The following is a 57,671-nucleotide window of genomic DNA, read 5'->3' as shown; positions in this document are numbered from 1 at the left end:
ATGCGCGAGCGGCGGGGGGCGCTCCTGGAGCCGTTCGCGGGCACGGTGGCGGTCGCCAACTTCGAGGCGGCGGTGTTCCATCAGGTCAGACACCCGCAACAGGGCGGCGGACTGCGCGTCACCAGGCTGGAGTTCGACCCACGGGACACGGATCTGGTCATCGACACCTTCCGGGCCGCGGTGGTGCCGCGGGCCGAGTCGCTTCCCGGGCTCGCCCGGGCGTCCCTGCTGATCGACCGTGAGCGCGGCCGGGCCATGGCCGGCGTCATGTTCGTCGACGGCGCCTCCCTGGCCGCCTCGCGCGCGGCCATGGCGACCGTGCGCCACGAGGCGTCGGCGAAGGCGCACGTGGACGTGGTCGGTCTGGAGGAGTTCGAGGTGGTGTACGCGGACGTGCGCTTCGACTGAGCCGTCCCGGCCGCTCGGCCCGACCGCGCGGTGCACCGCCTTCGCGTGGCCGCGTGCGCGCCACCGGGTGCGGTCGACCACCATCGGCCTGTCCGCACCGTCGAACGCCATACGGCCGTGCGCCCCGCAGTCACGCGGGGAGCACGGCCGGGTCCGGTGGGGGTGAGCCCTGGCCGGGGTGTCAGCCCATGTCGAAGGTGGCCGGGTCGGGGCCCAGACGCCGGTCCTCGTTGAGCGCGCTGATCGCCGCGCGGTCCTCGTCGTCCAGGCTGAAGTCGAACACCTCGATGTTCTCCTTGATCCTGGCCGGCGTCACGGACTTCGGGATCACGATGTTGCCGAGCTGGAGGTGCCAGCGCAGCACGATCTGGGCCGGGGTGCGGTTGTGCTTCTGCGCGATCGCGACGACCGCCGGCACCTCCAGCAGACCCTTGCCCTGGCCGAGCGGCGACCACGCCTCCGTGGCGATGCCCTGCTCCGCGTGGAACGCGCGGGCGGCGTGCTGCTGGAGATGCGGGTGCAGCTCGATCTGGTTGACCGCCGGGATGACGGAGGTCTCCGAGAGCAGCCGCTCCAGGTGCTCGGGAAGGAAGTTGGACACGCCGATGGCGCGGGCACGGCCGTCGGCGAGCAGCTTCTCGAACGCCTTGTAGGTGTCGGTGTACTTGCCCCGGGACGGCAGGGGCCAGTGGATCAGGTACAGGTCGACGTAGTCGAGCCCCAGCTTCTCCAGCGACGCGTCGAAGGCGCGCAGCGTGGAGTCGTATCCCTGGTCGCTGTTCCAGAGCTTGGTGGTGACGAACACGTCCTCACGGGGCAGGCCGGAGGCGGCGATGGCCTTGCCGGTGCCCTCTTCGTTGCCGTAGATCGCAGCGGTGTCGATGCTGCGGTACCCGGCCTCCAGCGCCGTGGCGACGGCCCGCTCGGCCTCGTCGTCCGGCACCTGCCAGACGCCGAAGCCCAGCTGGGGCATCTTGACGCCGTTGTTGAGGATGATCGGGGGGACCTTGCTGCTCACGAGCCTCTTGATCCTTCTGTTGTCGACAGGTGTTTCTTCCATCGTCAACGATCACGGGCCACTTCGCATTCCTGAACCGGGAATCCCCGCCGGCTGACCGGCGAGTCAGTCTCCCTGAACCGAGAATGGCCGAAAACGCATCCTATGTTCTCGCTCCGGGCCCTTGACCGGCGCCCCGGCGGCTCTGTCAGGTCCGGTACAACGCCTCGACCTCGTTCGCGTACGCCTTCTCGATCGCCTTCCGCTTCAGCTTCAACGACGGTGTCAGCAGGCCGTGTTCCTCGGTGAACGGCTGGGCCAGGATGCGGAAGGTGCGGATCGACTCGGCCTGGGAGACGAGGGTGTTGGCGGCGACCACCGCCCGCCGCACCTCCGTCTCCAGGTCGGGGTCGCGGACCAGCTCGGCCGGGGTCATCCTCGGTTTGCCGCGCATCTGGAGCCAGTGTTCGACGGCCTCCTGGTCGAGGGTGACCAGGGCGGCGATGTAAGGGCGGTCGTTGCCGACCACGATGCACTGGTTGACCAGCGGATGCTCCCGGACCCGCTCCTCCAGCGCGCCCGGGGAGACGCTCTTGCCGCCGGAGGTCACCAGGATCTCCTTCTTGCGGCCGGTGATGGTCAGATAGCCGTCCTCGTCCAGGGCGCCCAGGTCACCGGTGGCCAGCCAGCCGTCGTGCAGGGTCTCGTCGGTGGCCTTCGGGTTGTTGAGGTAGCCCTGGAAGACGGTGCCGCCGCGCAGCCAGATCTCCCCGTCGTCCGCGATGTGCACGGTCACGCCCGGGATGGCCTGGCCCACGGTGCCGTAGCGGGTGCGCTCGGGCGGGTTGGCGGTCGCCGCCGCCGTCGACTCGGTCAGGCCGTAGCCCTCGTAGATCTGCACGCCCGCGCCCGCGAAGAACAGCCCCAGCCGGCGGTCCATCGCCGATCCGCCGGACATCGCGTTCCGGATGCGGCCGCCCATCGCGGCGCGGATCTTCGCGTACACGACCTTGTCGAAGAACTGGTGCTGCATGCGCAGCCCCGCCGACGGGCCCGGTCCGATGCCCCACGCCTTCGCCTCCACCGCCTCCGCGTACTTCACGGCGATGTCGATGGCCTTCTCGAACGGCCCCGACCTGCCCTCCCGCTCGGCCTTGCGGCGGGCCGCGTGGAACACCTTCTCGAAGATGTAGGGCACCGCGAGGATGAACGTCGGCCGGAAGGCGGCCAGATCGGGCAGCAGGGCGGCGGCGTTCAGCTGCGGCTGATGCCCGAAACGGACCCGGCCGCGGATCGCGGCGACCTCCACCATGCGCCCGAAGACGTGCGCCAGTGGCAGGAACAGCAGCGTGGACGCCTCGTCGCCCTTCTTCGAGTGGAACACCGGCTCCCACCGCCGGATCACGGTGTCCGCCTCGCACATGAAGTTGCCGTGGGAGATCACACAGCCCTTGGGGCGGCCGGTGGTGCCGGAGGTGTAGATGATCGTGGCGACCGAGTCCGGGGTGACCGCCTGCCGGTGCCGGTGCACCGTCTCGTCGTCCAGGTGCGCCCCCGCGTCGTACAGCTCCTGCACACAGCCGGCGTCCAGCTGCCACAGCCGGCGCAGCTGCGGCAGCCGGTCGATGACGGTGGCGATGGTCATCGCGTGGTCCTCGTGCTCCACGATCGCGGCGGACACCTCGGCGTCGTAGAGCATCCAGAAGCACTGTTCGGCCGACGAGGTGGGGTAGACGGGCACCACCTGAGCGCCGATGGTCCACAGGGCGAAGTCGAACAGGGTCCACTCGTAGCGGGTGCGGGACATGATCGCGACCCGGTCGCCGAACCGGATGCCGTGCGCGAGCAGGCCCTTGGCGAGGGCGAGGACCTCGTCGCGGAACTCGGCGGCGGTGACGTCCCGCCACTGTCCGGAGGCGTCCTTGCGGCCGAGCGCGATGTGCAGCGGGTCGGTCAGGGCATGGTCGAAGACGACGTCTGCCAGACCGCCCACCGGCGGCGGCGACGCCGGCGGAGGGTTGGTGAACTCGCGCAACCTCGCTCCCCGTCTCTTGCGCCTCGGTGTCGTTGGTCCACGCACCGCGCAGCGCGGTGAAAGCTACCCCACCCGGTCGGTGTGCGGGAGGGGGGCGGAAACCGAGCAAAATTCACGTTTGCCCTGGCCGGTGACCCTGAAATGCCCGCACAAGGGGAAGGGACGGACACAATACTTACGGGTCAGTAAGTTTCGGTACCGTAATCTCCACCGAATCTGTACGCGCCGATTACGGCAACCCCCCGCCCCTGGGGCGGCCCCGGAGCGCCCGCTCCGTGACCGCCCACAGCCGCCGTGACCCCGGCCCGCCGCTCAGCCGCGGGCCGCCACCGCCTCCTCCGGCACCGCACCGGGGGCCTCCGGGGGCGCCGGCCGGCCCGCCCGCCCGAGCAGCAGCACCAGGGCGCCCGCGACGATCCCGGCCAGGCCGGCCACCACCAGCGCGCCGTTCAGGCCCGAGGCGAACGCGGCCCGCAGGGTGTGCTCCGGGAAGCCGCCGCGCAGTGCCCCCGCACCGCCGCCGGCCAGCGCGTGCGCCGCTTCGCCCGGCAGGCGGCCGGTCATCCGCGAGGTGAGGACGGTGCCGAAGACGGCCACCCCGAGCGCGTACCCGAGCTGCCGCACCGTGTTCACGGCGCCGCCCGCCATCCCGGACCGCTCCGCCGGCACCGCCGCCAGCGCCGCCCCCGCAACCGTCGGCGCCACGAACCCGGTGCCGACCCCGACCAGCACGAACCCGGGCACCAGCGCCGTCCAGTCCGAGCCCGCGTCCAGCACCGCCTGGCACAGCGTGCCCGCGGCGATCAGCAGCAGCCCGCCGCCCACGGTCAGCCAGGCCGGCACCCCGTGCAGCAGCCGACCGACCAGCACCGCGACCACCATGGAGACCGCCGTCAACGGCAGCAGCGTGAGCCCGCCGCGCACCGGCGTCAGACCGAGCACCGTCTGCATCCATATCGACAGGTACGCCATTCCTCCGAACGCCACCGCGTTGAAGGCGAAGGAGCCCACCATCGCACCGACGAACGCCGGCCTGCGCAGCAGCGACAGGTCCAGCAGCGGATGCGCCGCCCGCCGCTCCGCCTGTACGAACACCACCAGGGCCAGCGCGGCCACCGCGAACGCGGTCAGCGTGGCCGGTGCCGTCCAGCCGTCCTCGCCGGCGCGCACGACGGCGTACGTCGCACCGCCCGCGAACACCGCGAAGGCCGCCGTGCCCGCCCAGTCGACGCTCATCCCGCGCGGCCCGCGCGACTCGGGAACCGCCCGCAGCGTCAGCCACACCGCCACGACGCTCACCGGCAGGTTCACGAAGAAGATCCACCGCCAGCCCGGGCCCGCGACGATCAGTCCGCCCAGTACCGGCCCGACCGCCGCCGCACCGCCGCTGACCGCGCCCCACACGCCGAGGGCGGCGGAGCGCTGCCGTCCCTGGTAGACGGAGCCCAGCAGCGGCAGAGTCGTCGCGAACATCGCCGCCCCGCCGATGCCCTGGAGCGCCCGCGCCGCCACCAGTGTCCCCGGCCCGGACGCCAGTCCGCACACCAGGCTGGCCACCGCGAAGAGCACCACACCCGCCACATGCACCCGGCGCCGCCCCAGGATGTCGGCCGCGGCCCCCACCCCCAGCAGCAGCGCGGCCAGCGCCAGCGCGTACCCGTCGACCACCCACTGAAGATCGCCCAGTGACGCGTGCAGCGCGTTCGCCATGTCCGGCAGCGCCACCACCACGATGGTCACGTCCAGCAGCAGCATGAACGTGCCCAGGCACACGGCCGTGAGCGTCCCCCATCTACGCATGTCCTCAACTCCCCTGTGTGAACGGGTGCGTATCGCTGCGTACGATGACCGCACGCCGGCCGATCGGACGTCCCGGAAGGCCGAAGGCGATCGAATCCGACGGGGGAGCGCATGCTGGAGATGGAATCCGACACCTTCGACCTGCTGGACCTCCAGCTGCTGTCCGCCCTGGAGATCGACGGCCGGGCCTCCTTCAGCCGGATCGCCGCCGCCCTCGGCGTCTCCGACCAGACGATCGCCCGCCGCTACCGCCGGCTGTGCGCCGAGGGCGGACTCCGGGTCGTCGTCCTCAGGGACGCCGTACGCCTCGGCCAGGACCAGTGGATGCTGCGGCTGCGCTGCGCACCCGACGGCGCGGCCGTCATCGCCGAGGCGCTCGCCCGGCGCCCCGACACCTACTGGATCGGGCTGGCCTCCGGCGGCACCGAGATCGCCTGCATCACCCGGCCGCGCAGCCCCGGCGAACACGACGACCTGCTCCTCGGCAAGCTGCCCCGCACCCCGAGCGTCGTCGAGATCCGCGCCCTCCAGCTCCTGCACCGCTTCTACGGCGGCCCGGTCGGCTGGCTGCCCAAGTTCCGGGCGCTCAGCGACGAGCAGATCGCCGCCCTGCGCCCCGACCCGCCCGAGCCCGGCCCGGCCCGCCTGGAGCCCGAGGACGCCCCGCTGCTCGCCGTCCTCGAACGCGACGGCCGCGCCACCTACCCCGAACTCCAGCGCGCCACCGGCCGCTCCGAGTCCGCGATCAAACGCCGCCTGGCCGCCCTGCTCGGCTCCGGCGCGGTGTACGTCGACATCGAGTACGACTCCGAGATCCTCGGCTACCCCAAGGCGGCCATCCTGTGGATCACCACGGCCCCGGGTGCACTGGACTCCGTCGGCCGGGCCCTGGCCACCCACGACGAGATCGCCTTCGCCTCCGCGACCGCCGGCCCCTCCCAGATCGTCGTCACCGCCGTCGTACGCGACACCGCGGCCCTGTACGCCTACCTGAGCGGCACCCTCGGACAGCTGGACGGGGTCCAGCACGTGGAGGCGACACCCTTCCTGCGCCGGGTCAAGCAGCTGACATACCGCCCGGTGCGCTGAGCGCCGGCGGGGGCTCAGCCGCCGCTGTGCCGCAGCCGTTCGCCGCCCGCCAGGATCGCCGCCGCCAGCGCGTGCGCGGCGCCCTCGGCCGGACCCCGGCGACGGCCGTGGACGAGGACGAAGTCGACCTTGCCCAGATCCGGCAGGCCCGCGCGGTCGGGCAGCCGGAACAGGCCCGGCGGGATCAGTCGCCGGGAGTGGGCCATCACCCCGAGGCCGGCGCGGGCCGCCGCGATGAGCCCGTTGAGGCTGCCGCTCGTGCACGCGATCCGCCACGGACGGCCCTGCCCCTCCAGGACCTCCAGCGCACGGGCCCGCGTGATGCCCGGCGGCGGGTACACGATCAGCGGCACGGGCCGGTCGGGATCCAGGCGCAGCCGCTCGGCGCCGATCCACACCAGGTCGTCCCGCCACACGAGCTCACCGCGCGGATCCTGGGGGCCCCGCTTGGCCAGCACCAGGTCGAGCTTTCCGGCGGCCAGCTGCTCGTGCAGGGTGCCGGACAGCTCCACCGTCAGCTCCAGGTCGACCTCCGGATGGTCGTGGCGGAAACGCTCAAGGATCTCCGGCAGCCGGGTCAGGACGAAGTCCTCCGAGGCGCCGAACCGCAGCCGGCCACGCACGCGCGTGCCGGTGAAGAACGCCGTGGCCTGCTCGTGCACCTCCAGGATCCGGCGGGCGAACCCCAGCATCGCCTCGCCGTCCTCGGTCAGCTCCACCGAATGGGTGTCCCGGGAGAACAGCTGCCGGCCGGCCGCGTCCTCCAGTCGCCGCACATGCTGGCTGACCGTGGACTGCCGCAGCCCCAGCCGCTGGGCGGCCTGCGTGAAGCTCAGCGTCTGGGCCACGGCCAGGAAGGTACGCAGGTGCGTGGGGTCGTACACGGCACCGAGCCTAGCGGTCATCGCGCAGCGTGATGACAGTCAGAGTGGTGTGCGGGATTCCCGATCAGCGGCCTGGGGAGGACGATGGAGGGGGGCCCTGCGGGCACCCGATCCGCCCCACCGGGCACCGCGAGAACCGCACGACACCCCCAGCAATCGGAGCACTGTGAAACGCCTTCGCCGGCCGAGCCGGATGCCGATCGACCCGTACATCGTGCTGCTGCTCGGCACGGTGGGCCTCGCCGCCCTGTTCCCCGCGCGGGACACCGCCGCGGATGTGGTCTCCGGCGCCTCCACGGCCGCGATCGCCTTCCTGTTCTTCCTGTACGGCGCCCGGCTCTCCACCCGCGAGGCGCTGGACGGACTGCGCCACTGGCGGCTCCACGTCACCGTGCTGGCCTGCACTTTCGTCATCTTCCCGGTCTTCGGGCTCGCCGCGCGCGGGCTGGTCCCGGTCCTGCTGACCCAGCCCCTCTACCAGGGCCTGCTCTTCCTGACGCTGGTGCCGTCCACGATCCAGTCGTCCATCGCCTTCACCTCCATCGCCCGCGGCAACGTGCCCGCCGCGATCTGCGCCGGGTCCTTCTCCTCCCTCGCCGGCATCGTCCTCACCCCGCTGCTCGCGGCGGGGCTGCTCGGCGGTGACGCGGTCGGCTTCTCCACGGACTCGCTGGTGAAGATCGTGCTCCAGCTGCTGGTGCCGTTCCTCGCCGGGCAGGTGGCCCGCCGCTGGATCGGGGCATTCATCACCCGGCACAAGAAGGTCCTCGGGCTGGTCGACCGCGGCTCCATCCTGCTGGTCGTCTACACCGCGTTCAGCGAGGGCATGAACCAGGGCATCTGGCACCAGATAAGCCCCGTACGGCTGGCCGGGCTGCTCGGTATCGAGGCCGTCCTGCTGGCCGTGATGCTGGCCCTGACCTGGTACGGCGCCAGGGCCCTCGGCTTCGGCCGGCAGGACCGGATCGCCATCCAGTTCGCCGGGTCGAAGAAGTCCCTGGCCTCCGGACTGCCCATGGCGAGCGTCCTCTTCGGCAGCCACGCCTCCCTGGCCGTCCTGCCGCTGATGCTCTTCCACCAGATGCAGCTGATGGTGTGCGCGGTCATCGCCAAGCGCCGGGCCCACGATCCCGAGGTGGCCGCGGACGGCCCCGACGAGTCAGCCGCGCACCCGGTTCAGGGGCAGCCACAGGACCGTGTCCTGCGGTGACCGCAGCACGTCCGGGTCCGCCAGCTCCTCGTCGCCGAGCGCCCGGTCCCAGACACGCACCTCGTCCAGCGCGCCGGTGAGGAAGGCACGGCTGTCCATGCGCTGACCGAGGTGGACGCCGAAGGGGGAGTTCCGGCTGACCGAGCCCGGCGGGCCGGCGACGGAGGACTCGGCACCGTCCACGGACAACGACAGCCGGCCGGCGCCCCTGCGCAGTACGGCGTGATGCCACTCGCCGTCGTTGTACGCGGTGGTCGTGCGCACGTACGCGGTCTGCGGCGGAGAGGCTCCGTTCCGCACGGTGATCAGACCCTGTACGCGGTTGTTCGCCGGCTCCCCGCGCAGCCACACCTGCGGCTGGCTGGTGCCGATCCCGCCCATCCACAGCAGCGGCTGCTCCCCGGCCGTCGCGCTGTACCGGAACCAGAGCGACACCGTGAAGTCCTTGCCGCCCAAGGGCAGGCCGGCGCGGTACGGCAGGCGTACGGCGTCGTCGGTGCCGTCGAACTCCAGCGCGCTCCCGGACACGCCGTCCGCCTCCTCCGGGTCGCCGAGCACCGCCGCCGGGCGGGCGCGCGGGGCGAGGTCCGTGGTGACCGGGTCGGGGCCGCGGCGCGGCGCGAGCCAGTCCTCGGTGAAGCGGGCGAAGCGGATCTCGTCGCGGGCGTCCACGGCACCGCCCTCGTACATCAGGCCGACCGTGCCGGAGTCGATGCGCACCAGGTCGGAGTAGCCGGACCAGTCCGTGGTGACGACCGTGCCGCGGTCCACACCGCCCCAGGTGCGGCCGCCGTCGTAGGAGGAGCGGATCATCATGGTCCGGCGCCGGTCGGGGTCGCCGGGGCAGGCGAGCAGGATGCGGTCGCCCAGGCGCAGCATCGAGCCCTGCACCTGCGGGGTGTACAGGTCCGGCAGGTCGCGGAAGGGCGCGGTGAAGGCGGTGCCGCCGTCGCGGCTGATGGCCTGGGCGCGGTGGCCGAGGTCGGTGCCGTCCTGCTCCCGGCCGCTGACCAGGACCGAACCGTCACCGCGCTCGGTGAGGGTCAGCTCGGAGGGCTTCTGCCGGAAGGTGCCGTCGGCGGCGATCGGCCAGGTGTCCGTGGCGCCGATCCGCCAGTGGCCGCCGTGGTCGTCGCTGACGATCAGCGCCGCGTGGTTGGCGGTGACCCGGCCGCCGTCCCAGGTCTCGGTGTTGACCCCGAAGACCAGGCGTCCCGCGTACCGGCCGTGGGTGAGCTGGATGCCGTGCACGGGCCCGGTCGCGTACCAGGAGTTCCAGTCGGCGGGCAGGATCTCGGGGCTCAGGTCGCGCGGCCGCGACCAGCTCCGGCCGTCGTCGTCGCTGTACTGGAGATGCGGGGTGCGATCGCAGGGGACCGAGCAGCTGGCGCTGTCCGTGCGGCCCGTGTTGTACGTCTGCGCGAGCCAGATCCGGCCGGTGGCGTGGTCCACGACCGGTGCCGGGTTGCCGTGGGTGTCGCCGGCGCCCTCGTCGACCACCTGCAAGGGGCCCCAGGTGCGCCCACCGTCGGTGGAGCGCTTCAGCACGATGTCGATGTCGGCCGCGTCCCCGCAGTTGAGGACCCGGCCCTCGGCGAACGCCAGCAGCGTGCCGTCGGCCGTTCGGACGATCGCCGGGATGCGGAAGCACGCATAGCCGGGGTCCTGGGCGGCCTTGAACAGCACCTGCTGCTCGAACTCGGGTGCCGAGTCCGCCGGCTGGGCAGATTCCGCTTGGGCAGAGACCGCTTGGGCGGCGGCCGGTTGGGCGGGGAGCGACGGTATGAGCAGACCGGCCGTGGTGAGGGCGGCGGTGACGAGTGCGGACCCGAGACGGGCGCGAAGACATGACGGCACGGTGCGACCTGCCCTTCGTCGGCCGGACATCGGGACATCCGGACATCCCACGTCCAACGTGGGTCTCATCGAAGGTAGTTGCGGGGTGCGCGCGTCACAAGAACCGTGCGGACACTTACGGGCGGAGGATCACCTTGCCGAGGTTCGCCCGGGTGGTGATCGCCTCGTGGGCCGCCGCCGCGTCCTCCAGCGCGAACTCCCCGTGCACCGCGGGCTTCAGGGTGCCCTCGGTGAACAGCCGCCACAGCTCCTGCCGCCACCGCTCGTACAGCTCGGGCCGGCCGCGGGCGATCAGGGCCATCTGGAAGCCGATCACCGATCTGGCCCCCACCAGCAGGTCGTACGCCTGGACCGTGCCGCCGCCCGAGCTGTACGCGACCAGCCGGCCGTGGGGGGCGAGCGCGGCGACGGCGGGGGTGAGCAGGTCGCCGCCTACGGCGTCCAGGACACAGTCGACCGGATCGCCCCAGCTCTCGTCGTCGTAGCGTATGCAGTCGTCCGCGCCCAGCGACCGGACGAAGTCCGCCTTGTCCGGCCCGGACACCGCCCCGACCACCCGCCCCGCACCCCGCGCCCGCGCCAGCTGCACCGCGAGATGCCCGACACCGCTCGCCGCCGCTGTGACGAGGACCGACTCTCCCCGCGCGAGCCGCGCCGCCTCCAGCGCCCCGAACGCCACCAGCCCGCTGCGCACCAGCGCGACCGCGGTCACCGCGTCCGCGCCGTCCGGTACCGGCGAGGCCATGGCCTCGTGCAGCACGGCGAAGTCGGCGTAGCCGTGCCCGAAGCACAGGCCGGTCACCCGGTCGCCGGCCCGGAAGCGGGTCACGCCCACGCCGGTCGCGACCACCTCGCCCGCGATCTCACCGCCGAGCGGCACCGGCTCCGCGGCCGCGGTGACCTTACGGACCACCGGCAGGGTGACGCCGACGGCCGCGCAGCGCACCAGCAGCTCCCCGGGGCCGGGCTCGGGGACGGGGGCCTCCTCCACGAACAATGGGCCGCCGGCGGACTCGTACCGGACACGACGCATCGCAACCTCCGCGCTCGATCGTTGGGAACACCCATGAAATCGTTGGGAGTCCCAACGGTAAGGGAAGACTCGTTGGGATGTCCAATGATTCTTCGGCTAGGCTGCCGCCCATGGCCGAAGCACCCCTGCCCGCGATCCGCTCCCTGCCCAGCTGGCTGCTCGGCCGGGCCGCGGCGCGGGGCCGTGCCCTGGTCGCCGACGCCCTCGCGGCCGAGGGGCTGAAGATGTGGCACCACGTCGTCCTCTCCGCCGTCCGCGACCTCGCCCCGGTCGCGCAGGCCGACCTCGGCCGCAGCGTGAGCCTCGATCCCAAGGACCTGGTCGGCGTCCTGAACGACCTCCAGTCCGCCGGCCTGGTCGACCGCGCCCCCGACCCCCGCGACCGGCGCAAGAACGCCGTCTCCCTCACCGACGCCGGCGCCCGGCTCCTCGTCCGCTGCGAGAAGGCCGCCCGCGAGGCCAACGACCGGCTGCTCGCCCCCCTGTCGGCGGCCGAACGCGATCAGTTCATGGGCCTGTTGATCCGGATTTCCGGCACGGACGGCTGACGGCGGCTAACGTTCCGTCATGACCGCAGCTCCCGTGTTCGACCCGCGGCGCACCGCGCTGATCCTCGTCGACCTGATGGACCGTGTCGTCGCGCTGCCTCTGCAACCCCGCAAAGGCGCCGAAGTCCTCGCGGCCGCCGAGGAACTGGCGCGCGCCTTCCGCCGCGCCGGTGCCCTGGTCGTGCTCGTGCGGGTGGAGCGCCCCACCGTCGCCGAACAGCCGCCCGGCAGCGCTCTGGTGGCCGGTCTGCTCCAGGACGGCGACCTGGAGGTGGTCAAGCGGACGCTGGGCGCCTTCCAGGGCACCGGGCTGGACGAGCGGCTGCGCGAACGCGGTGTCACCACGCTGGTGCTCGGCGGCATCGCCACCAACCTCGGCGTCGAGTCCACCGCCCGCGCCGCCGCCGACCTCGGCTACGACCTCGTCTTCGCCGAGGACACCATGGCCGCGTTCACCACCGCCGAGCACGAGGCAACCGTACGGCTCGACTTCCCGAGGCTGGGCACGGTGACGAGGTCGACGGACCTGACCTTCGGCTGACCGACTCCCTGCCCCGACGAGGGGCAAGGGCCCACCGACGTCCGCTGTCCCCGTACGTCGGCCGCGAAGAGAGCCGTAGGGGGCGCGCGCCGGTGCCGAGAGACGGAACGCGCGGAGGCGCGAAGCCCTGAGCGCGACCGGTCTCTCGACACCGGCTGAGGAGCCCCCGGAGGCGGACGAAGCGGAAGCAGGGGCCCGGTCAGCCCTGGGCGGCCGCCTCCCGCAGGGTGATCCGGTGCTCGCCCGCGTACACGTTCATCGAGTTGCCGCGCAGGAAGCCCACCAGGGTCAGGCCGGTCTCCGCGGCCAGGTCCACCGCCAGGGACGACGGCGCCGACACGGCCGCGAGCACGGGGACGCCCGCCATCACGGCCTTCTGCGCCAGTTCGAAGGAGGCCCGGCCGGAGACCATGAGGATCGTCCGGGACAGCGGCAGCGCGTCGCCCTGGAGCGCACGTCCGACCAGCTTGTCGACCGCGTTGTGCCGGCCCACGTCCTCCCGGGTGTCCAGCAGCTCGCCGTCCTCGGTGAACAGGGCCGCCGCGTGCAGACCGCCGGTGCGGTCGAACACCCGCTGGGCCGCGCGCAGCCGGTCGGGCAGGCTCGCCAGCAGCTCGGGGGTGATCCGGAGCGGGGGAGTGTCGGCGATCGGCCAGCGCGTGGTCGTACGGACCGCGTCCAGGCTGGCCTTGCCGCACAGCCCGCACGAGGAGGACGTGTAGACGTTCCGCTCCAGGGTGAAGTCGGGAAGGACGACGCCCGGCGCGGTCTTCACGTCGACCACGTTGTAGGTGTTGGAACCGTCCGCGGCCGCTCCCGCGCAGTAGACGATGTTCTGGAGGTCGGACGCCGTGGCCAGCACGCCCTCGCTCACCAGGAACCCCGCCGCCAGCGCGAAGTCGTCCCCGGGCGTGCGCATGGTGATCGCGAGCGGCTTGCCGTTCAGCCGGATCTCCAGGGGCTCCTCGGCGACGAGCGTGTCCGGCCGGGTGGAGACGGCCCCGTCCCGGATGCGGAGGACCTTGCGTCGTTCCGTGACTCGTCCCATGTCCTGATCAGCCCCGGTTCTGTACGTGCTGGTAGCCGAAACGGCCCTTGATGCAGAGGTTGCCGTGGGTCACCGGCTTGTCGTGCGGGGCGGTGACCTTCACGATCTCATTGTCCTGCACATGGAGGGTGAGCGTGCAGCCCGCTCCGCAGTACGCGCGGACCGTGGCCGTCCGCGTCTGCCGCGACTCGTCCCAGGCGCCGGCCGGCAAGGGTTCCGGCACAGCTCCACAGGGCGGCGCGGATACCCGGGCGTCCGACGGTCTGACGGGAGCCGACAATCGCGGCGCCCCATTCCTGTGGCTTCACCTGCCGTCGTACCCGCCGGTCACTGGCCAGACTGGTGGATCCCGCTATCAGGCAACCAAGGGATTCCCGGCATGAACGGCTCGCGCATCGCCGCCATCGGTCACTACCAGCCCGCCAAGGTGCTCACCAACGACGCCCTGGCGAGCATGGTCGACACCAGTGACGAGTGGATCCGCAGCCGCGTCGGCATCCGGACCCGGCACATCGCGGGCCCCGACGAGCCCGTCGACGAGCTGGCCGCGCACGCCGCGGCCAAGGCGCTCGCCGCGGCCGGCCTGACCCCCGGTGACATCGACCTGGTCCTCGTCGCGACCTCCACCGCGATCGACCGCTCCCCGAACACCGCCGCCCGGGTGGCGGCCCGGCTCGGCATCCCGCGGCCCGCCGCGATGGACGTCAACGTGGTGTGCGCCGGATTCACCCACGCCCTGGCCACCGCCGACCACACCGTCCGCGCCGGTGCGGCGACCCGCGCCCTGGTCATCGGCGCGGACAAGATGTCCGAGGTCACCGACTGGACCGACCGCACCACCTGCGTCCTCGTCGGCGACGGGGCCGGGGCAGCCGTCGTGACGGCGTGCCCGCCCGGAGAGGAGGCGGGGATCGGGCCGGTGCTGTGGGGTTCGGTGCCGGAGATGAAGCACGCCGTACGGATCGAGGGCACGCCGCCGCGGTTCGCGCAGGAGGGGCAGAGCGTCTACCGCTGGGCCACCACCCAGCTGCCCGCCATCGCCCGCCAGGCCTGCGCGAAGGCCGGGGTGGCGCCCGAGGAGCTCGCCGGGGTCGTGCTGCACCAGGCCAACCTGCGGATCATCGAGCCGCTGGCCGAGAAGCTCGGCGCCGTGAACGCGGTGATCGCCCGCGATGTCACCGAATCCGGCAACACCTCGGCCGCCAGCATTCCGCTCGCCTTCTCCAAACTGCTCGAACGGGGGGCGCTGCGCACCGGCGACCCGGTGCTGCTGTTCGGTTTCGGCGGCAACCTGTCGTACGCCGGACAGGTCGTGCGCTGCCCCTGATTCCGTGAGGGGCTCGCGCGGGCCTCGGCGGATTCCCGCCGGCTTCTGCGCGCACCCTGAATGGATCCTGTGCACCGTAGGCTGTGGACGAAAGACGATCGATACCGGGCGTCCAGCGTCTTCAGCGTTCAGCGGTGCCCAGGAGGGGGACCGCGATGTTGTCGGCCGGACTGCCGCAGGGAGCTGTGCCCAGGCTGGAACGGCCCGGACCGCTGCGTGAGCGCGTGTACGAGGCGCTGCTGGAACTCATCACCACCCGCGCCCTCCAGCCCGGCCAGCACCTCGTGGAGAGCGAACTCGCCGGGCACCTCGGCGTCTCCCGCCAGCCCGTGCGCGAGGCGCTCCAGCGGCTCAACACCGAAGGGTGGGTCGACCTGCGGCCCGCCCAGGGCGCGTTCGTGCACGAGCCGACCGAGGAGGAGGCCGACCAGCTGCTCACGGTCCGCACCCTGCTGGAGGCGGAGGCGGCCCGGCTGGCCGCCGCGCACGCGGACGGCGCCGGCATCGCCGCCCTCGAGGAGCTGTGCGCCGAGGGTGAGAAGGCGGTGGCGGCCGCAGACGTGGACGGCGCGGTCGCCCTCAACGCGGCCTTCCACGCCAAGGTGATGGAGCTGGCCGGCAACACGGTCCTCGGCGAACTCGCCGCCCAGGTCGACCGGCGGGTCCGCTGGTACCACACGCCCGTGGCCCGGCACGGCCGGCAGTCGTGGATCGAACACCGCGAGCTGATCGGCGCGATCGCCGCCCGGGACGAACAGCGCGCCACCGACCTGATGCGTGAGCACACCGAGCACACCCGGCGGTCGCACCACGAGCGGAACACCGCCTGACCGGCTGCCGTCAGACGCCGGCCGGTCGCCGCAGCGCGGGCGCCGTCGTGCACCACCGCGCCTCCACCGCCAGCATGCCCGTCAACAGGGCCACCAGCAGCAGCAGTTCGGCGTAGGCGGGGAGACGGGTGGCCGGCAGCGCCGTCAGCAGGGCGAGTGCGGAGGCGGCGGCGCGGTAGCGGACCGGGCGCAGCCCCAGGGCCTTCCGGAAGAAGGCGTCGCCCGCCAGGAACAGGGCCACCCCGCCCGCCAGGGCCAGGGCCGGGCCCCAGCGCGGGTGGTCGCCGAGGTGGCCGACCGTCTTCTTCACACCGGCGGCCAGATAGGCGATGCCCAGCAGCATCGGCAGGAAAGCGTAGTAGTAGGCGTTCATCGCCAGCCGCCAACGCCGCGGAGCCGGCGTGCCGCGGAACACGGCCTCCGCGGCCTCCTCGTCCCGCACGAAGTACGTCCACCACAGCGCGACCGTGACGGCGAGCGCGAGGAACGCACCCGCCACCGGGCCCGGGGTGAGCGGCAGATCACCGATGCCGACCCCGATGGAGATCACCGACTCGCCGAACGCGATGATCAGCAGCAGCCCGTGCCGCTCCACGAAGTGCGCCGGGTCGAGGGCGCCCAACTGCACCCGGAGCGTCGCAGCGCTGCGCCCGTCCTTGCGGCCCGGGCCGTGCTCGGCGACGAACGGCGTCACGAACTGGAGGGCGATCGCGAGCAGCCACAGCCCGTCCGCCGCAAGGCCGCTGGTGGTGCCCGCGGCCGTCACGGAGAGGGCGGCCAACGCGTTCGGCACCCCGTACCAGACGGAGTCCCGGCCGTGGCTGCGCGTGTACAGCGCCGTGTGCACGACCACCACGAGCAGGAAACCCAGTCCGAAGACCACGCCGGTGTCCTCGAACACGCGGGGGATCGCCAGCGCGCACACCAGGAACGCGGTCATGCCGAGCATCAGCAGCAGCCGCCGCGAGGGGCGGTCGGGCGGCACCTGGTTGGTGAGGTAGGCGTAGGCGCCGTACATCCAGAACAGGACGACGAGGATCAGCGCCACCCGGCCGGCCGTGGCGAACGACAGGTCGTGCGCCAGCAGCACGGTGAGCTGGGTCAGGGTGAAGACGAAGACCAGGTCGAAGAAGAGTTCCAGGGTGGTGACCCGGCGTCCCGGCTCCTCGGCCGGTCCCCCCGGGGGCGTGATGTCCTTGTCCATGCGGTGTTCCCCCTCCATGATCGGTGAGCCGATCGTAGAGGGGGAACACCTGCCCGGTCGCAAGGAGTTGGCGTCGGCCGCCAGGAGGCCGGCTGCGGCTCGGTGACCGCTGCCGCCGTTGTGCGAACCTCCCGCACCCGCAGTCCCGCCCCGACCGTGCCAAGGAACTCACCGACCAGGTGGTCGAGGCCGTCGACCGGGGTGCCGTACCGCCGTGCCGGGGCCGACCATGCCGTGATCCTCTACGTACCGTAGGCGCGATCTCGCAGACTGTATATCGTCGGCAATCCACGGCGGCCCGGCGCCCCGGGCCGCCGCCCGGCCGACGGATACGCAGGTGAAACGCACTCTGAAACCTTGGTATTGTTGTCCATGTCGCCGCGGGGAACACACCGCGCAAGGCGGCAGACACCTGGTCCGGGTGGCGGAATGGCAGACGCGCTAGCTTGAGGTGCTAGTGCCCTTTATCGGGCGTGGGGGTTCAAGTCCCCCCTCGGACACCAGCGGGAAACCCCAGTTCATCTGGGGTTTTTCTGTTTCCCCGGCTCCCGGGACCGCTCGGTAGAAGCCCGAGGGGCGCCTCGCCTGGCAGTGAGAGGCATCTCCTTGCTGGTGCGCACGTCGGATGTCAGTGACTCCCCCTACCATCCTCGCGAGTCATCAAAGAGGAGCGCGTGTGGTGGACGTAATCCGTCGAGGCGAGCGGGGCAGGCAGAAGACCTGGCAATGGCTCATGGTCCTGACAGCGCAGCGCGGACTGTGTACCTACTGCGGCCGGTCGGCTGCCACGACGATCGATCACGAGGCACCCATCGCCGATGGGGGAGCGGACATCTGGTGGAATTTCGTTCCGGCCTGCGATGACTGCAATCGCTGGAAGAAGGGCCGCAGCGCAAGGCGCTGGGTAGCGGACATGGACTTGCACCACAGATATCCGAAGGCGGGCTTCGCGACACGGGCTATGCGGCCCGAGGTCTACGCCGGTATCACGAGGCGCGTGGAGCGTGTGCAGCGGGAGATAGCGGACACGGACCGACGCGAGTGGTTCCGGCTGCACTACGGTGCTGAGAGGCATCGCAACAAGACTGAGCTGTCGGAGATCCTTGCACGCTGCAAGGCGGAGTTGCGGGGGTACCCGCACCATCCCTGGCGCACGCCGAAGCTCGGGACATCCCGGAACGTCTGTACCCGCTTGATGTGCTGCGGCTACCAGCACCCGAAGACCAAGCACATGGTGGCCTTCCTGGAGCGCGAGGAGCTCGACGCCTTCCGACGAGCCGTCTTCAACGAACGCGCGCACGAGGGGGAGGTGCTGGGCCGACTCGTCCGGGAGTACCTGGCGGTGAGATTGCCCTAGTGCGGGCCGCCGCGGCCGGTCACCCGCTCCACCCTGGCGGGAGCCGGGATGCCGCGGAACATGTCTGCCCCCGGGTCGCCCTCCGGCTCCTCCGCCATCGAGTTCTGCACCGGAGCGGCCGTGACGGCCGCGTCCGCAGGCGAGTGGCGGGCTTCCTCACCATGAACGCATAGGTGACCGTCTTCACGTACCTGACTGTTCACGGATTGACGCTCACTGCCACGGTTCCCAAGCTGGTGGGAGGGGCTGGCGGAAGGGACCGCAGTCGTGAATGGTGGACAGAGTGGACTGCCCCGCTTGCTGACGGCAGCGGAGACGGCGGCGCCGGCGGACGCCGTCGACGTGGTCGCGGAAAACCTGCGGCGGCGTTTCAACGCCGGCAAGGTCTCCTTCCTCGTCGTGGACCTCACGGGGAAGGCGGTGGCGCGGCTGTCCGCCGCCGTGGAGGGCGGCCGTGAGGCGGAACGGATCCCCCTGTCCGGCAGCGTCTACGAGGAGGTGATCCGTACCCAGCGGCTGTACCAGGAGGCGACCGGCCAGGGACAGCGGGTGATCGTGCCGGTCACCAACCGGGGGGATGCGATCGGGCTACTGGAACTGCTCCTGCCGGCCGATCCCTGCGAGGCCGTCCTCGAGGCGGTCGGGGAAGCCGCACACGTCCTGGCCTACATCGTGATCGCCAACGGTCGCTTCACCGACCTCTACACCTGGGGGAAACGCTCCAGGCCGCCCACCTTGGCAGCTGAAATCCAGTACCAACTGCTACCCCCGTCGCTGTCGTGCGAGGCTGCACAGTTCACGCTGTGCGGGAACCTGGAGCCCTCCGAGGACCTCAGCGGTGACACCTTCGACTACACCGTGGACCGCGACACCTTGCACGTGTCGGTGACCGACCCCATGGGCCACGACATCGATTCCGCCCTGGCCGCCACGGTCCTGATGGGCGCCCTGCGCGGCGCCCGCCGGGCGGGCGCCGACCTGGGCGAACAGGCCCACCGGGCCGACCAGGCACTGATCGACCACGGCCACGGTCACGCCACCGGACAGCTACTGCGCATCAATCTCCACACCGGGCGCGCCCGACTCGTCAACGCAGGTCACCCCTGGCCACTGCGCATGCGAGAGGGGACCGTGGAGGCGATCACCTTCGAGGTGGACCATCCCTTCGGGCTGTCCGAGCTGACCCCCCACCCCTACCGTGTGCAGGACCTCGACCTGCGGCCCGGTGACCGTCTGCTCATGTTCACCGACGGCATGCTCGAACGTCACGGCGAGAAGGTCGACCTGTCCGCCCTGCTGGAGCGCACCCGGAACCTGCACCCCCGGGAGACCACGCTGGCGCTGACGTCCGCGGTCCGGGACGCCGCCGACGGCCAGCTCGAAGACGATGCCACCGCCGTGTGCCTGGACTGGCACGGCCCCCAGGAAACCCAGCGGCACGTCAGCTCGGGCGCGGACACTCAGCAGGCCTCAGCCGCACGCGCGAAGGACCAGCGGTGACTCAGCGCTCTCCTGGACGGTGCCGGACGGCTGGTGACCAGCTCTCGCGTCTCGCCTCTTCCCATCCACGCGGCAAGTCGGGATGGCACGGAAGTGGCGAGCATCGGATCCGGCAGTGTCCACGTCACAGCGCCCTGCGTTCCCACGCCCGGGTGAACAGCGTGGGCAGCGGGGCGGAGGGCACCGCAGCCAGGTGTGACGTCGACCGGTGCTCCCTGGCCAGCGGCAGCAGGCCGAGCTTCGACGCCTCGATCGGGAGGCGAGGCGGCTTCCGCTCCTGCCAGGCGCCCGGCAGGAAGAGGGAGCGGCCCGCTCGCGGCCGGACGGCCCGCAGCACTCGGCCCGACGCGCCCAGCTCGGCCTCCGCTTCTTTGAAGCGGCTCGGTTTCCATCCGGTCCACGCCTTGACGTTGCGGTCCGACGGGTCCGGCAGTGCCAGCAGCATCAGGTAGAGCGACGCGGCGTCCTCGCCCAACCCGAAGGTCTTGACGCAGTCCTCGACGAGATGCGGCACGGACCGCGCGGGGTCCTGTTCCCAGCCGGGGGGCCGCTCGCCGTCGGTGACCAGGTGCTCGCCGAGCGCGGCGAAGTCGTCGCTCAGCAGCAGCCGCAGGTCCGCGAGGGCGGGCAATCCGGAGGGGCTGGGCAGCCACTGAGAGGGCAGTACGGAGTCGAGGTAGGTGTCCAGGGTGTCCAGCAGCGGATCATCGGGTCCCCTGAGCGCGGCAGGGTCCACCCGCAGATGACGCATGTCGTACGCCGCGTCGGCCACCTCCGTGACCGCCGGATGAGTGGTGAGCGCCTCGGTGGAAGGGGGCGGCCCCATCAGGTAGTTGCTCTGCAGTGAGAAGAGCGTGAGCGGGCCGGGGGCCGAGGCCCGCTCCTCGCACAGCCGGGATATCGCCGCGCCGACCACGGGGCGCAGTGGGGCGCCGGCCGGGGTGCGGTAGGCGAGCCAGGCGGCGATCCTCGGCAGGGCCGGCAGCTGCGGTTCGCCCACCAGGCCGGCGCGGTGGGGAGCAAGGCAGTCCGCCCCGGTGGCGAGCCGGCCGAGGAGGGCGGGCAGTCGCAGGTGGGGCCACCACCTCCGGTCGCCCCGGCGCTGCTGCCGGGCGACGGCCGCCTCACCCTCGGGCGGGAGTGTCTCCTTGGTGGCGAGGGGCAGGAGCGCGGTGGGGACGGGCAGCGGAGCGCCCAGCTCCTCCAGCCACCACTCGGCGGCCCGGTCCACGTCCGGCCCCGTGACCCACAGCTGCTCGGGATCGTCGGGAAGGAGCTTGTCGTAGAAGGTCGTGAAGAACCGGGGGCCGAGCGCGTCGGACAGTGCGGCAACCGCCTGTTCCGACTCCTTCTGCCGGATCTTCCAGGGCTCCAGGTCGGCGGAGTAGTGGCGGGAGAGGTAGTCGTCCTCCTCGTCCAGCTGGTGAGGCGCGCAGGGGACGCGTGCGGTCAGCAGTGCGGTGGCCTCCGCAGGGGAGAGGCCCAGCCGCGCGGCGAAGGCTCCGGCGAGCTCCGGGCGGGCCGGTGCCGGGCCGTGCTTGCGGTACAGCTCGGCGAAGCGCGCGAGCCAGCCGCCGGGACGCACCGGCTTCAGCACGTGGGCACGCGTGAGCTTCACGCCCGCGGGAGCCAGCGGGCCGTCGTCGGAGAAGGTCCCGTCCGGGGAGTACTCCCACAACGTACGACGGGGGTCTCTGCCTCTGCTCGTCAGTACGTAGGCGACGGACGTGGCCGTCCGGAAGACCTTCCCGGGAAGCGGAGCGTTGATGTCGGTACGGTCCTCGGGAACCTCGCAGTGGACGATCCGCCAGCGGCCCGGCTCACCGGTGACGAAGGGATGGGCGGCGTACGTCATCAGCGACCGGGCCGCCGAGCCGTCCGCCCTCGAGGAGACGGCGCACAGGGCGAGTGCCGCGCCGCACGCGTGCGTGCGGCGGAACCGGCCGTCGTGGGGCATGCGGTCGAGCGTGGTGGTGGCCTGCGCCAGATCGCCTCCCCAGACGGCGGTGCCGTCCTTGGCGAGCTTCATCATCTGACGGCTCACCTGGTCCTCCGGCTCCTCCGGCCGCGCGCCGGCGGTCGGCACCACATCACCCTCGCCGGGAGTGAGGCGGCGGACAAGACGCTCCAGTCCCGCACGGCAGTTGACGGCCATCACCAGGGAGCGGGCGGCCCGGCTGTCCATCGGCTCGCCCAGTTGCGGCAGCGCTTCCAGGATCGGCCCGCGATTGGGTCCCCGGACACCCTCCCGCTCGACGTAGTAGGGCTGGAGCCTGCCCAGCAGCTCCTCCACCTGCGCGCGCGAGACGGTGTCGGGCAGCTCCGCCATCAGCAGCGGTACGACGTCCACCGCCGCGAACTCCGCAGCCGCGTCCTCACCCTGCAGGAGCAGGTCCACCGCGACGCCCACGTGTACGAGACGGCCGAGCAGCAGGACCAGCTCCTCGAAGTCGACCCCCGCGCGCAGCTTCGCCCGCTCGCGGCCGAACCAGGCGCGGATCTCCTCGTGCCCGATCGGATTGTCGAACAGCTCAGGGATCCGCTCCCAGCCCTTGGTCTCGTGCGGCTGGTACCAGGCGTTGGACGCCAGGTCCTTGGTGGTCATCTCCAGGTCGGCGCGCACCCGTGCCCGCAGCTCCCGGGCGAAGCGCTCGTCCGCCTGCAGGTGCTCCAGCTTCGGCCGATGGCTGAGCTGGATGTGGTACAGCTGCGACGGGCCAAGGAGCTCCGGCGGGTCGGCGACCGGCGCTCCGTGCTCCAGAAGCAGGTCGATCAGATCGAGAGGCGTTTTACCGTCGGCGCGTTCGCCGATGCGCCGGTAACGGAACTCCACGGGCACACCGTCGGCCGCCAGCTTCGGCGCGATCCTCTCGGCGATCTCGTACATGACGGGCCAGGTGCCGTTCCTGTCGCTGTTCGCCAATACGCACGCGGACAGCCAGGCGGCGGCCTCGCCCACGGGCAGCCCCGGGACCTCACCGGTGAGCAGCGCCAGCGCACCGGTGCGCTCCAGCAGCTCCCGCCACACCCTGGAACTGTCGCCGAAACGGCGAGGACGCAGGCTCAGCACCTGGCGGACCGCCTCCGGGGCGTGCGTGCCCAGCAGGTCCATGGCCCGGCCCTTGAGGCAGTCGGCCAAGAACTTGTCGTCGGCCGGCGAGGCACCGCCGACCAGGAACATCTCCCCGAGCAGCGTGGCCAGTTCCCTCTCCGGTTCGAGACCGGCGGCCCTGGCGAGCTTGCGCACATCGACGGCCAGCTGCGGGTACACCTCGGACGACGCCTGGATGCGGCGGATCACCACCAGGCGGAAGCGCGAGAGGTCCGCCTCGGTCGCCACTCCCTTGACGGCCAGCTCACGGGCCCAGGCCCGCAGAGCCGTGGCGGAGAGGGCCTTGCCCTCGGCGTACGTGAGGTACCGGCGCAGCAGCCACTCCCTGTCTACCTTGCGCGCCTGCACCCGCTCGGCGGTGCGGGCCCGCCCGAACCAGGCGGCGGCTGCCGGATGCGCTCCCTGGCGCAGGGCAAGGTCGGCCATCTCGTCGAGGAGCGTGATCAGCAGAGCGGGAGCCGACTCCTCCAAGTCCTCTAGGACACCGTCGATGCCCGCCTTGTAGACGTAACTCCACTGGTTCGTACGGTTCTGCAGGAGGAGGAGCTTCTCGGCCGCCAGCTCCTCGAGACCGGGGTGGGCGGCGATGACCCGCTCGGGGAAGGGAAGCACACCGTCGGAGGGGTCCGGTATGCCGGTGGAGAAGCAGCCGTCCGGCTCCCAGTGCTGCCCGCGCATCAAGTGGTCGCGGTACGGGATGAGCTGTTGGGGAAGCAGTTGGGTCAGCGTACGGCCGTCGAACCCGGCATATGTACGGGCCCACAGGCCGCCGTCGCCCAGCTCGTCGGTGAGCTCGACGGACTCGGCCTCCAGAGCCTCCCGCCACAGCGGGTCGGCGTCGGCCAGGGCACGCGGCACGCTCACCCCGGCCGGCGCCCACTCACCCGCTCGAAGGCGGCACGCCTCACGGTGGCCCCGCAGATGCGTCCGTTCCTCGAGCAGGGAGACGAGCCCCGGAGCACCCGCGAGCGGGTCGGGAAACTTCTTGAGCCTTCGCCCCTGGGGGTTGCGGTAGACGACCTCCAGATCATCCGTCAGTTCCGCGGTGTACCCGCTCTTTTCCACACGCCTGCCCATGCGTCGGCCTTCCCCCGTGGTGCTGGTCGATGATCACACGCTACGCGGTGGCACTGACATCGCCGCTTCCCAGGCCTGGCCCTCGCCGCCGGCAGGCCGCCCGAAGAGGGCGCCGGCCGGGATCCTGGTCGGTTGACTCCCGCCGCTGTCTAAGAAAGGGCGGCGATCTCGCTGTTGAGGCGGCGCTCCGGCGAGACGGCCGACCCCGAGGCAGGTGATTGCCGAGCGCAGGATCGCAGGAGCCCGCTCCACCGGTGAGCGGTCGGCTCGGAGAAAATCGGTACTCCTCGGCTGATCATTTTCCTAGACTCGCCACACACCGCGTGCCGCACCGACACACCACGGCGGCGCGCTTCGTGATCCGTGAGTATCGAGGGGAGCCGGGCCGTGCGTGACCGTACCGCCGTCGTCGTTCCCCCTGCGCGGACCGAGGTGATCCTGGTGTCCTCGTCCGTCCGGTGCCCGCTGCGCGGCCGGCACCGGATGCCCGTGACGCCACGCTGACACCCCGGCGACCTGCCCGGCATCCCGCCCGGGCCGGCGCCGTACCGTCCGCTCCTACCGGCACACGGGGAATCGCGCTGCCCTTTCCCAGCACAGACTTCCCGAAAGGCACCGGGCCGTGCGCACCCACATCGACACTCTCGCCGCCGTCCGCAACCTCGGCATCCTCGCCCACGTCGACGCCGGCAAGACCACCGTCACCGAGCGGATCCTGTACGCGACGGGCACCACCCACAAGCGGGGCGAGGTGCACGACGGCACCACCGTCACCGACTTCGACCCGCAGGAACGCGACCGTGGCATCACGATCTTCGCCGCCGCGGTGAGCTGCGCCTGGAACGGCCATCGCATCAACCTCATCGACACCCCCGGCCACGTCGACTTCGCCGACGAGGTCGAGCGGTCGCTGCGCGTTCTCGACGGGGCGGTCGCCGTGTTCGACGCCGTCGCCGGGGTCGAGCCGCAGAGCGAGTCGGTGTGGCGGCAGGCCGACCGGCACGGCGTCCCGAGGATCGCGTTCGTCAACAAGCTGGACCGCGCCGGCGCCGACCTGGACCGGGCCGTCGGCTCCATCCGGGACCGGCTCCACCCCGCGCCCCTGGTCGTGCAGCTGCCGATCGGTGCCGAGGACGGCTTCACCGGCGTGGTGGACCTGGTGCGGATGCGGTCCCTGACGTGGGGCGACGGGGAGAGTACGGCCGTGGAGGGCGCGGTACCCGAAGAACTGCGGGAGGAGGCGGTACGGCGGCGCCGCGCGCTGGAGGAGGCGGTGGCCGAACGGCATCCGGCGGCCCTGGAGGAGTTCTGCGACCGCGAGACGCTCTCCGCCGCCACCCTCAGCGCAGCCCTGCGCGACCTCACCCACAGCGGGGACGGCGTGGTCGTGCTGTGCGGATCCGCCTATCGCAACCGTGGCATCGAACCGCTGCTGGACGCGGTGGTGGCCTACCTGCCCTCACCGTTGGACGTACCCGCCGTGCGGGGTGTCCACGACGGCGCCGAGCAGCGGCGGGCCGCCGATCCCGCAGCGCCGTTCGCGGGGCTCGTGTTCAAGGTGAACGCCGGCGCCACCGGGCGCCTGGCCTACGTGCGCGTGTACTCGGGCACGGTCGAGAAGGGGGACTCCGTGTGGGACCCGGGCACCGGGCGTACCGAGCGGGTGGCGCGCATCCTGCGGGTCATGGCGGACCGGCATGTCCAGCTCGACCGGGCGGTCGCCGGTGACATCGTCGCCGTCGCTGGCGTGAAGTCGGCCCGGACCGGCGCCACGCTGTGCGATCCCGGGGCCCCGCTCCAACTGGAGCCGCCCGTGGCCGCCGAGCCGGTGGTGTCCGTGGCGGTCGAGGCGCGGCGGAGCACGGACACCGGGCGGCTCGCGGCGTCACTCGCCCGGCTCGCCGAGGAGGACCCCTCGCTGGTGGTGCGCACCGACGCCGACACCGGGCAGACCGTTCTGTCCGGGATGGGCGAACTCCATCTGGAGGTCGCGGTGGAGAAGATCCGCCGCGACGGCGGCCCGGAGGTCACCGTGGGCCGGCCCAGGGTCGCCTACCGGGAGACCGTCGTCGGTACCGTGCGCGGGTTCGTGTTCCGGCACGTCAAACAGGACGGCGGCGCCGGGCAGTTCGCGCATGTCGTTCTCGACGTCGAGCCGCTCGGCCCCGGAACCGGCGTCACCGGCTTCGAGTTCCGGTCCGCCGTGGTCGGCGGGCGGGTGCCGCAGGAGTACGTGCGCGCGGTGGAGGCCGGCTGCCGGGACGCCCTCGCAGAGGGACCGCTCGGCGGGCACCCGGTGACCGGGCTGCGCGTCACGCTCACCGACGGCTCCACGCATGTGAAGGACTCCTCCGACATGGCCTTCCGCACCGCCGGCCGGCTCGGCCTCCGCGAGGCCCTGCGGGCCTGCGGGACGGAGCTGCTCGAACCGGTCGCCGAGGTCACGGTGACCGTGCCGGCGGACGCGGTCGGCGGGGTCCTCGGGGATCTGGCCGCCCGGCGCGGCCGGGTCGGCGGCAACGAGGCCCGCGGCGGCGCGGCCGTGCTGACCGCGACCGTGCCGCTGGCCGAACTGTTCGGCTACGCAACCCGGTTGCGCAGCCGCACACAGGGCCGCGGCACCTTCACCACCCGACCCACCGGCTACGCACCGGCACCCCGGCCGACACCGGTCGGGTAGCGACCTCAGCCGAGGGAGCCGAGGGAGCCCGGAGAGCCGAGGGAGCCGAGCGCCGAGAGGACGAGAACCGAGAGGACGAGAGCCGATGAGCGAGAGGTGACAGCCGACGGGCGTGCGGAGGCGGCAGGAGGCCGGCTCCGCCCGCCCGCCGCCCGCCCGCCCGGGTATTCGACCACCGACGACGGCATCGACGTCGTACCCGCGGTCGTACCCGCGCATCCCCCATCGGCTCACCACCCACGTGAGTTCGGTGACCTGAACGCAGACCGGCCGCGGGGCCGAGCGCCTGACGGTTCGCCGCCTCTACGTCAACGGCCCATCGACACACAACCGTTGCAGTACGGCGCTCCGGCTCACCCGCCGCAGGTCACGCACCCCACGGCCGCCCGGCCCCGCCACCTGGTCTCTCCGTGTGCCGTGGTGTACCGGCCCGCCGGGGCGGTTTGTGTGCCGGATCCCTTGACGAGCGATTGGCTGGAGGTTTAACTCACGTCCTAAATTAAGTCATGAGTGCAATGCACTCCCCGAAGGGACACCGGGAGCCATGCGCAGCATCCGAGCCGCGGCCGTAGGCGCCGTCACACTGTCTCTCGCCCTTGCGGCCACGGCCTGCGGAGGCGGATCGTCCACCAGCGGCGGGTCGAACGACTCGCCGAAGACGTTGACGTACTGGGCCTCCAACCAAGGCGCCGGCGTCGCCGTGGACAAGCAGGTTCTCCAGCCGGAGCTCGACAAGTTCGAGAAGCGGACCGGCATCAAGGTGAAGCTGGAGGTCGTGCCCTGGTCGGATCTGCTCAACCGGATCCTGACCGCGACCACCTCGGGCCAGGGCCCGGACGTGCTGAACATCGGCAACACCTGGAGCGCCTCCCTCCAGGCGACCGGCGCCCTGCTGCCGTGGGACGAGAAGAACTTCGCCGAGATCGGCGGCAGGGACCGGTTCGCCGACACCGCTCTCGGCTCGACCGGCGCGGCGGGCAAGGACCCGGCCGCGGTCCCGCTGTACTCGATGGCGTACGCCCTCTACTACAACAAGAAGATCTTCGCCGACGCCGGCATCGCCAAGCCCCCGGCGACCTGGGACGAGTTGGTCGCCGACGGCAAGAAGATCAAGGCCAAGGGTGCGTCGGTGCTCGGCGCCGAGGGGGCGAACCTGTCGGAGAACATCCACCACGTCTTCGTCTTCGCCAAGCAGCACGGCGCCGACTTCTTCACCGCCGACGGCAAGCCCGACTTCACCAACCCCAAGGTGGTCTCGGCGGTCAAGAGGTACGTCGACCTGATGGCCAAGGACAAGGTCATCCCGGCCGGCGACGCCGAGTACGCGCAGAACCAGTCCGTCAGCGACTTCGCCAAGGGCAAGCAGGCCATGCTGCTGTGGCAGTCGGCCGCCGCCAACCTCAAGTCCCAGGGCATGAGCGAGGACGCCTACGGCATCGCGCCGGTACCGGTGCTCTCCGGAACGCCCGGCACGGGCACTCAGGTCGACTCGGCCGTCATGGGCATCAACATCGCCGTCTTCAAGAACACGCACAACCTCGACGGCGCCAGGAAGTTCGTCAAGTTCATGACCTCCGACGCCGAACAGAAGACCCTCAACAAGGCCTACAGCTCCATCCCGCCGGTCAAGGCCGCCCAGGAGGACCCGGCGTTCAGCGCTCCGGCCACCGCGGTGCTGAAGGACACCCTCGCCACGAGCGCGGCCGCGCTGCCGCAGGTGCCGGCCGAGTCGCAGTTCGAGACGGCGGTCGGTACGGCCGTCAAGGAGCTGTTCGCCGACGCCGCCGCCGGGCGTGCCGTGACCGCCGACTCGGTCAGGGCGAAGCTGGAGAAGGCCCAGCAGCAGATGCCGGCGGCGTGACGACGATGACGACCACCGCACTGAAGGAACCGGTGCGTGAGACGTCCCCCGGTGCGGCGCGCGAACCCCGCCGCCGCACCGGGCGGATCACCCGCGTCTCGCTGCCCTACCTGCTGCTCCTGCCCGCCCTGCTCCTCGAACTCCTCGTCCACCTGGTGCCGATGGCGATCGGCATCGTGATGAGCTTCAAGGAGCTCACCCAGTTCTACATCCGCGACTGGGGGACCGCCCCCTGGAGCGGATTCGACAACTACCGGGTGTCGGTGGACTTCGACGCCCCCGTCGGCAAGGCGCTGCTGCACTCGTTCGGCGTCACCGTCGGCTTCACCCTGCTGTCGGTCGGCCTGTGCTGGCTGATCGGCACCGCCGCCGCGGTCTTCATGCAGGACACCTTCCGCGGGCGCGGCCTGCTGCGCGCGCTGTTCCTGGTGCCGTACGCGCTGCCCGTCTACGCCGCCGTCATCACCTGGGTGTTCATGTTCCAGCACGACAACGGCCTGGTGAACCACGTCCTGCACGACCAGCTGCACCTCACCGACAAGCCGTCCTTCTGGCTGATCGGCGACAACAGCTTCTACGCCCTGCTGACCGTGTCCGTGTGGAAGGGCTGGCCGTTCGCGTTCCTCATCGTCACCGCCGGACTCCAGAACATCCCGCGCGAGCTGTACGAGGCCGCCGCGCTGGACGGCGCCGGGATGTGGCAGCAGATCCGCCGCATCACCCTGCCGTCGCTGCGCCCGGTCAACCAGGTGCTGGTGCTGGTGCTGTTCCTGTGGACGTTCAACGACTTCAACACGCCGTACGTGCTGTTCGGCAAGTCCGCCCCCGAGGCCGCCGACCTCATCTCGGTGCACATCTACCAGTCCTCCTTCGTCACCTGGAACTTCGGTACCGGCTCGGCCATGTCCGTCCTGCTGCTGTTCTTCCTGCTGGTCGTGACGGGCGGATACCTGCTGCTGACCTCGCGCGGACGGAGGCCCGCCGATGCGTGACTCGTCCATGGCACCGCCGCGTTCGTTCCTGTGGTCGCGGCGGGTGTTCCTCACCCTGCTCGCCGGCTTCGTGCTGACCCCGGTGTACGTGATGGTCTCCAGCTCGCTGAAGCCGCTCGCCGACGTCACCGGCACGTTCCACTGGCTGCCCAGCGCGCTGACCGTCCGGCCGTACATCGACATCTGGTCGACCGTGCCGCTCGCGACGTACTTCGCGAACTCGCTGATCGTGGCCGGCGCGGCGACGATCTGCTCGGTGGTCATCGCGGTGTTCGCCGCCTACGCCGTGAGCCGCTACGACTTCCGCGGCAAGCGCGTCTTCACGGTCACCGTGCTGTCCACCCAGATGCTCCCGGGCATCCTCTTCCTGCTCCCGCTCTTCCTGATCTACGTCAACATCGGCAACGCCACCGGCATCGCCCTGTTCGGCTCCCGTGGCGGGCTGATCCTGACGTACCTCACCTTCTCGCTGCCGTTCTCCATCTGGATGCTGATCGGTTACTTCGACTCGGTGCCGCGCGACCTGGACGAGGCCGCGCTCGTGGACGGCTGCGGCCCGCTCGGCGCGCTGTTCCGGATCGTCGTACCGGCAGCGATCCCGGGCATCGTCGCGGTCGCCGTCTACGCCTTCATGACCGCCTGGGGAGAGGTGCTCTTCGCGTCGGTCATGACCAACGACACCACCCGCACCCTCGCCGTCGGCCTCCAGGGCTACTCCACCCTCAACGACGTCTACTGGAACCAGATCATGGCCGCCTCGCTGGTCGTCAGCGTGCCCGTGGTGGCCGGCTTCCTGCTGCTTCAGCGCTATCTCGTCGCGGGTCTGACGGCGGGCGCCGTCAAGTGACCCACACCCCTGATCCCGAAGGGACTTCCGTGTCCGAACCCATCGACCTCGCCGCCTTTCCGCACGACTTCCTGTGGGGCACGGCCACAGCGGCGTACCAGATCGAGGGAGCCGTCGCCGAGGACGGCCGTTCGCCCTCGATCTGGGACACCTTCTCGCACACGCCGGGGAAGATCGCGAACGGCGACAACGGTGACATCGCCTGCGACCACTACCACCGCTGGCGCGAGGACATCGGCCTGATGCGACAACTCGGCGTCAATGCCTACCGGTTGTCGGTCGCCTGGTCCCGTGTGATCCCCGGCGGGACCGGCTCGGTCAATCCCAAGGGGCTCGCCTTCTACGACGAGTTGGTGGACGCCCTGCTGGAGGCGGGCATCACCCCTTCCATCACCCTGTACCACTGGGACCTGCCGCAGGCGCTTCAGGACCGCGGCGGCTGGCCGGAGCGGGACACCGCCCAGGCGTTCGCCGAGTACGCCTCCGTCGTCGCCGGGCGCCTCGGCGACCGCGTCCAGCTCTGGGCCACCCTCAACGAGCCCTCCTGCTCGTCCTGGATCGGCCACCTGGAGGGCACGATGGCCCCCGGCTGGACCGACCTCACTGCCGCCGTCCGTGCCTCCTGCCACCTGCTCCTCGGCCACGGCCTCGCCGCCCAGGCGGTACGCGCCGCCGCCCCCGGTGCGCGGATCGGCATCGTGAACAACCTCTCCACCGTGCACCCGGCCACCGACCGCCCCGAGGACCTGGCGGCGGCCCAACGGCATGACGGCCATGTCAACCGCTGGTGGCTCGACCCGGTGCACGGCCGCGGCTTCCCCGCCGACATGGTGGAGACCTACGGCGTCGAACTGCCCGTAACCGCCGCGGACTTGGTGACCATCGCCACCCCGCTGGACTGGCTCGGCCTGAACTACTACTTCCCGGCATACGTCGCCGACGACCCCGACGGGCCTGCGCCCTACGCCCGTACCGTGCGCCGCGCGGGCATCCCGCGCACCGGCATGGACTGGGAGATCGACGCGAGCGGCATCGAGACACTGCTGCTGCGGCTCACCGAGGAGTACGGCGCCCGCAGGATCTACGTCACCGAGAACGGCTCCGCCTTCCCGGACGTGGTCCGCCCCGACGGCACCGTCGACGACCCGGACCGCCAGGACTACCTGGAGCGCCATCTGGCCGCCTGCGCCTCCGCAGCCCGCAAGGGCGCGCCGCTGGCCGGCTACTTCGCCTGGTCCCTGCTGGACAACTTCGAGTGGGCATACGGCTACGACAAGCGTTTCGGCCTGGTCCACGTCGACTACCGCACCCAGGTCCGCACGATCAAGGGCAGCGGTCACCGGTACGCGGACATCGTCCGCGTCCACCGCGACCGGCGGCGCCGGGCCGCCTGAGTCCGGCCCGGACGGCCGGTGGACACGTGCGGGAAGCCCGTGTCCACCGGCCGGCACCCCTCCTTTTTGTGGCACGACGCCCTTCCGGCGCCGGCCGCCACCGACAACGCCCTCCCCGGTCACCCGCCAGGACCGGCCCGATACGGTGTGCCCGGTGTCGGGGAGGCCCGGGAACCGGGGAGGAAGGGGCGGAGTGGTGGTGGGGAAGGAGCCGCAGCGGGAGCAGGGGCGGGCGTACCTGCGCAGGCAGGCCCGGGTGCGCGGGCTGATGCTCGGGCTGGCTCTCGGTGACACGCTGGGCGCGGCCCGGGGCGGGCTCCCGGCTGCCGGCCCGCTGCGGGCCGGCGTCAGCACGCAGCTGGCCTGTTTCACCGCCGAGGGCGTCATCCGTGCCATGGTGCGCGGTCAGCACAAGGGCATCTGCCATCCGCCCGGGGTGGTGCTGCACGCCTACTGCCGCTGGGCGGCACTCCAGGGCATCGAAGTGGAACGGATGCGGCGCCGCTGGGTCTCCTGGCCGACCGACCGGGTGTGGCCGGACGGCTGGCTCGCGGGCGTGCCCGCGCTGGCCGAGCGGCGCGGCAGCGCTCCGGCGACGGTGACGGCCCTGTCCCGGATCGAGGACCCGCACAGCCGGATCGCCACGCCGAGCCGGGGCTGCCACGCGCTCACCCGGACCCTCCCGGTGGCCGTGGCCGGTCCCCAATGGGCCGAGCAGGCAGGTGAGTTCGCGGCGCTCACGCACGGGGACGAGGCCGCGCAGTCCGCCGCCGTGCAGGCGGCCGTCCTGCTCCACCACTGTCTGACGGCGCCGCTGCCGGACACCCCCGGGGAGGCCGGGGACCGCCTCGTGCGCGCGGCCCTGGAGGCGGGGATCGCCGCGCTGCCGGGCGAGCGCCGCCGGCTCTCCGGCGACGAGCACGAGCGGCTGCCGACGGCGTTCCGGCAGGCCGTCGACCGGCCCGCGGAGCCGGCCCTGCTGGCCCGCCTGGCCCCGGACGCGACCGCCCCCTCGGCGCTGCTGGGTGGCCTCTACACGGCGGCCTCGTTCCCAGGCCGGGCCCGGTTCCGGGACGCGCTCGAGTTCGCGGCGGGCGCGCCCGACGGTGACTCCGTGGCCTGTGTGGCCGGGGCGCTGCTCGGTGCGGTCCACGGCGCCGAGGCGCTGCCGGCGGACCTGGTGAGCCGGCACGAACTGGCCTGGGCGCTGGACACCCTGGCCCGCGACCTGACCGCCCAGATCGACGACTCGCCCAGCGGCAGCGAGTACATCAAGGGCTGGGACCCGCACTGGTGGGACCGCTACCCCGGCTGGTGAGCGGCGCTCCGGGGTTCAGGGGGCGGGGTGCCGGGGGCCGTGGCCCGGCGGCGGGGTGAGCGTGGACGTGTAGGCGCGTCCGTCCACGAGCGGGGTGGAGGCGGTGAGGCCGGCGGCGGTCATGCGGTCGTACTCGGCGAGGACCAGGTCCTTGGTGCGGTAACGGCCGTACTCCCTCACGTCGTTGGCGCGGGTGACGTTGAAGGTGTCCAGTACGTACGCCGTGTCGTCGCGGGACACGCCGTACAGGTGGAAGAAGAAGGCGTCCAGCTCCGCCCGCAGCACCGCCCGGCGATCCGGGTCCCAGTGGAAGGGGCCGCCGGTGTCGCCGAGTTCGCGTGCGAAGCCGCTCAGATCGTCGGAGGTGTAGGTCAGTTCGGTCGCCCGCGGCACGATGAAGGCGGCGTGCCGGGACAGCGTCTCGGGTGCGGGGACGGGGAGCTGACGGACCACGAAGTAGCTCAGGGACGTCCCGCCGAGTGACTGGCGGGCCGCGTAGTCGAAGACGAACGAGGACCACACGCTCGCCAGCAGCGCGGCCCCGTCCGTGAGCGCCAGCATGAACTTGTGGCCGAAGCCGTGCGCGGGCGCCACCGAGCAGATCATGGTGCGCTCGTTGTTCTTGTTGGTGATGTCCCGCCAGCCGAGCACCCAGTCCCGCTCCCAGCCCCGGGCGGCCAGCCGTGAGCGGACGCCCGCCGCGCGGATCTCCCGGCCCTGGCGGTCCGGCTCACCCGTCGGCACGTCCTCTTCCGGCACCCAGTAGCGCGGCAGGGGGCAGGCCGCCGCGTCCTGGTGCTGCGCGGCCGTCAACCGGGGCAGCGTGCCCTTGTTGAGCTGCTTCTCGGTGGCGCCCTCGTACGTGGAGAAGCGGTGGTCGTAGTGGTGCAGCATCTTCGCCTCGTACAGCGGCAGCAGCCGCTCGCCGTCCCGGACCAGGACGTTGCCCTTCAGGTTCCAGCCGTCCTCCAGGAGGTTGTCGAAGGTCTCGCCGCGCTGCGCGTCGGGCCGGAAGACGCCGGAGTCGTTCGCCATGTCGAACATACGCAGGAACGACACACCCCACGGATTGCCGTCCGCGCGCGCCTCGTGCACGAGGACGGGAACCCGGCGGTGGATGCCCAGCGTGATCTCGGCGTCCCGGCGGGTGCTGAACACCGGGCACGTACCGGTGTTGGGGTTCATCCGCAGGATGTCCTCCACCGTCAGCCGGTAGCGCCGCTCGGCGATCTGCGCGGCCTGGCGCACCTTGAACACCAGCTGCGCCGGCTCGGCCGGGTCCCCGGTGCCGCGCAGGGTGAGCAGACAGAACCGCAGCTGGTTGTGGACGCCGGGGAACACCCTGTCCTCGTTCTCGAAGTCGTACAGGGCGGCCAGCCGGCCCCGCGTGACCAGGTCCTTGAAGAAGAACTGGGTGGTCGCGTCCGTGGCGATGCCGGTCGGCACGATGATCCCCGTGCGCCCGCGGGGGCCGGTCAGTGCGTGGCCGGCCTCCGCGAAGACCGCGTACGTGTTGATGTCGCCCCGGCCGGTCAGCGGGTAGCGGCCGCTGACGCGCAGGAAGTGGCTCTCGCCCTCGGAGCGGCGCTTGGCGGCCGCGAACTCCTCCCACAGCGGCCGCGCGTCCGGGTCACGGCGCAGCTCGGCGATCGCCCGCTTGCGGGCCGCCGCGTTCCTCGCGCGGGCGATCTCGGGGCAGCGCTCGGCGAAGAACTCCTGCTCCTGGAGCTTGACCCGCTCCCACGGCGGGTTGCCCAGCACCGCGTCGAAGCCGCCCGCCCACCCCGTCTCCGGCCGGCCGCCCCGACCGGACCCGAGCACCGAGAAGACCTCGGGGAACTCCAGATGCCAGTGGAAGAAGCCGTACTCGTCGCGCAGCCGCAGGGTCTCGGCGTGCGTGGCGTCCGGTACGGCGGCCGGCTCGCGCCCGCGCAGCGCCCGGACCATCCGGTCCGTGGGGGCCTCGGGCGCGCCCGGCCGTTTGTGCCAGACGAAGGCGGCGCACCAGGCGTCGGCCGCGTACACGTCCGGGCGGTGGCCGGCGGACTCGACGTGGGCGCGGTACGCCGACTCCTGAGGGTGGACCTCGGCCGGCGAGTCGGCGGGGGCGGCCGTGCTGCGGGCCGGCCCGGCCGCGTGACGGCTGTCGCAGGCGGCCGCGGCGGCGTCGGACGGCGGCTCGGCGTGGCCGCTGCGCTCGGTCCGGTTGCGCTGGTGCAGAGCGGCGGCGGTCTTCCTGTCGTCGCCCTCGATCGGCTTGAAGGCGTCGGCGGGGACGCCGTCGGCGAGGAGCTTCGGGGTCGCGCCGATCAACCCGTTGCCGTGCTTCAGACGGGCGTCGAGGAAGCCCAGCGGCTTGCCCGGCTCCAGCGCCTCCAGCCACAGCGAGACCTTCGCCAGTTCGACCGCCATCGGGTTGAGGTCCACGCCGTAGACGCACCGGGCGACCACCTCGTGCAGGGCGTGCCGGACCGCGGCCGGCGTCGGCTCCGAGGTGCGCTCCCGGGCGGCGGCCACCCGCTTGGCGATCCGGCGGGCCGCCGCCACCAGGAAGTGCCCGGAGCCGCACGCCGGGTCGCACACCTTCAGGGACAGCAGCTCGCGCACGACCGCCTCGGCCGGATCGGTCTCGCCCGAACGGGCCGCCGCATCCTCGCCGCGCCGCACCGCGTCCTGGAGCACCGGGTCCAGGGCGGAGTCCAGCAGACTGTCGACCAGCGAGGGCGGGGTGTAGTAACTGCCCGTGGTTTTCCGGGAGTTGCCCGCGGACTCGACCAGCTCGAAGGTCCGCTCCGCCGCGCTGTACCGGGGCTCCAGCTCCAGCAGGGACGCGTAGACCGAGCCCAGTTCCGCCGCGTCCAGCCGCCGGTAGTCCACCGCCCGCCGGCGCCCCGAACCGCCGTCGCGGACCTGGCACAGCTGGCGTACGGCGGTGAGCAGCGCCTCGTCGGACAGCTTCAGGCCGCGCAGCGGGGCGTCGGCGTCGGTCTCGGTGAACAGGCCGCCCAGGCCCGGCAGGCCCAGCTCGGGGCGGCCCTGTTCCCGGCCGAGCGCCGTCAGCACGAGGCGCAGCGCCTGGTAGCGGGCGCCGTGGGCCGTACCGTGCCGCGTGCGAGCGTGGGCGCGCAGCCGGGCCGACGAGAAGGTCCGCGCGTACCGCTCGCGGGCCGGCGGGTCCGCGTCGGGCGCGAGCAGGGCGTCCCGGTCCTCGGCCACGAACACGAACAGCAGCCGGTACACCAGGCGCAGCAGCGCCGTCCGCAGCTCCCGCGGGCGCACGCGCTCGCGCAGCGAGCCGTTCTGCGGGTGCCGCAGAAAGCCCGTGCCCAGCACGGTGACCGCCTCCCGCACGCTCCGGCACAGCTGGTCCAGCGCCCGGGAGCCGCCGGCGTCGGGCTCGGCGCGCCACTGCTCCGGCCGGCACGCCACCGGGCCCGGGTCCGGCGGCCGGCCCGTCGTGCTGCCGACGGCCCGCCCGAGGCCGAAGCCGCCGTCGACGAGCCGGTGCGCCACTGCCGCTCCTTCGCCGCTCTCCTTCTGTCGCGGCACATCGTCCCAGAGGGCGACGCCGTCGGCAGCCCGGCTTATTGCATATGACGTGCAAGTCCACCGTCGCCTTCGGCCGACTGCCCGGCAAGCCCGGCCCAACCCGTCAGGCCGCCGTCACGCAGGCCCCAGATGTACCAACAGCGTCCAGCCACCGGTCCGGGTCCCTCCCGCCGCCCCCGCGGTCAGCGCGCCGCCAGCTCCAGCTCCAGCAGCTGCGGCTGCTCGGCCGGCACCGCCGCCGGCACCCGGGAGGTCCGCCACAGCCACCGCACGTCCCGGCCGAAGGACCACACCAGCGAGCCCAGCGCCAGCACCACGATCGCCAGGTTCACCGGACCGGGCAGCAGCTCCGCGCCCGCGACGAGCAGGCAGATCCCCTGGATCGCGGCGACGCTCTTGCGGGCGAAGGACGGCGGCAGCGGCGCGGTCAGCCAGGGCGCGACCCGGGCCGCCGCCACGAACGCGTACCGCATCCCGCCGATCAGCAGCACCCACGGCCCCAGCTGCGTCGACACGTACACGCTCAGCACCAGGATCAGGAACGCGTCCACCTCCATGTCGAAGCGCGCCCCCAGCGCGGAGGAGGTGCCGGTACGCCGGGCGACCTTGCCGTCCACGCCGTCCAGCAGCAGCGCCACGGCGGTCAGGGCGACCAGCAGCGTCACCGGCGGCGCGCTCTCGAAGGAGTCCGCGACCAGCGCGGTCACCCCGCCGACCAGGGTGGTCCGGCCGAGCGTGACCCGGTTCGCGGGGCCGAAGGAGCTGAGCCGGGAGCGGTGCACCGCGCGGGAGAGAACCGCCCAGGTGGCGAACGCGAAGGCGAGCCCCGTCAGCCAGCCGGCCGGCCCCATGCCGATCGCCGAGCCGAGCAGGGCCAGCAGCAGGATCTGTACGCCCGCTCCCACAGCGGTCTCCTGCTGGAGCCTCGCGTCATACGTGTTGTTCAGGGCCACCGCACACCCTCCGGCCGAGTGACAGAGTCGATCAACGCCGCGTACTGTGCGCGGCCTGTGCACAACTCGGTACGTGAACAACTTCCCGATCGTTCAGGAGGATGCCGATGAACCGCTCGGCCCGCGCGTTCTGGCTCCGCTCGCCCGGCCACGGGGAGCTGCGCGAGGTCACCCTTCCGGCGCCCGCCGAGGACGAGGTCCTGGTGCGCGCCCTGTACTCCGGAGTCAGCCGGGGAACGGAGACGCTCGTCTTCCGCGGCGGGGTGCCGGAGAGCCAACACGCCGCGATGCGGGCGCCGTTCCAGGAGGGCGACTTCCCCGGCCCGGTGAAGTACGGCTACCTCAGCGTCGGCGTCGTGGAGGAGGGGCCGGCCGCGCTGCTCGGCCGTACGGTCTTCTGCCTGTATCCGCACCAGAGCCGTTACGTCGTTCCGGTGAGCGCTGTCACCGTGGTGCCCGAGCGGGTACCCGCCGAACGAGCCGTCCTCGCCGGGACCGTGGAGACCGCCGTGAACGCCCTGTGGGACGCCGGACCGCTGATCGGCGACCGGATCGCGGTGGTCGGCGGCGGCATGGTCGGCTGCTCGGTCGCCGCGCTGCTCGCCCGGTTCCCCGGCGTCCGGCTCCAGCTGGTCGACGCCGACCCGGAGCGCGCCAAGACCGCCGAGGCGCTCGGCGCGGACTTCGCCACGCCCGCCGACGCCCTCGGCGACTGCGACCTCGTCGTGCACGCCAGCGCCACCGAGGCCGGCCTCACCCGGGCCCTGCAGCTCCTCGCCCCGGAGGGCACGGTCGTGGAACTGAGCTGGTACGGCGACCGGACCGTGGCCCTGCCGCTCGGCGAGGCGTTCCACTCGCGCCGGCTCACCGTGCGCAGCAGCCAGGTCGGCACCGTCTCCCCGGCCGCCCGGACCGGCCGCACCTACGCCGACCGGATGGCGCTCGCCCTGGACCTGCTCGCCGAGCCGGCGCTGGACGCGCTCATCACCGGAGAGAGCGCCTTCGAGGAACTCCCGTCGGTGATGCCGAAACTGGCATCCGGCGAGATCGCCGCCCTGTGCCACCGGGTCCGGTACGCGGAGACGGCCTGACCTGAGAAAAGAGTGAGAGACGGCTGAACACGGGGAAGCGAAGAGCCGTACTACACGGCAACCCCCGGCGGGCACGCGCGGGGGGACCAGACGCGCCGCACCTGGAGGGTCGTCCGTTGTTCAGCATCACCGTCCGCGATCACATCATGATCGCTCACAGCTTCCGCGGCGAGGTGTTCGGGCCCGCGCAGCGACTGCACGGCGCCACGTTCCTCGTGGACGCGACCTTCCGCCGCGAGCAGCTGGACGAGGACAACATCGTGGTCGACATCGGCCTGGCCACCCGGGAACTGGGCGCCGTCACCGCCGAGCTGAACTACCGCAACCTCGACGACGACCCCGAGTTCGCCGGGGTCAACACCTCCACCGAGTTCCTCGCCAAGGTCATCGCCGACCGGCTCGCCGAACGCGTCCACAAGGGCGCGCTGGGCGAGGGCGCCAAGGGCCTGGCGGGCCTCACGGTCACCCTGCACGAGTCGCACATCGCCTGGGCGAGTTACGAGCGTGACCTGTGACCGACCTGACCGTGGAGCGGGCCCGCCTCGCGTACGTGCCCGCCCAGCCGACCGCCGCCGAGAACCCCGGAATCATCCCCATGTCCCTGCGCAGCGTGCACTTCGTGATGCCGGGCGGCGTCGACGACCCGGCCGCACCCAGCGGCGGCAACGCCTACGACCGCCGGATCTGCCTCGACCTGCCCGGCTTCGGCTGGCAGGTCACCCGGCACGCCGTCGCCGGCGGCTGGCCGCGCCCGGACGGCACCGCCCGCGACCGGCTCGCCCGCACCCTCCGGGAGCTGCCCGACGACACGGTGGTCCTCCTCGACGGCATGGTCGCCTGCGGCGTCCCGGAGATCGTCGTCCCCGAGGCCGCACGCCTGCGCCTCGCCGTCCTCGTCCATCTGCCGCTCGGCGACGAGACCGGCCTGGACCCGGCCGTCGCCACCGACCTGGACAGCCGCGAGCGGGCGGTGCTGCGGGCGGCGGGCGCGGTCGTCGCCACCAGCGACTGGGCGGTCCGCCGGCTCGTCTCCCACCACGGACTCGCCCCCGACCGCGTCCACGTGGCCGCGCCCGGCGCCGACATCGCGCCCCTCGCCCCCGGCACCGACGGCGTCTCCCACCTGCTGTGCGTGGCCGCCGTGACCCCGCGCAAGGGCCAGCACCGGCTGGTGGAGGCGCTCGCGGCGGTCCGGGACCTGCCCTGGACCTGCGAGTGCGTCGGCGGCCTCGGCCACGACCCCGCGTACGTGGACCACCTGCGGCAGCTGATCGCCGGCCACGGCCTCGCCGACCGCCTGCACCTGACCGGCCCGCGCTCCGGCCCCGACCTCGACGCCTCCTACGCCGCGGCCGACCTGATGGTCCTCACCTCCTACGCCGAGACCTACGGCATGGCGGTGACCGAGGCCCTCGCCCGCGGTATCCCGGTCCTCGCCACCGACGTCGGCGGCCTGCCGGAGGCGGTCGGCCGCGCGCCGGACGGCGGGGTGCCCGGCATCCTCGTCCCGCCGGAGGACCCCGCCGCGCTCGCCGCCGAACTGCGCGGCTGGTTCGGCGAACCCGACGTACGCCGCCGCCTCAAGGCCGCGGCCCGGCGCCGCCGCGCCGCGCTCGACGGCTGGGCCGCCACCGCCCGCAGCGTCGCGGGGGTCCTCGGGCGGCTTCCGGAACCACCGAGGAGGGCGGCATGAGCGGCACGGGGAGCGACGGAAGCCGGGGGATGCCGGAGGCCGCGGTCCGGCCGGGTGGGCTGATCCCCGCTCAGCCCGGCCCCGGCGAAGGAGAGTCCGTCCCGAGGGCGGCGAGCACGCGGAGCGAGGAGGTACCGGCCGTGGACATCGTGGACATGGGCGTGGACAGGGAGGGCCGGGACGGGGAGCCCGGTGCCGGAAGCTCGTCCGCAGAACGGAGCGGTTCCCCGGCCGGTGCTGCCTCCGATGGTGCCGCCGCCCCGGTCATCGCCGGTGCCGGGCCGGTGACCCGCCCCGGCGAGCGGGTCACCGTACGGCTGCGCAGCGGTGATTCCGAGGAGGCGCCGCGGTACGCGCCCGAGTGGCTGCACCTGCGCGAGAGTCCCGACGCGGAGGCCCGCGCCCGGGAACTGCTCGACCCGCTGCGCCTCCGGCTGGCCGACCTGCCCGGCCGAAGCGGCGGACTGGTCGTGCACGACCTGGGTTGCGGCACCGGCTCGATGGGCCGCTGGCTCGCGCCCCGCCTGGACGGTGCCCAGCACTGGATCCTGCACGACCTCGACCCCTACCTGCTGCACTTCGCCGCCGTGGCCTCCCCGCGCGCCGCGGCCGACGGCAGCCGCGTCACGGTCGAGACCCGGCGCGGTGACGTCGCCCGGCTCACCCCGGAGGCGCTGACCGGGGCCTCGCTGGTGACCGCGTCCGCGCTGCTCGACGTCCTCACGCAGGAGCAGGTCGAGACGCTGGCGGACGCCTGCACGGGCGCCGGCTGCCCCGCGCTGCTGACCCTCTCCGTGGTGGGGCGCGTCGAATTCACCCCGGCCGACCCGCTGGACGCCGAGATCACCGAGGCGTTCAACGCCCATCAGCGGCGCACCGGGCTGCTCGGCCCGGACGCGGTCAGCGCGGCCTGCGAGGCGTTCGCCGAGCGCGGCGCGACGGTCCGCGTCCACCAGAGCCCGTGGCGGCTCGGCCCCGAGGAGGCCGCGCTGACCGAGCAGTGGCTGCGCGGCTGGGTGGGCGCGGCCGTCGAACAGCGGCCGGACCTGCGTGAGTCCGCCGAGCAGTACCTGAGCGCACGGCTCGCCGCCTGCGCGGCCGGTGCACTGCGGGTCGTCGTCCACCACAGCGACCTGCTGGTGCTGCCCCGGCCGACGGGCGGCACGGCATGAACGCGCGGACGGCGGGAGCCGGCACGAGGGTGCCCTCCGCGGCGGACACCGGCACGCGCGCGCGTACGACGCCCACGGGTGCGGCACGCGCGCGCGGGGCACGGGGGACGGGCCGGGTGCGCCCGTACGTGACGCGCCCGGACGCGATGCGCCCGGACATGAGCCGCCCGCGCGTGACGCCGGCAGGCGAGGCCCCCGCACGGGCGACGCCGGTGGACGGGGCATCTGTACGGGTGACGCCTGCGGACCTTGTGGCGCCGGTGGCCGGGGGATCCGCGCGGGTGACGCCTGCGGGCCTCGTGACGCCGGTGGACGAGGTCCCCGTACCCGTGACGCCCACGGGCCTTGTGACTCCCGCGGACCCGGTGGACCCCCGCGTGCCCCCCACGCCCCGGCGCCGCGGCTCCCGTTCCCTGCGTACCCATGTGGGCACCCTCGTCGGCGTCGTCATCCTCGCCGTCCTCCTGTGGCGGCTCGGCACCGGTGCGCTGCTCGACGGGCTGCGGCGGATCGACACGGTGACGGTGCTGGCCGCGCTGGGCATCGGCGTGGCCACCACCGTGCCGAGCGCGTGGCGCTGGCAGCTCGTGGCCCGGGGCCTCGGGCTGCGGCTGCCGCTGGGCCCCGCCGTCGCCGACTACTACCGCGCGCTGTTCCTGAACGCGGCCCTGCCCGGCGGGATCCTGGGCGATGTGCACCGGGCGGTCCGGCACGGGCAGAGCGCCGGTGACCTCCGGCGCGGAGTCAAGGCGGTCGTGCTGGAGCGGGTCGCGGGACAGCTCGCGCTGACCGTGGCCGGCGCGGCGGTGCTGCTGACCCTGCCGTCCCCCGTGCGCGCCGAGGCCCGCGGCTTCGCCCCGCTGGTGGCCCTGGCCGCGGCCGGCGCGCTCGCCGTCGTCCTCGCCGTGCGGATGAACCGCCCGCCGGCCCGCCGGGGCGGCGCGCTGCGCCAGACCCTCGCCGAGGCCCGCCGGGGTCTGGCGTCCCGGCAGAGCGGGCCGGGCGTCGCGCTGTCCTCCGCGGTCGTCCTGGCCGGCCATCTGGCCATGTTCGTCGTGGCGGCCCGGGTCGCCGGCTGTGCCGCCCCGGTGGCGGTGCTGCTGCCGCTCGCGGTGCTCGCTCTGCTGGCCATGGGCCTGCCGCTGAACATCGGCGGTTTCGGCCCCCGGGAGGGCGTCACCGCATGGGCGTTCGGCGCGGCGGGGCTCGGCGCGGACAGCGGAGTCGCGGTCGCCGTCGTCTACGGCGTGCTGAGCTTCGTGGCGAGCCTGCCCGGCGCCGTCGTCCTGGTCGTCCGCTGGTACCAGGGCCTGCGCGCCGAGGCCGTCGTGCCGGCCCCCGGCGCCGCGTCCGACGGCGAGGGCCCGCCGGCCGGGGCCGCCCCCACGGGCCCCGGCCGCACCCCCGTACCGGGCTACCCCCGGCCCGCGTCCGAGGTGAGCAGTGCGAAATACGACGCGAAGGATTCCGCCAGGCTCGCCAGCAGTTCCTTTCCCTTTTCCGCCGAACCCAGGGAAGGACGGCCGATGACGCCCGATTCGGTATAGGCGGACATTCCCACGGTGAGCAGATGACGGCGGTCGTCCGCGGTGAAATCGGCGGACTCGTGACCGGGGCGGACGAATTCGGGGTGAGCGTGCAGCAGAATCGATGTCTCGATTTCTCCCGCGTGCATGTCGGTGAGCAGCGAGGTGACCACTCCGGCCCGCTCCCGCGCCGCCTCCCAGTCCTCGGCGGCCGGGAACAGCGCCATCCGCTCGCCCCGCGCGGACGCCTCCTGGACGACGTTGCCCAGCACGTAGTTGCCGCCGTGCCCGTTGACCACGACCAGCGCGTCGACGCCCGAGCGGCGCAGCGAAGCCGCGATGTCCGAGACCACCGCGTGCAGGGTCACCGCGGAGATGCTGACGGTTCCCGGCCAGGCCGCGTGCTCGTGCGAGCAGGAGACCGTCACCGGAGGAAGGAGGTGCACCGGGTACGCGGCGGCTATCTCCCGCGCCACGGCGCAGGCGACCAGCGTGTCGGTCGCCAGCGGAAGGAACGGACCGTGCTGCTCGAAGCTCCCGACGGGAAGGACGGCGACCTGTGCTGAAACGCCCGCCCCCCGGGTCCGTACGTCCTCGGTGGTGTCCGTCGGCACCACACCGCTCGCCACCTCGAAGCCGTCCGCCCGCGCGCCCGAACCACTCATCTTTTCACGGCCTTTCGTCTCTGCTTAGGAATCAGATCATGACAGAAAACACCGGCGTCAACATCGGCGTACTCGGCAAGAAGTCCCCGCGGCGTTCGGGCGCGGAACGCGTCGTGAATGCTCCGCTGCCCACCGTGTACGGGAATTTCCAGGCGATCGGCTACCTGGACCACGACCGCGGTGACGAGCAAGTGGCCCTGGTGTACGGCGAGATCGGCGCCGAGAACGTTCTGACCCGACTCCACTCCGAGTGCCTGACCGGGGACGCGTTCGGTTCCCGGCACTGCGAGTGCGGCGACCAGCTCGAGGCCGCGCTGCGCTCCGTGGTCGCCGAAGGCAGCGGCATCGTCGTCTACTTGAGGGGCCACGAGGGCCGCGGCATCGGACTGCTCGCCAAGCTGCGCGCGATGGCCCTCCAGGCGGAGGGCCTGGACACGGTCGAGGCGAACCTCGCGCTGGGCCTGCCCGTCGACGCCCGTGACTACGGCGTCGCCGCGGAGATCCTGCACGACCTCGGGGTGCGCTCGGTACGCCTGATGTCCAACAACCCGCGCAAGCGGGAGGCGCTGGTCCGGCACGGCATCCAGGTGGCCGAGCAGGTGCCGCTGCTGATCGAGCCGTGCGAGAGCAACATCACCTATCTGCGTACCAAACGGGAGCGGATGGACCACCACCTGCCGCATCTGGACGCCGTCGCCCACGGCTCCTGACGCCGGATCCCCGATTCGGGGGGCGGCCGGGTGGACAGGATCGGAAGGTGATCCGGACCGTCCGGTGAGACGGTGGAGCGGTGAAGGAGGCGGCGGCGTGAACCTTCGGGCCCGGGTGGTCATCGTCGGCGGCGGGGTGATGGGCACGAGCATCGCCTGGCACCTGGCCCGCGCCGGCGTGCGGGACGTCGTCCTCGTCGAACGGGACGAACTCGCCGCCGGCTCCACCTCCAAGGCCGCCGGCGGGGTCCGGGCCCAGTTCTCCGACGAGCTGAACGTCCGGCTCGGGGCGCGCAGCCTGGAGGCGTTCGACCGGTTCGCCGAGGAGGTCGGGCAGGACATCGGGCTGCACCGGGTCGGCTATCTGTTCCTGCTCTCCGCACCCGAGCACGTGGCCTCCTTCGAGGCGGGCGTGCGGCTCCAGAACGCCCTCGGGGTGCCCAGCCGCCTCATCACCCCCGAGGAGGCCCGCCGCCTCTCCCCGCTGATCACCACCGACGGCCTGCTGGCCGCCGCGTACTCCCCGGACGACGGCCACTGCACCCCCGAGGCCGTCGTCCACGGCTATGCGACCGCCGCCCGCGCCCACGGCGTCCGCATCCTGCGCCACACCGAGGTCGCCGGCATCGAACTGCACGGCGACACCATCACGGCGGTGAGCACGAGCCTCGGCCGGATCGAGACCGACACGGTGATCTGCGCGGCCGGCGCCTGGTCCCGGGCGATCGGCGCGATGGTGGGCGTGGAGCTGCCGGTGCAGCCGCTGCGCCGGCAGATCGCCGTCACCGAGCCGGTCCCGGGACTGCCGCCCACCCTGCCCATGACGATCGACTTCACCACCAGCCTCTACTTCCACCGGGAGGGCCCCGGCCTGCTGCTCGGCATGTCCGACCCGGACGAGCAGCCCGGTTTCGCCACCGCAACCCACGATCGCTGGATCCCGCGCCTCGCCGAGGCGATGCGACAGCGCGCGCCCGCCCTGCTCGACCTGCGCCGCACCGGCGGCTGGGCGGGCCTGTACGAGAACACCCCCGACCACAACGCCCTGATCGGCGAGGCGTCGACGGTCTCCAGGTTTCTGTACGCGACCGGCTTCTCCGGGCACGGCTTCCTCCAGGGACCCGCCGTCGGCGAGATCGTCCGCGACCTGTACCTCGGCCGCGTACCCTTCCTGGACATCAGCCCCCTGAGCGCCGGCCGGTTCGCGGCCGACGCCCCGCGCCCGGAGGCCAACCTGGTATGACCGAGCTCCACCTGTGGCTGCGCCACGAGCCCCGTACCACCGAACGGCGTACCCCGGTGGTCCCCGCCGACGCCCGCCGCCTGGTCGACAGCGGGGTGACACTGACCGTCGAGGAGTCCCCGCAGCGGATCTTCCCGGTGCAGGAGTACGAGGCGGCCGGCTGCCGCCGTGCCCCGGCGGGCTCCTGGGTGACGGCACCGCGTGCCGCCGTGATCCTCGGCCTGAAAGAACTCCCCGAGGAACCAGCGGAGCTGACGCATCGGCATATCTTCTTCGGGCACGCCTACAAGCAGCAGCCGGGCGCCGTCGAGCTGCTGCGCCGGTTCGCGGCCGGCGGCGGGGCGCTGCTGGACCCGGAGTACCTGGTGGACGACGAGGGCCGCCGGCTCGCCGCCTTCGGCTTCTGGGCGGGCTATCTGGGCGCCGCGCTCGCCGTCCTCCGGCACCGGGGCCGGCTGACGGCACCGCTCACGCCCACGACGAGGGACGACCTGGACGCCGACTTGCGCCCGCAGGCCGGGGACGCGGAGTTCGCGGCGCTGGTGATCGGCGCGCTGGGCCGCAGCGGCCGGGGTGCCCGGACCGCCTTCCGCACAGCGGGCGTCGAGGCGACCCGCTGGGACCTGGCGGAGACCCGCGACCTGGACCGGCCGGCCCTGCTCCGGCACGACGTGCTGGTGAACGCGGTGCTCGCGACCACCCTGGTCCCGCCGTTCCTGCGCGAGGAGGACCTGGACTCCCCGGCCCGCCGGCTGCGCACCCTGTGCGATGTCACCTGTGACGTCGGCTCCCCGTTCAACGTCCTGCCGGTCTACGACCGCACCACGGACTGGACGGAGCCCGTGCGCCGCCTGCGCAAGGAGCCGCCGCTGGACCTCATCGCCATCGACAATCTGCCGTCCCTGCTGCCCCGGGAGTCCAGCACCGACTTCTCGGCGGCCCTGCTGCCCCAGCTGCTCGCCTTCGGTACCGGCCGGGCCTGGGCGCGCTGTGTCGACCGGTTCCACCAGGCGTGCCGTGAACTCGGCAGCGCGGAAGGGGAGGTGCGGCATGACTGACCGTGTCCCGGCGAGCGGCACCGTCCACTGGGTCGGCGCCGGACTGTCCACCGGCAGCGGACTGGCCGCCCTGTGCGGCACGGCCGGCCGGGTCCTGCTGTGGCACCGCACCGAGAACCGGGCGGCCGGCGCCCTGGCCGGCCGGGGCCTGACGGGCCGCGCCGAGCCCCGCGCCTTCACCCCGGACGCCCTCGTCGCCGCGCTCGCGCCGGGCGACGTGGTGGTGTCCATGCTGCCGGCCCCGCGGCACCCCGGGCTGCTCGCCGCCTGCGTGCGCGCCGGGGCGCACTTCGCCTGCTCCAGCTATGTGGCGCCGGAGCTGGCGGCCCACGGGGAGGCGGCGCGGGCGGCCGGCCTGACCGTCCTCACCGAGGCGGGCCTGGACCCGGGCATCGACCACCTCTTCGCCCACAGCCTCATCGGCCGGGCCCGGGCCCGGATCGGCGCCCACACCCCGGCCTCCTACCGGCTCACCTCCTACTGCGGCGGTGTCCCGGCGGTGCCGAACGACTTCCGGTACCGCTTCAGCTGGGCCCCGCTCGGCGTCCTCAACGCCCTGCGCTCGCCCGCCCGCTACCTGGACGACGGCACCGAGACCACGGCCGCCCGCCCCTGGGAGGCGACCCGGCGGCTCGTCCTGGACGGCGAGACCTTCGAGGCGTACCCCAACCGCGACAGCATCCCCTTCATCGCCCAGTACGACCTGCCCGCCGCCTGGACCGCGCGCACCTTCGTCCGGGGCACCCTCCGTCTGGACGGCTGGCTGAAGGCGTGGGAGCCCGTCTTCGAGGAGCTGGCGGCAGGTGACGACGAGCGGATCGCCGCGCTCGCGCAACAGCTGGCGGCGGCCCACCCGACCACGGAGGCCGACCGTGACCGGGTGGTCCTCACCGTGACCCTGGACGTCGACGCGGGCGAGGGCCGCACCTGGACCGGCGGCTACCTGCTCGATCTGACCGGTGACGCCGAGGAGTCCGCGATGGCCCGCTGCGTCTCCCGCCCGCTCGCCCTCGGGGTCCGCCACATCCTGGACGGCAGCCTGCCGGCGGGCCTGCACCGGTCGGCCGGGACCGCTCAGCGGTCCGACCGGTGGCTGGCCGAACTCGCCGACGAAGGACTGGAGTTCACCCTGAGGCTCGGCCAGTAGCCTCCCGGCGGGTCAGTCCGTCAGGGCCGCGTGCACCAGCCGCCGCAGCTCGGGAAAGACCTTCAGCTTCTTCGGGCGCACCTGGCTCATGAACTGCACGGTCACGTCGTGGGCCGGGTCGACCCAGAACGCGGTGGTGGCCACGCCCGTCCAGCCGTAGGTGCCGAGGTGGGACGGGGCCAGGGTGCGGGCCGGGTCGGTGACCACCGAGACGTTGAAGCCGAAGCCGAGGCCGTCGTTGCCCGGCTCCTGGTGGACCGGGGCGCCGAAGGACCGCACGGTGGCCCCGCCCGGCAGCTGGTTGCGGCTCATCAGGGCGAGCGTCTCCGGCGCCAGCAGCCGTACGCCGTCCAGCTCGCCGCCCCGGCGCAGCAGCTCCATGAAGCGGTGGAAGTCCGCGGCGGAGGAGACCAGGCCGCCGCTGCCGGACAGGAACCGGGGGCGGCCGCGCACCGGCAGCCCCGGCACCGGCTCGATCCCGCCCTCGTCCGTCTCGCCGTACAGCTCCGCCAGCCGGTCCTCCTGTTCCGGCTCGATGTGGAAACCGGTGTCGGTCATGCCGAGCGGGCCCAGGATCCGCTCGGCGAAGAACGCGTCCAGCGGCTGCCCGGAGACCACCTCGATCAGCCGGCCCAGGACGTTGGAGGCGACCGAGTAGTTCCACTGCGTGCCCGGGTCGAACTGGAGCGGCAGCCGCGCGTACAGGTCGACGGTCTCGGCGAGTCCGGCGCCCGGCGGCACCGAGTACTCCAGGCCCGCCTCGCGGTAGAGCGCGTCCACGGGGTGGCGGTGGTAGAAGCCGAAGGTCAGGCCCGCGGTGTGGGTGAGCAGATGCCGGACGAGGATCGGGCCGGCGGCCGGGCGGGTACGGACGTCGGCGCCCGAGCCGCCCTCGTACACCCGGGGCTCGGCGAACGCGGGCAGATGGCGCTCGAGCGGGTCGTCCAGGGACAGCCGGCCCTCCTCGACCAGCAGCAGCACCGCCACCGCCGTGACCGGCTTGGTCATCGAGTAGATCCGCCACAGCGTGTCCGGCTCCACCGGCAGCCCGGCCGCGACATCCCGCAGGCCGTACGTGGTCAGATGACCGACCCGCCCGCCGCGGGCCACGGCCAGCAGATAGCCCGGCAGGCGCCCCTCGTCGACGTGCAGGGCGAAATGCCGGTCCAGGCGATCCAGCGCCTCCTCGTCCAGCCCCGCCTCCGCCGGCTCGACATCCTGTCGCAGCTGTGCCATCGCTCTCCTCCGGTCGCGTCGTCCGCGGTGCGGCCCGGCCGCCCCGCCGGGCCGCCACCCGCCTCTCATCGTCGCGCAGGCCCCCCGGCCCGCACCGCTCATCCGCGGGGTGTGTGAGCGAGGCGACGCCGGCCGGCCGGACGCCGTCCGCCGGACGTCACCGGCCGGGGAATGCCCGGGTGCCGCGCCGAGTTGATCCCGTCATGACTCAGGACTCCACGCAGGACGCGCTGCTCGGCCTGCTCTCCGAAGGCCACGGCGGTGTACTGGTCACCCTCCGGCGCGACGGCCGCCCCCAGCTGTCCAACGTCAGCCACGCGTACGATCCCGGCGAGCGGATCATCCGGATCTCGGTCACCGACGACCGCGCCAAGACCCGCAACCTCCGCCGTGACCCCCGTGCCTCGTACCACGTCACCAGCGCCGACCGCTGGGCGTACACCGTCGCCGAGGGCGCCGCGGAACTGAGCCCGGTCGCCGCCGACCCGCACGACGAGACCGTCGAGGAACTGATCCGGCTCTACCGGGACGTCCTCGGCGAACACCCGGACTGGGACGACTACCGGGCCGCCATGGTGCGCGACCGCCGGCTGGTGGTGCGGCTGCGCGTCGAGCGGGCGTACGGCATCCCGAAGGGCTGAACCGCGACCGGTCGCGGGCGAGGCGGTGTCGCTGTCTTCGCGCCACGGGCCACTATGACAGTGGTCATGGTGGCCGCCGTTATGACGCCGGTCATAGGGTGAGGGCGACGGACGGAGGTCGACGATGACGCAGAGGGGGCGTGGACCGCGGGAGCGGATGGTCTTCAGCGCGGCTCAGCTCATCCGGCGCAACGGGGTCACGGCGACCGGCATGCGCGAGGTCGCCGCGCACGCGGACGCACCGCGCGGCTCCCTCCAGCACTACTTCCCGGGCGGCAAGGAGCAACTGGTCAACGAGGCGGTCGACTGGGCCGGCCGGTACGCGGGCACGCGCATCGCCCGCTTCCTCGCCGGGCTCGAACGGCCCACACCGAGCGGCCTGTTCGCGGCGATGGCCGCACAGTGGACCGACGAGTACACGGCGGACGGCTTCGCCGCGGGGTGCCCGGTCGCCGCCGCCACGGTCGACTGCGCCTCCTCCGGCGGCTCCACCCGGGAGGCGGTGGCCGCCGCGTTCGCGGTCTGGCGGGCCCCGCTCGCCGGGGCCCTGACGGACCTGGGAGTGCCCGCCGCACGGGCCGAGCCGCTGGCCACCCTCATGATCAGCACCCTGGAGGGCGCGATCCTGATGGCCCGGGCCGAACGGGACGTACGGCCCCTCACCACGGTCGTACGGGAACTCGGACCGCTGCTCGACGCGGCGGTACGTCCCTGAGCGCTCCGCCCGCACGCGCCGGCCGGTCCGCGGCCGGCCCCCGCCGGCGGAGCCGGCCGTCCGCGCGGCCGGGAGGCGTCAGCCGTCCCCCCGCTCCGCTGTCAGGTAGGCGATCACCATGTCCCCGACCATGGTCCGGTAGTGCTCCCGCCGCGCGGGGGCCACCAGGTCCCGGTCGAACAGGGCACCGAAGGTGTGCCGGTTGGCGACCCGGAAGAAGCAGAACGAGCTGATCATCGCGTGCAGGTCGACCGCGTCCACGTCCGCTGTGAACTGCCCGGACTCCCGGCCGGCGGCGAGGATGCGGCCGATCACGTCCAGTGCCGGGGAACCGATCCGGCCCAGCTGCGCGGAGGCGGCGATGTGCTCGGCGCCGTGGATGTTCTCGATGCCGACCAGGCGGACGAAGTCCGGGTGCCGCTCAAGGTGGTCGAAGGCCAGCTCGGCCAGCCGCCGGATCGCCGTCACCGGGTCCAGGTGCTCGACGTCCAGCCGCTGCTCGGCCTCCCGCATCCCGCCGTACGCCCGCTCCAGCACGGCCGTGAACAACTGCTCCTTGCCGCCGAAGTAGTAGTAGATCATCCGCTTCGTGGTGCGGGTGCGGGCCGCGATCTCGTCGACCCGGGCGCCGTCGTAACCGGCCCGGGCGAACTCCTGCGTGGCCACGTCGAGGATCTCGGCCTTGGTGCGGGCCGCGTCGCGCACTCGCGCACCGGGTCGTGCCGGTTCTTCGGCGCTGGTCATCGGTTTCCTTCGGGCCGGGATGCGGGAGCGGCGCACTCGTACGCGTGCCGGTGATTGTAGAAGCAGGGCCCCGGCCCGCCGCCGGTGTGACCGACGTATCGATTCGTACGTGTGTACGGCTGTGGGTGTCACTGACGGCTGACCGTGCGGGTGACACCGGCGATCACGGTCGTCGCCAGGATCCAGCCGGTGAGGACGAGGACGTGGGCGAGGATCTGGTAGCCGCCGCGCGGTGCGAACGCGGAGTCCTGCCCGAAGGAGATCACCGGCAGCAGCAGGTCGAGCGTGTAGAACACCGGGTCGAACGGCGGCGCCTCGTCCGCCTTCAGCGGCTGCGGGTGGTGCAGCCCGTAGGCGACGGAACCGATGGCGAGCAGGGACAGCAGCCACCCGGCCGCCCGCAGCGGACGGAAGCCGTAGCCGACGGTGACGTCCTGCACCAGGCCCCACAGCCGGCCGTACCAGGGGAGCGTGCGCCGGTGCCGCCGCTGCTTGGCGAGCTGTACCAGCCGGGCCGCGTGGTCGTCACCGACACGGCGGTAGGCGGCCGTCAACTGCTCGTAGGCGTGCGGGGCATAGCCGTCGCGCTCCCGCTCCAGCATGGGCAGGCGGCGCTCGGCCGGCTCGTGCGGGATGAGGGAGGTGTACGTCAGATCGCCGAGCAGCACCTCCTCGGGCACCGACTCCGTCTCCAGCAGCAGGACTTCGAGCTGGGCCCGGCGCAGATTGAGGGCGCCCTCCATCGGCGGCCCCTTGCGCAGCCACAGCTCGCCGATCGTCGTGCTGCCGGCCCGCAGCACCGAACTGCCCGGATTCGACAGGAGGGTGTACGACAGGTCGAGCCGTCCCGCGATGCGGGCGCCGCGCAGTCCCATCCAGCCGCGCACCTCGGCGCGCCGGACCAGCATGTCGCCCTCGACGGCGAACGTCTCCGCGTCGAGCGCGGCGCGCCCGGGGTGGCCGAGCCGCGCCTCGTTGAGGTTGAACGATCCGGCGACGGTGGCGCCGTTGAGCCGTATCTGTCCCTGGGTGCGCAGCCCCGGTGCCCACAGGTCGGCGCCCACGGCGGCCTGGTTGAGCTGGAGCACCGGCTCCTCGGCGTCCGGCACGGCCACCTCGGCGCTCTCCAGGTACAGGCTGCCGGCGATCCTGGCGCCGCCCAGCCGGACGACGCCGTGGCACCGGGCGCGGGTCAGCCGCAGGATGCCGTCGACGTGCACGGCGTGGGCGACGAGCCCGGGCAGGACGGACTCGCTGAGGTTGAACTCCCGCAGCCGGGCGGCGTAGCACCGCGGAGCCTGCTCGAAGTGGCAGTGCCGCAGCCGCACCGGGTGGTCGATCGTCGCGTACTGGAGATCGAGCCGGCCGGTGATCCGGGCGCCCGCCAGACTCAGCGCGGCTATCTCCCCGTCCTGCCGTGGTCCGTCCAGCAGCAGAGCCCGCAACACCTCGGCACGTACGGTCCGTTCGGGACCCCAGTGTCCTGCCTCGGCGGGATCCTCGCCGGGTGACTCCCGGAAGTCCACGGCCTCGCCCCGCGGAAAGGCCCGCCACACCCGTTCCTCGGCCGCCGTCAGATCGTCGATCTCCACCAGCGGGACTCTCACCTGAGGGGGGAGCGGCTGTCAATCCGGCCCCGCGACGCGCAGCCCGCCATCTGCCGTGCCATGGGCCGGAGGGTCGTTCCGGCGCCGCAGGACGACCTCCGAACCGGACACAAGACGCAGCATGGCCTCCGGCCGGTCCTCGTCCGTGTCGACACAGCCCTCGGGACCGGTGAAGAGCGTGTAATTGACGCCGCCGTTGCGCGCGGACCGGAAGAGCATGCCGTCCACCGCGAGTGGTGCCGTCCACCGAAAGTATTCGGTGATCACTTGCGTGGGGACATAGTCGATGTGCTCACGCCCGTCCAGCACGACCGGTCTGCTCAAGTCCTGTGCGAACGCCTGGATGAACTCGATGGGCAGGAACAGACGGGACCACTGGGGGTCGAAGAGGCTCGGTGGCCTCGGGATCGCGGTCAGATCGATGACCGAGAGGGGACGTGTCACCTCGAAGGCGGCCACTGCGGCAAAGGGCCGCGGGTCGTGAGCGGAGATCTCGGCGACGGCGACCTCCGGTGTGGCGGAGCCGTAGAACATGGACAGGCCCGCGGAACTCATGCGGTTCGCCTTGGCCCGGGACGACGGAGCCGCACCGATGGTCGCCGCGGTGTACCCGGGGAGGCTTGTGTCCCGGCGCATCCGGCCCCGCCAGATCCGCAGTCCGGGGGGCAGGGTCCGCACCAGGCCCAGGGGCACCATGGCCGCACAGATCCTGTCCAGCATCTCCAGTGCCGAGTGCTGTGCGGCAGCCCTGGCCGAGAGCAGTGTGTAGCGGCGCCGGTGCTTCGCCCGTTCAGTGAAACTCGGCCATGACTCGTAGAACTCTCCGGCGTCGTCCCACTCGCCGGTCCCGCGGGGCGCCCACCGGACCGGCTCCATGGCTCGGGCGACCACCGTACGCGCACCCCCGTCGAGCGCCTCGGGACACAGGATGCCGAGCACCGCGGCGGAGGGGAGGGAACCATCGAGGCGGCGGCCGTCCGGACTCGTCACCCTGCGGTACACGCGTCCCACTGCCTGCGTGATGTGCGCGACCAGGGCGTCGAGTGCCACGGCATCGGGTGGGCGCTCGTGATCGGTCGCGCAGACGCAGCACGGCAGGTGAGCGGAGCTCGCCCGCACCAGGCGGAGCAGATGCGGGTCGATGACATGGCGCAGGCACACGGCGAGCGGTGCCGACCGCGGCTCCTCCGGGCTCATGTGTCATCCCTGAGGGCGAGCTGGTCACGATCGGCCTTCTTCACCTGAAGACGGCCGCAGATCAGGTCCACGACACTGCGGCGGCGTGCGGTGAAGTGAATGGTCCACGTCGGGTCGTCCGCGAGTTCGCCGACCAGAGCCTCCCAGACGAGTTCGAAGCTGCGGGCGGCGCTCATGCGGCCGCGGCCGGCACCGAACAACGGCAGACAGATCGACTCCAGACGCAGTCCCAGCTCTTTTCGTTCGCGGCGGGCCAGGGCGAAAACGTTGTGCACCGCCTTCGAGACGGCCTGCGGCGAGACATGGTATGCGTTCGTCCCTGACACGGGGGTGGCGATCGCGGCGTGGTAGATCCTCTGGACATGGCGCCGGGCGAGCCCGCCGGAAGGCGTCGGTGCCACCGTGCCCTCCGGCACCGGAAGGCCGTAGGCCGCGTGGTTGCGCAGCCACGCCGTCAGGTGGTCGCCGGCCACGTCCTCGATGATCTGCCCGCCCTCGCTCTTCTCGGCCGCTGCCCACCGGAGGCTCCCAGAGGTGGACGGCTTGAAGAACTGTGACATCTGGAGATAGACGTTCTCGGAAGAGACGATGACGTCGACGTTGCCGAGCTGTTCGACCGGGCAGCCGTGCACGACGAACTTTACGCAGTGGCCGCCGCCGCGTCCGATGCGGAGGCTGAACGGGATCAGTTGGGGCTCCGTCAGCAGGTCACTGTGACCGCTTTCGACGCTGACCCGCTCCGCCGAGAACTCCGCGTCGGCCGACTGCGGAAAGTCCTCCGCGAGCGCCTGGGCCAGATCCCGGCGTAGTGCCTGCACCACTCGGCTCCCGGGCCCTTGAGGCTTGATGACCGAGAAGTGATCGCCGGGCAGTACACCCGTCTCGGGGAAGAACCCGGCGGCCGATGCCGGCACCACGACGTTGTCGTTCTCTCCCGCGTAGCAGACGACGGGAATGGAACACTTGGTGCGTGCGACGCCGGAGGCTCGCACCACCCGCTCCACCACCCGGCGCTGGGTCTCCAGCACGGATGTCTGCAGGGGGCGCAGCTCGCGCTCCTGCATGTTCCGGGTGAGCGGGGCGAATCCCCGGCGGGCCAGCATGAAGAGATCGGAACCGCTGTTCGGGCAGGCGATCATGACCAGTCTGCGGATGCGGGCCAGCTCCCTGCCGCGTTCCGCCATCAGCATCCTGGACAGATAGCGCTGGGCAACGAGCCCGCCCTGGCTGTGAGTCACGAGGGCGAGGCGTTCGTACGGGGCAGTCTCGTCGTTGATGAAGCCGCGCAGGCTGTCGGCGATGGTGTCCAGGTCCGGCATGCGCTGTAGCGGATTCCAGGTGGTGACACGGGTCGAGTACGTGAAGTACAGAAAGTCGAACTCGTCCGCGACGTCGGACGCGGTGCCGAGCTCCCGGGCAAGGTCGCTCCAGGTGGCCGGAGACGAGAACAGTCCATGGACGAAGACGACGGCAGCCCGACGCAACTCTCCCCCTCACAGCCGCAGTTGGGGTGCAGCCCCGCTCTGCCGAGATCATACGGGCGCCCGTGGCACTGTGCCCCCGGTCCGGCGGGGACCAGGGGCACACGGATGTGCGGTGCCGACTACGGACGTACGTTCCACTCCGCGATCACCGCGCGCCCGTGCTCCTTCGACAGCCGGCTGACCGTGCCGGTCGCCAGCTGGAACAGGCGGCCCTCGGCGGGCGGCAGGCCCAGGCGGCGGGCGGTGAGGACGCGCAGGAAGTGGGCGTGGGCGACGAGGACCACGTCACCGGTGTCCCCGGCGAGGGCCGCGTCGACCCGGGCCAGGACCCGGTCGGCGCGGGCGCCGATCTGTGCCGGCGACTCGCCGGGGTGTCCCTCGGGGCCGGGCGGCACGCCGTCGGTCCACAGGTCCCAGCCGGGCCGGGTGCGGTGGATCTCGACGGTGGTGACGCCCTCGTAGCCGCCGTAGTCCCACTCGTGCAGGTCGGGGTCGGGCACGACCCCGGGTATGCCCGCCAGTTCGGCGGTGCGCAGCGCGCGGCTCAGCGGGCTGGCCAGCGCGCGGGCGTAGGTCCGGCCGGTGAGGAGCGGGGCGAGGGACTTGGCCTGTTCCTCGCCGTGCCCCGTGAGGGGCAGGTCGGTCCAGCTGGTGTGCTGTCCCGACCGGCTCCACTCCGTCTCACCGTGGCGGACCAGCAGGAGGTCCCCCACGGCGGGTCAGTCCTTCTTCTCGACCGCGTGGCCGCCGAACTGGTTGCGCAGCGCCGCGATCATCTTCATCTGCGGGGAGTCGTCCTGGCGGGAGGCGAACCGGGCGAAGAGGGAGGCGGTGATCGCCGGAAGCGGCACCGCGTTGTCGATGGCCGCCTCGACGGTCCAGCGTCCCTCACCGGAGTCCTCCGCGTAGCCGCGCAGCTGCTTCAGGTGCTCGTCCTCGTCCAGGGCGTTGACGGCCAGGTCCAGCAGCCAGGAGCGGATGACCGTGCCCTCCTGCCAGGAGCGGAACACCTCGCGGACGTTCTCCACCGACTGCACCTTCTCCAGCAGCTCCCAGCCCTCGGCGTAGGCCTGCATCATGGCGTACTCGATGCCGTTGTGGACCATCTTGGAGAAGTGCCCGGCGCCGACCCGGCCGGCGTGGACATAGCCGTACGGGCCCTCCGGCTTGAGCGCCTCGAAGATCGGCCGCAGCCGGTCCACGTACTCCTTGTCGCCGCCGACCATGAGCGCGTAGCCGTTCTTCAGCCCCCACACGCCACCGGAGACACCGGCGTCGACGAAGCCGATGCCCTTGATGCCGAGGGCCGCGGCGTGCTTCTCGTCGTCCGTCCAGCGGGAGTTGCCGCCGTCGATCACCGTGTCGCCGGGGGACAGCAGGTCGCCCAGCTCGTCGATGACGGTCTGGGTGGCCGTGCCGGCCGGGACCATCACCCACACATGGCGGGGCGCGTCCAGCTTCTCGACCAGTTCGGCGAGGCTCTTGACGTCCGAGACGTCCGGGTTGCGGTCGTAGCCGATGACGGTGTGGCCGGCGCGGCGGATCCGCTCGCGCATGTTGCCGCCCATCTTGCCGAGACCGATGAGACCGAGCTGCATGATCAGTTCTCCTGAACGTTCTTGAGAGTGCGGTAGGCGGCGACGAGGGCCGTGCTGGAGGGGTCGAGACCGGGCACGGAGCCCGCCGCGTCAGCGGCTGATGCAAACGTCTCGGTGAGGGCCGGTTCGACGCGCTTGGCGAGGACCTTGCCCAGCTCCACGCCCCACTGGTCGAAGGAGTCGATGTCCCACACCGCGCCCTGCACGAACACTTTGTGCTCGTAGAGGGCGACCAACTGGCCGAGCACGGACGGGGTCAGCTCGCGGGCGAGGATCGTCGTGGTGGGGTGGTTGCCCTGGAAGGTGCGGTGGGCCACCTGCTCCTCGGGCACACCCTCCGCGCGGACCTCCTCGGCGGTCTTGCCGAAGGCGAGCGCCTGGGTCTGGGCGAAGAAGTTGGCCATCAACAGGTCGTGCTGGGCCCTGAGTTCCTCGCCCAGTTCGGGGATCGGGCGGGCGAAGCCGATGAAGTCCGCGGGGATGAGCTTGGTGCCCTGGTGGATCAACTGGTAATAGGCGTGCTGCCCGTTGGTGCCGGGCGTACCCCAGACGACCGGTCCGGTCTGCCACTCCACCGCATGGCCGTCACGCTGCACCGACTTGCCGTTGGACTCCATGTCCAGCTGCTGGAGGTAGGCGGTGAACTTCGACAGGTAGTGGCTGTACGGCAGCACCGCGTGCGACTGGGCGTCG

Annotated in this window: 45 protein-coding genes, 1 tRNA gene and 2 pseudogenes (1 of these 48 running past the window's edge); 27 read left to right on the top strand and 21 right to left on the bottom strand. The window is 72.4% G+C overall.

The annotated features are described in order from the left end of the window. Positions 1–408, top strand: the 3' portion of a protein-coding gene (locus tag ACZ7DL_RS22200; RefSeq protein WP_470776220.1) for a hypothetical protein. Its footprint begins 204 nt before the window's first position; the window shows 408 of its 612 coding nt (coding positions 205–612); its start codon lies beyond the left edge, outside the window; the stop codon is at positions 406–408. 181 nt (positions 409–589) lie between these two features. Here ACZ7DL_RS22200 and ACZ7DL_RS22195 read toward each other — a convergent pair whose 3' ends face one another. The 3 genes from ACZ7DL_RS22195 to ACZ7DL_RS22185 all read right to left on the bottom strand — a co-directional run bounded on the left by ACZ7DL_RS22195 (position 590) and on the right by ACZ7DL_RS22185 (position 5,240). Then, entirely contained in the window at positions 590–1,426 is an 837-nt protein-coding gene (locus tag ACZ7DL_RS22195; protein WP_470776218.1) for an aldo/keto reductase, read from the bottom strand. A 187-nt stretch (positions 1,427–1,613) separates the two neighbouring features. Next, positions 1,614–3,440 (bottom strand): AMP-dependent synthetase/ligase, encoded by a 1,827-nt coding sequence (locus ACZ7DL_RS22190; protein ID WP_470776216.1) that lies wholly within the window; start codon positions 3,438–3,440, stop codon positions 1,614–1,616. Between the two features lie 312 nt (positions 3,441–3,752). Beyond that, positions 3,753–5,240 carry an MFS transporter gene (locus ACZ7DL_RS22185; RefSeq protein ID WP_470776214.1) on the bottom strand — a complete coding sequence of 496 codons (1,488 nt, stop codon included), beginning with the start codon at positions 5,238–5,240 and terminating at the stop codon, positions 3,753–3,755. A gap of 111 nt (positions 5,241–5,351) precedes the next feature. Between ACZ7DL_RS22185 and ACZ7DL_RS22180 the strand changes: the two genes are divergently transcribed. After that, on the top strand, positions 5,352–6,329 hold the full coding sequence (locus ACZ7DL_RS22180) for an Lrp/AsnC family transcriptional regulator (RefSeq protein WP_470776212.1): 978 nt from the start codon (positions 5,352–5,354) through the stop codon (positions 6,327–6,329). A gap of 14 nt (positions 6,330–6,343) precedes the next feature. On the opposite strand, the gene ACZ7DL_RS22175 is transcribed toward ACZ7DL_RS22180, so the two are convergent. After that, positions 6,344–7,213 carry a LysR substrate-binding domain-containing protein gene (locus ACZ7DL_RS22175; RefSeq protein WP_470776210.1) on the bottom strand — a complete coding sequence of 290 codons (870 nt, stop codon included), beginning with the start codon at positions 7,211–7,213 and terminating at the stop codon, positions 6,344–6,346. Between the two features lie 166 nt (positions 7,214–7,379). Between ACZ7DL_RS22175 and ACZ7DL_RS22170 the strand changes: the two genes are divergently transcribed. Then, positions 7,380–8,423 (top strand): bile acid:sodium symporter family protein, encoded by a 1,044-nt coding sequence (locus ACZ7DL_RS22170; protein ID WP_470776209.1) that lies wholly within the window; start codon positions 7,380–7,382, stop codon positions 8,421–8,423. On the opposite strand, the gene ACZ7DL_RS22165 is transcribed toward ACZ7DL_RS22170, so the two are convergent. Both ACZ7DL_RS22165 and ACZ7DL_RS22160 read right to left on the bottom strand, forming a co-directional pair. Next, positions 8,373–10,280 (bottom strand): exo-alpha-sialidase, encoded by a 1,908-nt coding sequence (locus ACZ7DL_RS22165; protein WP_470776207.1) that lies wholly within the window; start codon positions 10,278–10,280, stop codon positions 8,373–8,375. The genes ACZ7DL_RS22170 and ACZ7DL_RS22165 overlap by 51 nt on opposite strands. Positions 10,281–10,395: 115 nt before the next feature. Beyond that, positions 10,396–11,313 carry a quinone oxidoreductase family protein gene (locus ACZ7DL_RS22160; protein ID WP_470776205.1) on the bottom strand — a complete coding sequence of 306 codons (918 nt, stop codon included), beginning with the start codon at positions 11,311–11,313 and terminating at the stop codon, positions 10,396–10,398. A 110-nt stretch (positions 11,314–11,423) separates the two neighbouring features. On the opposite strand from ACZ7DL_RS22160, the gene ACZ7DL_RS22155 reads away from it, so the two are divergent. Then, entirely contained in the window at positions 11,424–11,861 is a 438-nt protein-coding gene (locus tag ACZ7DL_RS22155) for a MarR family winged helix-turn-helix transcriptional regulator (RefSeq protein WP_470776203.1), read from the top strand. 19 nt (positions 11,862–11,880) lie between these two features. Next, positions 11,881–12,402 (top strand): isochorismatase family protein, encoded by a 522-nt coding sequence (locus ACZ7DL_RS22150; protein WP_470776201.1) that lies wholly within the window; start codon positions 11,881–11,883, stop codon positions 12,400–12,402. A gap of 199 nt (positions 12,403–12,601) precedes the next feature. Here ACZ7DL_RS22150 and fdhD read toward each other — a convergent pair whose 3' ends face one another. After that, on the bottom strand, positions 12,602–13,450 hold the full coding sequence (gene fdhD, locus ACZ7DL_RS22145; protein ID WP_470776200.1) for a formate dehydrogenase accessory sulfurtransferase FdhD: 849 nt from the start codon (positions 13,448–13,450) through the stop codon (positions 12,602–12,604). A 7-nt stretch (positions 13,451–13,457) separates the two neighbouring features. Then, positions 13,458–13,655 (bottom strand): annotated as a pseudogene (locus tag ACZ7DL_RS22140) (2Fe-2S iron-sulfur cluster-binding protein); the annotation flags it as partial. Between the two features lie 174 nt (positions 13,656–13,829). On the opposite strand from ACZ7DL_RS22140, the gene ACZ7DL_RS22135 reads away from it, so the two are divergent. Beyond that, positions 13,830–14,777 (top strand): beta-ketoacyl-ACP synthase III, encoded by a 948-nt coding sequence (locus ACZ7DL_RS22135; protein WP_470776198.1) that lies wholly within the window; start codon positions 13,830–13,832, stop codon positions 14,775–14,777. Positions 14,778–14,932: 155 nt separating this feature from the next. Then, positions 14,933–15,607 (top strand): GntR family transcriptional regulator, encoded by a 675-nt coding sequence (locus ACZ7DL_RS22130; RefSeq protein ID WP_470776197.1) that lies wholly within the window; start codon positions 14,933–14,935, stop codon positions 15,605–15,607. A 10-nt stretch (positions 15,608–15,617) separates the two neighbouring features. Here the strand turns inward: ACZ7DL_RS22130 and ACZ7DL_RS22125 are convergent, their stop codons facing one another. After that, positions 15,618–16,811, bottom strand: a complete 1,194-nt coding sequence (locus tag ACZ7DL_RS22125; protein ID WP_470776195.1) for a low temperature requirement protein A — start codon at positions 16,809–16,811, stop codon at positions 15,618–15,620. A 415-nt stretch (positions 16,812–17,226) separates the two neighbouring features. On the opposite strand from ACZ7DL_RS22125, the gene ACZ7DL_RS22120 reads away from it, so the two are divergent. The 3 genes from ACZ7DL_RS22120 (at position 17,227) to ACZ7DL_RS22110 (ending at position 19,668) form a co-directional block, all read left to right on the top strand. Next, positions 17,227–17,314: transfer RNA gene (locus tag ACZ7DL_RS22120), tRNA-Leu, on the top strand. A gap of 173 nt (positions 17,315–17,487) precedes the next feature. Continuing rightward, complete coding sequence (locus ACZ7DL_RS22115; protein ID WP_470776193.1) at positions 17,488–18,168, top strand: HNH endonuclease; 681 nt, start codon at positions 17,488–17,490, stop codon at positions 18,166–18,168. A 288-nt stretch (positions 18,169–18,456) separates the two neighbouring features. Next, a complete protein-coding gene (locus ACZ7DL_RS22110; RefSeq protein ID WP_470776524.1) occupies positions 18,457–19,668 on the top strand; it encodes a PP2C family protein-serine/threonine phosphatase in 1,212 nt (403 codons plus the stop codon). 124 nt (positions 19,669–19,792) lie between these two features. Here the strand turns inward: ACZ7DL_RS22110 and ACZ7DL_RS22105 are convergent, their stop codons facing one another. After that, positions 19,793–23,857 carry a hypothetical protein gene (locus ACZ7DL_RS22105; protein WP_470776191.1) on the bottom strand — a complete coding sequence of 1,355 codons (4,065 nt, stop codon included), beginning with the start codon at positions 23,855–23,857 and terminating at the stop codon, positions 19,793–19,795. A gap of 622 nt (positions 23,858–24,479) precedes the next feature. Here ACZ7DL_RS22105 and fusA point away from each other — a divergent pair. The 6 genes from fusA (at position 24,480) to ACZ7DL_RS22075 (ending at position 32,949) form a co-directional block, all read left to right on the top strand. Beyond that, complete coding sequence (gene fusA, locus ACZ7DL_RS22100) at positions 24,480–26,537, top strand: elongation factor G (RefSeq protein ID WP_470776189.1); 2,058 nt, start codon at positions 24,480–24,482, stop codon at positions 26,535–26,537. A gap of 544 nt (positions 26,538–27,081) precedes the next feature. Then, a complete protein-coding gene (locus tag ACZ7DL_RS22095) occupies positions 27,082–28,398 on the top strand; it encodes an ABC transporter substrate-binding protein (RefSeq protein WP_470776188.1) in 1,317 nt (438 codons plus the stop codon). Positions 28,399–28,403: 5 nt separating this feature from the next. Further along, positions 28,404–29,390, top strand: coding sequence for a carbohydrate ABC transporter permease (locus ACZ7DL_RS22090; protein WP_470776521.1), 987 nt, complete (start codon positions 28,404–28,406; stop codon positions 29,388–29,390). Between the two features lie 7 nt (positions 29,391–29,397). Next, the gene (locus ACZ7DL_RS22085; protein WP_470776519.1) at positions 29,398–30,237 is read left to right on the top strand and encodes a carbohydrate ABC transporter permease; all 840 of its coding nucleotides are present in this window, start codon (positions 29,398–29,400) and stop codon (positions 30,235–30,237) included. 29 nt (positions 30,238–30,266) lie between these two features. Then, positions 30,267–31,631 carry a GH1 family beta-glucosidase gene (locus ACZ7DL_RS22080; RefSeq protein ID WP_470776186.1) on the top strand — a complete coding sequence of 455 codons (1,365 nt, stop codon included), beginning with the start codon at positions 30,267–30,269 and terminating at the stop codon, positions 31,629–31,631. Positions 31,632–31,824: 193 nt separating this feature from the next. Next, complete coding sequence (locus ACZ7DL_RS22075; RefSeq protein WP_470776184.1) at positions 31,825–32,949, top strand: ADP-ribosylglycohydrolase family protein; 1,125 nt, start codon at positions 31,825–31,827, stop codon at positions 32,947–32,949. A 15-nt stretch (positions 32,950–32,964) separates the two neighbouring features. On the opposite strand, the gene ACZ7DL_RS22070 is transcribed toward ACZ7DL_RS22075, so the two are convergent. Beyond that, positions 32,965–36,462 (bottom strand): Eco57I restriction-modification methylase domain-containing protein, encoded by a 3,498-nt coding sequence (locus ACZ7DL_RS22070; protein WP_470776182.1) that lies wholly within the window; start codon positions 36,460–36,462, stop codon positions 32,965–32,967. Between the two features lie 218 nt (positions 36,463–36,680). Further along, positions 36,681–37,451, bottom strand: a complete 771-nt coding sequence (locus tag ACZ7DL_RS22065; RefSeq protein WP_470776180.1) for a CDP-alcohol phosphatidyltransferase family protein — start codon at positions 37,449–37,451, stop codon at positions 36,681–36,683. A 107-nt stretch (positions 37,452–37,558) separates the two neighbouring features. On the opposite strand from ACZ7DL_RS22065, the gene ACZ7DL_RS22060 reads away from it, so the two are divergent. The 5 genes from ACZ7DL_RS22060 (at position 37,559) to ACZ7DL_RS22040 (ending at position 42,954) form a co-directional block, all read left to right on the top strand. Beyond that, positions 37,559–38,542 (top strand): dehydrogenase, encoded by a 984-nt coding sequence (locus ACZ7DL_RS22060; protein WP_470776178.1) that lies wholly within the window; start codon positions 37,559–37,561, stop codon positions 38,540–38,542. A 116-nt stretch (positions 38,543–38,658) separates the two neighbouring features. Beyond that, entirely contained in the window at positions 38,659–39,057 is a 399-nt protein-coding gene (locus ACZ7DL_RS22055; protein WP_470776176.1) for a 6-pyruvoyl trahydropterin synthase family protein, read from the top strand. After that, the gene (locus ACZ7DL_RS22050) at positions 39,054–40,235 is read left to right on the top strand and encodes a glycosyltransferase family 4 protein (RefSeq protein WP_470776174.1); all 1,182 of its coding nucleotides are present in this window, start codon (positions 39,054–39,056) and stop codon (positions 40,233–40,235) included. The genes ACZ7DL_RS22055 and ACZ7DL_RS22050 overlap by 4 nt, the downstream gene beginning before the upstream one ends. After that, entirely contained in the window at positions 40,232–41,407 is a 1,176-nt protein-coding gene (locus ACZ7DL_RS22045; protein WP_470776172.1) for a methyltransferase domain-containing protein, read from the top strand. Before ACZ7DL_RS22050 ends, ACZ7DL_RS22045 begins: the two co-directional genes overlap by 4 nt. After that, complete coding sequence (locus ACZ7DL_RS22040) at positions 41,404–42,954, top strand: lysylphosphatidylglycerol synthase transmembrane domain-containing protein (protein WP_470776170.1); 1,551 nt, start codon at positions 41,404–41,406, stop codon at positions 42,952–42,954. The genes ACZ7DL_RS22045 and ACZ7DL_RS22040 overlap by 4 nt, the downstream gene beginning before the upstream one ends. On the opposite strand, the pseudogene ACZ7DL_RS22035 reads toward ACZ7DL_RS22040, so the two are convergent. Next, positions 42,837–43,598 (bottom strand): annotated as a pseudogene (locus ACZ7DL_RS22035) (creatininase family protein); the annotation flags it as partial. The gene ACZ7DL_RS22040 and the pseudogene ACZ7DL_RS22035 sit on opposite strands and share 118 nt — an antisense overlap. Positions 43,599–43,636: 38 nt before the next feature. On the opposite strand from ACZ7DL_RS22035, the gene ribA reads away from it, so the two are divergent. The 4 genes from ribA to ACZ7DL_RS22015 all read left to right on the top strand — a co-directional run bounded on the left by ribA (position 43,637) and on the right by ACZ7DL_RS22015 (position 47,756). Further along, positions 43,637–44,308: a GTP cyclohydrolase II gene (gene ribA / locus ACZ7DL_RS22030; protein WP_470776169.1), complete on the top strand. Its 672-nt coding sequence runs from the start codon at positions 43,637–43,639 to the stop codon at positions 44,306–44,308. A gap of 97 nt (positions 44,309–44,405) precedes the next feature. After that, positions 44,406–45,551: an NAD(P)/FAD-dependent oxidoreductase gene (locus ACZ7DL_RS22025; RefSeq protein WP_470776168.1), complete on the top strand. Its 1,146-nt coding sequence runs from the start codon at positions 44,406–44,408 to the stop codon at positions 45,549–45,551. Next, a complete protein-coding gene (locus tag ACZ7DL_RS22020; RefSeq protein ID WP_470776167.1) occupies positions 45,548–46,609 on the top strand; it encodes a saccharopine dehydrogenase in 1,062 nt (353 codons plus the stop codon). The genes ACZ7DL_RS22025 and ACZ7DL_RS22020 overlap by 4 nt, the downstream gene beginning before the upstream one ends. Further along, positions 46,602–47,756, top strand: coding sequence for a saccharopine dehydrogenase family protein (locus tag ACZ7DL_RS22015; RefSeq protein WP_470776166.1), 1,155 nt, complete (start codon positions 46,602–46,604; stop codon positions 47,754–47,756). The genes ACZ7DL_RS22020 and ACZ7DL_RS22015 overlap by 8 nt, the downstream gene beginning before the upstream one ends. A 12-nt stretch (positions 47,757–47,768) precedes the next feature. On the opposite strand, the gene ACZ7DL_RS22010 is transcribed toward ACZ7DL_RS22015, so the two are convergent. Next, positions 47,769–48,992, bottom strand: coding sequence for a serine hydrolase domain-containing protein (locus ACZ7DL_RS22010; RefSeq protein ID WP_470776164.1), 1,224 nt, complete (start codon positions 48,990–48,992; stop codon positions 47,769–47,771). A gap of 203 nt (positions 48,993–49,195) precedes the next feature. Between ACZ7DL_RS22010 and ACZ7DL_RS22005 the strand changes: the two genes are divergently transcribed. Then, a complete protein-coding gene (locus ACZ7DL_RS22005; protein ID WP_470776163.1) occupies positions 49,196–49,633 on the top strand; it encodes a PPOX class F420-dependent oxidoreductase in 438 nt (145 codons plus the stop codon). A 124-nt stretch (positions 49,634–49,757) separates the two neighbouring features. Beyond that, entirely contained in the window at positions 49,758–50,348 is a 591-nt protein-coding gene (locus tag ACZ7DL_RS22000; protein ID WP_470776162.1) for a TetR/AcrR family transcriptional regulator, read from the top strand. 78 nt (positions 50,349–50,426) lie between these two features. Here ACZ7DL_RS22000 and ACZ7DL_RS21995 read toward each other — a convergent pair whose 3' ends face one another. The 7 genes from ACZ7DL_RS21995 to ACZ7DL_RS21965 form a co-directional block, all read right to left on the bottom strand. Beyond that, positions 50,427–51,092: a TetR/AcrR family transcriptional regulator gene (locus ACZ7DL_RS21995; protein WP_470776161.1), complete on the bottom strand. Its 666-nt coding sequence runs from the start codon at positions 51,090–51,092 to the stop codon at positions 50,427–50,429. A 128-nt stretch (positions 51,093–51,220) separates the two neighbouring features. Further along, positions 51,221–52,684, bottom strand: a complete 1,464-nt coding sequence (locus ACZ7DL_RS21990) for a membrane-associated oxidoreductase (protein ID WP_470776159.1) — start codon at positions 52,682–52,684, stop codon at positions 51,221–51,223. A 33-nt stretch (positions 52,685–52,717) separates the two neighbouring features. Continuing rightward, the gene (locus ACZ7DL_RS21985; protein WP_470776157.1) at positions 52,718–53,896 is read right to left on the bottom strand and encodes an RES family NAD+ phosphorylase; all 1,179 of its coding nucleotides are present in this window, start codon (positions 53,894–53,896) and stop codon (positions 52,718–52,720) included. After that, positions 53,893–55,380, bottom strand: a complete 1,488-nt coding sequence (locus ACZ7DL_RS21980) for an alpha/beta fold hydrolase (RefSeq protein ID WP_470776155.1) — start codon at positions 55,378–55,380, stop codon at positions 53,893–53,895. Before ACZ7DL_RS21980 ends, ACZ7DL_RS21985 begins: the two co-directional genes overlap by 4 nt. Before the next feature lie 119 nt (positions 55,381–55,499). Beyond that, positions 55,500–56,093 carry a histidine phosphatase family protein gene (locus ACZ7DL_RS21975; protein ID WP_470776154.1) on the bottom strand — a complete coding sequence of 198 codons (594 nt, stop codon included), beginning with the start codon at positions 56,091–56,093 and terminating at the stop codon, positions 55,500–55,502. Positions 56,094–56,099: 6 nt separating this feature from the next. Continuing rightward, the gene (gene gnd, locus ACZ7DL_RS21970) at positions 56,100–56,978 is read right to left on the bottom strand and encodes a phosphogluconate dehydrogenase (NAD(+)-dependent, decarboxylating) (RefSeq protein WP_470776152.1); all 879 of its coding nucleotides are present in this window, start codon (positions 56,976–56,978) and stop codon (positions 56,100–56,102) included. Between the two features lie 2 nt (positions 56,979–56,980). Next, positions 56,981–57,671 (bottom strand): glucose-6-phosphate isomerase (locus ACZ7DL_RS21965; protein ID WP_470776150.1); only part of this gene is annotated, 691 nt, incomplete at its 5' end.

It is taken from the genome of Streptomyces sp. NPDC036984, assembly GCF_055607665.1.
The sequence above is the reverse complement of the archived record's forward strand: the minus strand, read 5'-3'. Positions and strand labels throughout refer to the sequence as shown.

What these genes read in the sequence shown, in the direction of transcription:
- ribA (WP_470776169.1), top strand. Translation starts at nt 43,637, where the DNA reads ATGACAGAAAACACCGGCGTCAACATCGGCGTACTCGGCAAGAAGTCC.
- ACZ7DL_RS22040 (WP_470776170.1), top strand. Translation starts at nt 41,404, where the DNA reads ATGAACGCGCGGACGGCGGGAGCCGGCACGAGGGTGCCCTCCGCGGCG.
- ACZ7DL_RS22105 (WP_470776191.1), bottom strand. Translation starts at nt 23,857, where the DNA reads ATGGGCAGGCGTGTGGAAAAGAGCGGGTACACCGCGGAACTGACGGAT.
- ACZ7DL_RS21985 (WP_470776157.1), bottom strand. Translation starts at nt 53,896, where the DNA reads ATGAGCCCGGAGGAGCCGCGGTCGGCACCGCTCGCCGTGTGCCTGCGC.
- ACZ7DL_RS22185 (WP_470776214.1), bottom strand. Translation starts at nt 5,240, where the DNA reads ATGCGTAGATGGGGGACGCTCACGGCCGTGTGCCTGGGCACGTTCATG.
- fdhD (WP_470776200.1), bottom strand. Translation starts at nt 13,450, where the DNA reads ATGGGACGAGTCACGGAACGACGCAAGGTCCTCCGCATCCGGGACGGG.
- ACZ7DL_RS22160 (WP_470776205.1), bottom strand. Translation starts at nt 11,313, where the DNA reads ATGCGTCGTGTCCGGTACGAGTCCGCCGGCGGCCCATTGTTCGTGGAG.
- ACZ7DL_RS22020 (WP_470776167.1), top strand. Translation starts at nt 45,548, where the DNA reads ATGACCGAGCTCCACCTGTGGCTGCGCCACGAGCCCCGTACCACCGAA.
- ACZ7DL_RS22015 (WP_470776166.1), top strand. Translation starts at nt 46,602, where the DNA reads ATGACTGACCGTGTCCCGGCGAGCGGCACCGTCCACTGGGTCGGCGCC.
- ACZ7DL_RS22060 (WP_470776178.1), top strand. Translation starts at nt 37,559, where the DNA reads ATGAACCGCTCGGCCCGCGCGTTCTGGCTCCGCTCGCCCGGCCACGGG.
- ACZ7DL_RS22095 (WP_470776188.1), top strand. Translation starts at nt 27,082, where the DNA reads ATGCGCAGCATCCGAGCCGCGGCCGTAGGCGCCGTCACACTGTCTCTC.
- ACZ7DL_RS22125 (WP_470776195.1), bottom strand. Translation starts at nt 16,811, where the DNA reads ATGGACAAGGACATCACGCCCCCGGGGGGACCGGCCGAGGAGCCGGGA.
- ACZ7DL_RS22085 (WP_470776519.1), top strand. Translation starts at nt 29,398, where the DNA reads ATGGCACCGCCGCGTTCGTTCCTGTGGTCGCGGCGGGTGTTCCTCACC.
- gnd (WP_470776152.1), bottom strand. Translation starts at nt 56,978, where the DNA reads ATGCAGCTCGGTCTCATCGGTCTCGGCAAGATGGGCGGCAACATGCGC.
- ACZ7DL_RS22130 (WP_470776197.1), top strand. Translation starts at nt 14,933, where the DNA reads ATGTTGTCGGCCGGACTGCCGCAGGGAGCTGTGCCCAGGCTGGAACGG.
- ACZ7DL_RS22090 (WP_470776521.1), top strand. Translation starts at nt 28,404, where the DNA reads ATGACGACCACCGCACTGAAGGAACCGGTGCGTGAGACGTCCCCCGGT.
- ACZ7DL_RS22045 (WP_470776172.1), top strand. Translation starts at nt 40,232, where the DNA reads ATGAGCGGCACGGGGAGCGACGGAAGCCGGGGGATGCCGGAGGCCGCG.
- ACZ7DL_RS22005 (WP_470776163.1), top strand. Translation starts at nt 49,196, where the DNA reads ATGACTCAGGACTCCACGCAGGACGCGCTGCTCGGCCTGCTCTCCGAA.
- ACZ7DL_RS22135 (WP_470776198.1), top strand. Translation starts at nt 13,830, where the DNA reads ATGAACGGCTCGCGCATCGCCGCCATCGGTCACTACCAGCCCGCCAAG.
- ACZ7DL_RS22180 (WP_470776212.1), top strand. Translation starts at nt 5,352, where the DNA reads ATGCTGGAGATGGAATCCGACACCTTCGACCTGCTGGACCTCCAGCTG.
- ACZ7DL_RS22010 (WP_470776164.1), bottom strand. Translation starts at nt 48,992, where the DNA reads ATGGCACAGCTGCGACAGGATGTCGAGCCGGCGGAGGCGGGGCTGGAC.
- ACZ7DL_RS22155 (WP_470776203.1), top strand. Translation starts at nt 11,424, where the DNA reads ATGGCCGAAGCACCCCTGCCCGCGATCCGCTCCCTGCCCAGCTGGCTG.
- ACZ7DL_RS21995 (WP_470776161.1), bottom strand. Translation starts at nt 51,092, where the DNA reads ATGACCAGCGCCGAAGAACCGGCACGACCCGGTGCGCGAGTGCGCGAC.
- ACZ7DL_RS22000 (WP_470776162.1), top strand. Translation starts at nt 49,758, where the DNA reads ATGACGCAGAGGGGGCGTGGACCGCGGGAGCGGATGGTCTTCAGCGCG.
- ACZ7DL_RS22150 (WP_470776201.1), top strand. Translation starts at nt 11,881, where the DNA reads ATGACCGCAGCTCCCGTGTTCGACCCGCGGCGCACCGCGCTGATCCTC.